Here is a 52409-nt window from a genome sequence, read left to right on the forward strand (position 1 = left end):
CGAGACGGGTGGCGAAGCCGCGGTCCCCGGCCCGCAGGCAGTACTCGGTCTCCTCCGAGTACAGGAAGAAGGATTCGTCCCAGGCGCCGCAAGCGTCCAGGCAGTCCCGGGAGAGGGCCATGAGCGCGCCGGTCGCCCAGTCCGCGACGGTCGGCCGCTCGTACGCGGCCCGGTCGGTGACCAGCTCGCTCCAGCGCGGGAAGCGCCCGGCCCGGCGGTTGCCGATCACCGCCTCCCCCAGGGCCCGGGTGACGCGCGATTCGCGGCGCAGCGAGTGCTGGAGGGTGCCGTCCTCCTCGTGGAGCAGCGGGACGCTGATCCCGACGCGGCGGCCGCCGGACAGGGGTGCGTCGAGGGCGTCGACGAGGAGTCCGGCGCAGCCCCGCCGCATCCGGATGTCCGGATTGCACACGAGGGCGGCGCGGAAGCCGCCCTCCCACGCGGCGGCGGCCTCCAGGGCGGCGTTCACCCCGGCCGCGTACCCGGCGTTGCGGCCGGTCTGGACGACCGTCGCCTCCGGTGCCAGTGAGCGGACCACGTCGACGGTGTCGTCGGCGGAGTCGTTGTCGGCGACGACCAGGCGCCAGTCGAGCCCGGCCATGCCGTCGGGCAGGGAGGCGAGGAACTCGGGCAGCACCCGGGCGCTGTTCCAGGTGACGACGAGGACGGCTACGGGACCGACGGTACGAGATCGGTCCGGGTGGCGGCGGGAGGGCATGCGGACTCCACGGTCGGGGGCTTCGGCGGCGCGCCGCGCCGGATGAAGCCGAGGTAACTGCCTCCGGCGGCGATCGTCAGGAAGAACATCCCGGCGAACATCGGGAAGCTGAGGGCGTCGAAGGTGGCGCTGCTGACGAGGGCGACGAGGGCGGAGGCGAAGAACGCCTGGCCGAGCTCCCGGTCGGACTCGTCGGCGGCGAGGCGGCGGATGGCACCGCCCTGGTGGATCCCGGTGAGGAACAGCGCCAGGAGGGCGAGCAGGCCGAGCAGGCCCATCTCCGCCAGGGTGAGCATGTACTGGTTGTCGGTGAAGAAGTAGAGGTCCGGCGTGAAGGTCCCGAGGCCTCGCCCGAACAGCGGGCGCTCCTCCACGTAGGGGACGATCGCGCTGTACTTGACGGTACGGGCCTGGGTGCTGCTGTCGGAGTTCGACAGGAAGGACCCGAAGAGCGTGGTGATGGTGCCGATCAGCCCGGGTACGGCGACCTTGAAGCAGGCAACGGAGCCGAGCAGCAGGCCGATCGCGGTCCAGCGGCGCTGCGGCTTCCAGCGCGGCACCATCACCAGGACCACGATGAGCACCCCGATGATGGAGGTTCGCGACACGGTCAGCGGCAGGGCCCCGCCCATGAGGGCCACCGGCCCCCAGCGCCGCCAGCGGCTGAGGTGGCCGCGGACCGGGTCGAAGGCCTGCTGGACGGCGAAGGGCAGCATCAGGGCGAGCATGCCGCCGAACTCCAGCGGCTGGGCGGTGGTGGAGCGCGGCCGGGTGAACGCCCCGCGGTCGAGCGTGGTGATCTGCGCGACGCTGGAGTGGAGCCCGGGGACGCTGATGTGTTCGGCGATGTTCGTGGCGGTGAAGAAGTCGTAGTAGCCGATGGCGGCGACCACCGAGCCCATCACCACGGCCCGGCGCAGCAGGACGTCGAGGCGGGCCCGGTCCTGGACGCCCGCGGAGACCAGCACCACGATCGACACCCAGACGAGCAGTCCGATCAGGCCGCGGTCCGCGCCGAGCACCTCCTTGTGGGTGCTGCCCCGGGTGGCGTTCGCGAGGTACGAGGCCAGGACGGAGACGGCCAGCAGCCACATCACGACCCGGGGCAGCCGGGTGCCCGCGGCCGGCCGGATCCGGCCGGTCAGCCAGGTCGCCAGGTACCAGAACAGGCCGAGGAGGGCGAACACGTTGGCCGGGGTGCCCACCCCGCCCATGCCCGGGAGGGTCAGGTTCGAGGGGATGAAGAAGGCCAGCCCCAGGTAGCCGCTGAGCAGCGCGGTGGCGTCCGGCTGCCGGCCCGGCAGCCTTCTGCGGACGCGTGCCTTGGGTGCGCCGGCCGCGGCGGCCGCCTCGCGCCTGCGGCGGCGGGCCACCAGCAGGGTCTCCGTCACGAAGGACAGCGTGAAGCCGGCGGTCACGCTCGCGATGACGACCCCCAGCACCTGCTGGTAGCGGCTCTTGAGCTGGGGCACCGGGGTCTGCGGCAGCACCACCGGGGCCGTCTGGACGAAGTACGCGGGCTGCACCTTGGCCGCCGCCTGGAGCGCGTTGAGCTGCTCGCCGGCGAAGGTGGTGAGCGTACTGGTCTCCTTGAGCACCTTCGCCCGGTCGGTGCCCGTGACGGTCAGCGTGAGCATCGGGCCCGAGGTGTTCGCGGCGAAGCCGACCGTGTACGGGTCGGTCACCCCGAGGCCGTGCAGGTCGCGCGCCGCGTCCGCCCCGGACAGGGTCCTGATCAGCACGTCGGCGGTGACGACCAGCGAACCGCCCGCGTTCGAGATGGGGTTGCCGAAGGCAGGGGCCAGTTCGGCCACCGCCGTGGAGTCGAGCAGCGCCACCGAGCTCTGCGACTGGTACGCCACGGGCACCGAGCGGTACAGGTGCAGGCCCGCGAGGAGTCCGATCACCGTCAGGGGCACCATCACGTACCAGCGGCGCCGCAGCACGGCGGCCATCTCACCGATGCTCACGAATGCCCCCTCGCGCCTGCCGGAACCGATGGCGGGTGAACCGGCGTCCTGGAAAGATCGAACGCGACGGAAGGAATCCTGTGTCGCCTGGTGAGTTGTTCCGCACGCTGCGCCGCCGCTGGTACGTCCTGGTCCTGGTGGCGGCGCTCGCGGCCGCCGGGGCCGTGCAGGTGCTCCGCCCCACCCAGACCTACGTGAGCTCGGCGATCGTCGTGCTCAAGCCGCCGGTCACCGGCAGCCAGCCCAATCAGCTCGCCAATCTCCAGCCGCCGCTGGCCGCCGTGTCGTACGCGGCGGTGCAGCGGCTGGAATCGCCCGCCGGGGCCGCCGAGTTGCGCGCCGCCGGGGTGGACGGAACCTACCGGCTGATGCCGCGCAACAGCGGCACCAGCGTCACCCCCCGCTATCTGATCCCCTCGCTCCAGGTACAGGCGGAACACACGGATCCCGCCGCCGCCAACCTGGCCGTGCTGAAGGTCGTCGAGGCCTACACGAAGCGCATCACGGCCATGCAGGCCGAGCAGCAGATCCCGGAGAAGGCGCGGATGAGCGTGACCCTCCTCGTGCCGCCGACCGCGGTGGCGCAGACGGGGACCAAGAGCCGCGCACTGGCCGGGACGGCCCTGCTGGCCGGGGTCTGCGGGGTGGCCGCCGCGCTGTGGAGCGATCGGCTCGTGACGCGCCGGAACCGGCGCCGGCGCGAGAGCGCCGACACCGGTCCGGGGGACGAGGGCGAAACCGGGAGCCGGGTCCTCGTGACCGCGGCGGCCCGCTGAGTACTGCTGGTTCATCAAATCCCTCGGCGTTTCCAGGACTGCCACCAGAGCCATTCGCGCCCCCGGTCGGCGACGGCCGAGAGCACCAGCGGCTGGAGGTACGGCATCGCGCGGGCCCCGATCCGCCGCCGCCTGCGCAGCGCCCGGTACTCGGGGAGCCCGGTGTACTGCGGCAGGCACTCGGCGGCGAACGCCTCCAGCTCCTCGACCGGCACCACCCCGGTGCGCCCGCGGTCGTACGCGCGGTAGGCGCGCCGCAGCGCGTACCGGGCGAGCCGGGTCCGCGCCAGGGCCGACAGCCGGCCGGCCTCCGGGAGCAGTCCGGCGCACTTGTCCAGGACCGAGTCGAAGGCGACGAGGCGCTGGCGCAGGTCGTCGAGCTGCCCGCCGAAGTCGGTGGTGGACATGTTGTTGCCGTGGACGCGGTAGAAGGCCTGGTCGGCCCCGCGGACGTAGCCCACGTCGGCGTGGGCCGCGAGCCGCATCCACATCTCGATGTCGCCGGCGTGCGGGAGCTGCGGGTCGTAGCCTCCGACCTTGCGCTGGAGGCTGGTACGGACGACCACCTCGGGCGACGTGATGCACCCGGTGCCCTCCCGGAACCGCCGCTCCAGCCACCACCGTCCGGGGTAGACCACCGAGCCGGTGCTCCGGGTGCGGGCCGCGGGAAGCGGTCCCCCGTGCCGGAACCGGAGCGGGCGGCCGTAGGCGAAGCCGGCCTCGGGGTGGGCGTCGAGCAGGGCCGCGGCGCGCACCAGGGCTCCGGGGACCAGCCGGTCGTCGGCCGAGAGCAGGGCGACGTAGTCCCCGTCGGCCCACTCCAGCAGGCCCTCGTTGTAGGTGGCGATGTGCCCCTGGTTGCGCTCGTGGACCCGGACCTCGATGCGCGGGTCGGCGGCGGCGAGGGCCCGTGCGACGTCCGCGGAGTCGTCGGGCGAGGCGTCGTCGATGATCAGTACCCGTACGTCGACGCCCGGCTGTTCGTCCAGGACGCTCTTGACGCAGTCGGCCAGGAAGTGGCCGTACTTGTAGCAGGGGATCACCACGCTGACGGTACTCACTGGCCGCTCACCTCCGTCGAGCCCTCCGCCGCGAGGCCGTTCGGCGCGGTGGTGGTGAAGACCGGGCCGACCCAGTAGTTCACCGAGCCGAAGGTGTTGGTGGGGAAGGCCGCCGAAGCGCCGTACTTGTAGAGGCCGTTGGCGCCGCCGCTGCCGTCGGCCGGGGCGACCAGAGGGTAGGAGCGGTGCGCGGCCGTGAAGTAGCCCCCGTCCACGGAGTACTTGCCGTTCGGCGCGTGGTAGGAGGCCACGTAGCCGGTGCCCGCGGTGATGGGCACCGGGGTGGTGAAGTGGAGCTGCTGCCAGCCGGACAGGGTCTCGCTGCCGAAGGTGCCGGTGGCGAGGAGGGTGCCGTCGGCCGACCACAGGCTGCCGGTGTGCGTGCCGGTGTTCCCGGGGCCCTTGTAGAAGGTGATGCCGGTGACGTAGCCGCCGACCGCGGACTGGAAGCGGGTGCCCAGCTCGACGGAGTTGGTGTCGTCGCCGACGTTGGCGGTGCTCGGCTCGGTGGTGGGTCCCCACAGGGTGCAGGGGCAGTTCACCGTGGGCGGGCTCGCGCTGGTGGTGAAGGTCCAGGTGACCGGCGCGGCCATGGTGTTGCCCCACAGGTCCGCGGCCTGTACCGAGGCCGTGTAGGTGGAGTTCAGCACCAGCTCGGTGGACGGGGTGAAGGTGGCGCTGTTGGAGGCGGTGAGGACCTTGCTGCCCGGGACGGTGGCGCCGCCCGGGTCCTTCAGGGTGAAGGAGAGGGTGTCGGAGTCGATGCCCTCGCTGAAGGTGGCTTTGACCGCGGAGGTGATCGCGGTGCCGGTCGCCGCGGACTGCGGGGTGATCGAGGTGACACTGGGCGGCGTCGTGCTCGCGGTGGAGGTGTCCAGGACCGCGTCGACCCAGTAGTTGCTGCCGGACGCGGCCGTGGACGGGAACCCGCCCGTGGCGCTGTAGCGGTAGACGCCGTTGCCCCCGTCACTGCCGCTGCGCAGCGCGGTCAGCGGGGCGAGCCCCGCGTCGGCGGAGGCGAAGGTGTTGTCGAAGGAGTATCCGCCGTGCGGGGCGAAGTAGGAGGCGATGTACGTGGTGTTGGCCTTGACCGGGACCGGCGAGGCGAAGTTCAGCTGCTGCCAGCCGGACGCCGTCTCGTTGGTGAAGGTGCCGGTGGCCAGGCGCTGGCCCGAGCTGCTCCACAGGCTGCCGGTGTGGGTGCCGGTGTTGGCCGGGGACTTGTAGAAGCGGACGCCCGTGATCGAGCCGGGCGCCGAGGAGCGGATCTTCACGCCGAGTTCGACGGCGCTGCCGTCACCGGCGTTGACGGTGCCCGGTACGGCCGCGGCCGGCCAGACGGTGCAGGGGCACTGCTGGGGTCCCACGGTCAGCGGCACGGTGGTGGTGGCACCGATGTTGACGCTGTCGTCCACCGCGCGGACCTTGATCTGGACGGGCCCCGGGGTGGTCGGGGTCCACTTGTAGGTCCAGGAGCCGACACCGGTGGCCGCCTTCCAGGTGGTGCCGCTGTCGGTGGAGACCTCCACGCGGGCCACCACGCCGCCGCCGCTGTCGGTGGCGGTGCCGGTGATGGTCACCGGGCGCAGTGCGGGCACGGTGGCGCCTGCCGCCGGGCTGGTGACGGTGATGGCCGGTCCCGTGGTGTCCGTGGACGCGCTCGCCGCGATGAGGTTGCTCTGCAGGGACTTGGGCTGGACGCCCATGTCGGCGAAGACGTTCACCGTGGCCTGCTGCATCCGCTTGTCCTCGGTGACCACCGTGTCGTCGGGGTTGCCCGTCGGCATGTTGGTCAGGCCCCAGGACCACTGCACGGTGCCCGCGCCGAACACCAGGGCGTTCGAGGTCGGGTCGCGGAAGGCGACCAGGCTGTGCGTCGCGGTGCCGTTCCCGTACGTGTTGCCGTAGTCGAGCCGGAGCTTGCCGTCGTTGATGTCGACCGTGGTGGAGGACATCGCGATCTGCCCGGGCGGCCGCGCCGCGTCCTCGACGTCGCTGTCCCATTCGTAGCCGAGCGTGCCGGCCGGGAAGGTGGCGGTCTGGGAGGGGGTCAGGCTCGCGACGGTGGTGCCCCGCCACAGCCGCATCTTGGCGAACGCGCCGGGCACGGTGATCGCGTCGCTGCGGTAGCCGTTCACACTGAACAGCGAGCCGGTCAGCTGGTTCTGCGGCTGGTACGGCCGTCCGTTCGTGGAGCTGGCCGGGTCCATGAAGGTGCCCGTCCAGATCCCGCTCGGGTCCGGGACGCCGTTGGGCTGGGGGAAGGAGAGCTTGGTCTCCTTGTAGCAGACCAGCGTCCGGTTGGCCGTGGCCGCGCCGTCGATGCTGGGCGCGAGCCGGGTCTTCCAGAAGACCTCGTTGCCGCTGAAGTACGTCTGGTGGACCCCGGCGCGGCGCGCGTTCAGCGCGTTGGTGAACTGGTCCTGGGTCCAGTACTCGTCGTGGCCCGAGGACATGAAGACCTTGTGGTTCTTGAGCTGCGTCGCGCCGCGCGTCGACATGTCGATGCCGGACATGTAGCTCACGTCGTACCCGTTGCGCTCCAGCCACGAGATCATCTGGTACTCGGACCCGTAGATCCCGTTCTCGCCGCCGATGTCCATCGGCCGGTTGTAGCTCACCTCGTACGCGCGGCCGTCGGGCGCCGGTCCGGCGCCGTCGTACAGGTCCTGGCCGCCGTAGTTGTTGTACGCCTGCCAGGTCTGGTCGCTGGTCTGCACGACGACGTCGGAGTGGCTGGAGTCGTTGCGGACGACGAACGGGTACGGCATCACCCCGTTGCCGTCCGCCTGGTCGAGGTTGGCGATGTACAGGCCGGACACGGCGTCGGCCGGTACGGTCCACGTCGCGGTCACGGGCCAGTTGCCGCAGTCGACCAGGCCGGTGGCCGCCTTGGTGGTGCAGCTGCGCGGGTTCCCGCCCGCGGGGAAGTTCGCCGGGTAGGTCTGGGCCGCCTGCGCCGCGGTCGACATCAGGCGGGCCCCGTCACCCCCGTAGTGGCCCAGCCGGTAGACCGACACCCGGTACGGGGTCGGCGACTGCACCTTGAACTGCACGGTCTCGCCCGCCTGGACGCTCATCTGGGCGCTGAAGCCCTTGATGTCCCCGTAGGCGCTGGGCGAGAACCAGTCGGACATCGGCGTGCCCGGCTTGGAGTTCTCGCACACGATGGCGTTGGTACCGGGACCGCAGGGGTCCGCCGCACCCGCCACCGAGGACGGGGGTAAGACCGTGGCCATCAGGGCGGCGACCACGGTGAAGAGGCCGTACCGGAGCAACCTTGTCCGTCTGTTCATCTGTACCTCTTTTTTGTGCGTCGGCGCGGCGCAGGGCGTCAGCGCAGCGCGTCGGTGAGCGCGTCCACGACCCGCTGCTGCTGGGCGGCGGTGATCTGCGGGAAGAGCGGGAGGGAGAGCATCCGGTCCGCGGCCAGCTCGGCGTGCGGGAAGTCCCCGCGGCCGTGGCCGAGATGGGCGAAGGCCGGGGTGAGGTGGACCGGTGCCGGGTAGTGCACGCCGGCGCCGATGCCCTCCGCGTTGAGCTTGCCGACGACCGCGTCGCGGTCGCCGCCGCTGACCCGGACGACGTACAGGTGCCACACGTGGACGTTGCCCTCCGCCGTGACCGGCAGGGTGACGCGTCCGGCGGCGGCCAGATCGGCCAGCAGCCCGTCGTAGCGGGCGGCGGCGGCGCGGCGGGCCGCGTTGCCGTCGGCGAGCCGGGCCAGCTTGGCCCGCAGCACCACGGCCTGGAGGCCGTCCAGCCGGCTGTTGAACCCGGCCACGTCGTGGCGGTACTTGGCGGTGCCGCCGTGGTTGGCCAGGGCCCGTACGAGGCCGGCCCGCTCCTCGTCGTCGGTCACCACCGCCCCCGCGTCGCCGTACGCGCCCAGGTTCTTGCCCGGGTAGAAGCTGGTGGCGGCGATTCCGCCGCTGCCGGGGGTACGGCCCTCTCGGCTGGCGCCCTGGCTCTGCGCGGCGTCCTCGACGACCTTGGCGTACGAGGGGAGGTGCGCGGCCAGCTCCGCCGCGGGGGCGCACTGCCCGTACAGGTGGACCGGGACCACGGCGCGGGTGGCCTTGCCGACCGCGTCCAGCGCGGCCTGCGGATCCATCAGCAGGGTGTCGGGGAGGCAGTCGACGAGCACCGGGCGGGCGCCGATCCGGGCGACGGCTCCGGCGGTGGCGATGAACGTGTTGGCGGGCAGCACCACCTCGTCGCCCACGCCCACCCCGCTCGCACGCAGGGCGAGTTCGAGCGCGTCGGTGCCGTTGGCCACGCCGACGCAGTGGCCGACCCCGGCGAAGTCGGCGTACTCGCGCTCGAAGGCGCGGACCTCCTCACCGCCGATGAAGGCGGTGTCGGCCAGCACCCGGTCGAATCCTGCGCGTATCTCCTGCGCGACCTCGGCGTGCGCCGCCTTCAGGTCCACGAGCGGTATCTGGTTCATCCGACTGTGCTCCCCATCCGTGTTTCCGGCCTCATGCGTGTCTCGGGCCCCATGCATGCCTCGGGCCCCGTCCGTGTCCCCGGCCCCCGGCCGGTGTCCTCGCCGTCGGCCCGCAGCTCGTCGAGCGCCGGGCCCCCCGCCTCGCGCAGCCGGCGGGCGGGGCTCCCGGCCCACACCTCTCCGGGCGGCACATCGGCCAGGACCGTGCTTCCCATACCGGTCAGCGACCAGGCGCCGACCGTGGTGTTCTCCCGTACGAGGGCGCCCGCACCCACGTACGCCCCGCGCCCCAGCCGGACCCCGCCGCCGAGGCGGACCCCCGAGGCGAGCGTGGCGAAGTCCCCGACCGTGTCGTCGTGGGTGAGGACCGTGTGCGGCATCACCGCCACGTGCGCCCCCACCCGTACGGCCGCGGTCAGCACGCAGTGCGCGAGCAGCACCGAGCCCGGGCCGAGCACCGAGGACGCCGAGACCGCGGCCGTGGGGTGGACCACGGTCGCGTACCGGCTCTCGGGCAGGGCCAGGCGCCGCACCAGGCGGGCCCGTACCGCGTAGTCGCGCGGACTGCCCACGCAGACCACGACGCGGGCGTCCCGGTACTGGTGCTCGTGCACCAGCTCTCCGGCCCCCAGCACCGGTACCCCGTCGACCTCCCGGCCGTGCAGGGCCGGATCGTCGTCGAGGTGCCCGGCGAGCCGCCACCGCGGGGCGCGGCCGCGCTCCCGGTCGGCGGCGGCCGCGGCGCGCACGGCCTGGGCGGTCTCGCGGGCGAATCCGCCCGCGCCGACGATCAGCAGGCTTTCCGTCGGCACGGTCCCGGTGGCCGGGCCGCCCGGGCTGTCCTGGGCGCCGGGTGCGTCCGGGCCGTCCGGGCCGTCCGGGCGGTCCGGGGCCGTCATCCGCCGGCCTGTTCGCGGAGCACCGCGACCACCCGGTCCTGCTGGTCCTGGGTCATGGTGTGGAACAGCGGCAGGATCAGCGAATCGCGGCTGATCCGCTCGGTCACCGGCAGCGGCGCCGCCCCGTGCCCGGCGTACGCCGGCTCCAGGTGCGAGGCCATGATCCCGCGCCGGGCCGAGATCCCGGCCTCGGCCAGCACCGCGAGCAGCTCGTCCCGGCCGACGGGGAACTCCCCGGTCAGCAGCACCCAGTACGACTGGAAGTTGCCCTCGCCGTGACCGGGGTCGCGGACCGGCCGCAGGCCCGGGATGCCGGCGAGCGACTTCCCGTACCGGGCCGCCAGTTCGCGGCGGCGGGCCACGATCTCGTCCAGCTTGCCGAGCTGCACCAGGCCGACCGCTGCCTGGATGTCGGTCATCCGGTAGTTGTAGCCGACCTCCAGATAGGCCTCGGCGATCGGCTTGCTGCTGGCGTGCCGCTGCGCCGCGGACACGTTCATGCCGTGCTCGCGCAGCCGACGCAGCCGCTCGGCCCACTCGGCGTCGTCCGTGGTCACCATGCCGCCCTCGCCGGTGGTGATCACCTTGCGCGGGTGGAAGGACCAGGCGGCGAGCAGGGCTCCGTGGCCGACCGACTTGCCGCCCACGGTCGCGCCGATGCCGCAGGCCGCGTCTTCCACCAGCGGGACGCCCCAGTCGGCACAGGCCGCGCGCAGGGCGTGCACGTCCGCGGGGACCCCGCCCTGGTGGACCGCGAGGACGGCCTTGGTGCGCGGGGTGCGTACGGCGTCCACGGTGTCGGGGGTCAGGTTCCCGGTGGCCTCCTCGACGTCCGCGAACACCGGGTGCGCGCCGACGTAGCGCACCGCGTTGGCGGTGGCGATGAAGGACAGCGAGGGGACGATCACCTCGTCGCCGGGGCCGAGGTCCAGCGCGATGAGCGCCAGGTGCAGGGCGGTGGTGCAGGAGCTGACGGCGATGCCGTGCTCGGCGCCCACCCGTTCGGCGAAGGCCCGCTCGAATGCGGCGACCCGCGGGCCCTGGGCGACCCAGCCGGAGAGCACCGCCTCGGCGGCGGCCCGCGCCTCCTCCTCGCCGAGCCAGGGGACCATGACGGGGATGCGGGCGGGGGCGGGGGTGGTCGCGGCGCTCATCGGCCGGTCTCCCCGGCCGCCGCCTGCGCGGCCGCGTCCGCCGCGCGCTCGGCCCGCCACCACTCCACCAGGTCCCGCAGCCCGCGGCGCATGTCGATCTCGGCGGTGAAGCCGAGCCGCCCCGAGGCCTGCGAGGTGTCCGCGAGACGCCGGGTGACCCCGTTCACGGCGCGGGCCGGACCGTGCTCCGGCACCATCCCCTGCGCGCCCATGGCCTCCAGCAGTCCGACGGCCAGGTCGCGCAGGCTGGTCTCGGAGCCGCTCGCCACGTTGAACACCTCGTCGGTCAGGTCCGATTCGGCGGCGAGCAGGTTGGCCCGCGCGATGTCGCGCACGTCGGCGAAGTCCATGGTCTGGGTGCCGTCGCCGAGGATCAGCGGCGGCTCGCCCGCGGTGATCCGCTCCATCCAGCGGATCAGCACCTCGGTGTACAGCCCGTGGATGTCCATCCGGGGCCCGTAGACGTTGAAGTAGCGCAGCGCGACGTAGTCCAGCCCGTACATGGCGTGGAAGCTGCGCAGCATCCCCTCGTTGAAGGCCTTCGCGGCCCCGTAGAAGGTGTCGTTGTTGTACGGGTGGTGGCGCTCGGTGGTCGGGAAGGTCTCCGCGAGCCCGTAGACGGATGCGGATGACGAGGCGACCACCTTGCCCACGCCGGCGGCCACCGCGGCCTCCAGCACGTTGAACGTGCCGTCGACCAGGACCTCGTTCGCCAGCCGCGGCTCCTCCGCGCACTGGGTGATCCGGATGGCGGCGAGGTGGAAGACCAGCTCGGCGCCCTCGGTCGCCTTGCGCACGGTCTCCCGGTCGCGGATGTCGCCCTCGACGACGTCCACCGCGCCGCTCTTGAGGGCGCGGGCCAGGTTGGCGGCACGCCCCCGTACGAAGTTGTCGAGCACGACGACCTCGCGCGCCCCGTTGTCCACCAGCAGGTCGACCACGTGCGAGCCGATCGTGCCCGCTCCGCCGGTGACCAGAATCCTCTTGCCTCGTACGCTGCTCAACGCCCTGCCCCTACTGAGTCGGTCATGGTGTTTCGTGCTGGTGCGCCCGGCGTCGCGGTGTGCGGGCCGGGCGAGGTGGTGCGCGTGGCGGCTCCGCCACGGGCCCACGCGGGGTGTCAGCGACCGGTGCGCAGTCCGACGACCGCGCCGCGGAACTCCAGGCTGCGGGAGGCGGCTTCGAGGATGTCGAGCACCTGGAGGCCCGCGCGGCCGTCGGTGAGCGCCGGCCGCCGGGTCCTGATCGCGGCGGCGAACTCCTCGACCATGCTGCGCAGGGCTTCCTTCTCACCGAGCGCGGGGGCCACCATGTCGCCGGTCCGGTAGGAGGCGAGCACCTCGCGGCGCTCGTCCGCGCCGATCTCCTGCGGTGTCGTCATGTCCACCCCGCGGTCGAAGACGGCGACGCGCTGCGTGGGGTTGAGGTCGTCCCAGACCAGGGTGCGCTTGGAGCCGCCGACCATCGTCGTGCGGACCTTCACCGGGGACAGCCAGTTGACGTGGACGTGGGCGATGGCCCCGGTGTTGAGCGTGAGCGTCAGATAGGCCACGCAGGACTGGCCGGCGCCGATCGGGTCGGCCCCGTGGGCGGCTACGGCGACGGGGTGGACGTTGTCCGGAAGGATGAAGTCGAGGACGGAGAGGTCGTGGGGGGCCAGGTCCCACAGGACGTCGACGTCCTTCTGGACGAGCCCCAGGTTGATCCTTACGGAGTCGAAGAACTGGATGTCGCCGAGTTCGCCGGAGCGGACCATGTCGCGGATGCGGGCCACCGCCGGGGTGTAGCAGTAGGTGTGGTCGCACATGAGGGTGAGGCCGCGTTCCTCGGCCTCGGTGACCAGGCGCAGACCGTCTTCGTACGTGGCGGCGAGGGGCTTCTCCACGAGGACGTGCTTGCCGGCGCGCAGGGCGGCCAGCGCGACGTCGAGGTGGGTGCCGGCCGGGGTGGCCACGGCGACGGCGTCGACGGCCGGGTCCGCCAGGACGGCCGCGTAGTCGGAGGTCGCCTGGACCGTGGAGTAGTGGCCGAGCACCTGACGCGCCCGGTCGACGTTCAGATCGCAGAGCCAGCGGAGCCGGAACCCCGGACTGGACTGGAAGTTGCGGACGAGATTGGGGCCCCAGTAACCGGCGCCGACGACGGCGACGCCTAACGGCTTGGCCGGCCACGCACCTGCGATCGATGCCTCGCGCCCCGCACCCTTCGCGGCGTCCCTCTCGGGTTCCTTCTCGGATTCCTTCACAGCGTTCACCTTTCCTTCCGCGCACGCCCGCGGGCGCAATCGACAACCCATGGCCGGGACGCGTGCGAAGGAAGGGGGTGCCGCCGACGGCCGGCGCCGGGGCGCGTGCGCGACCCGTGCGTGACGACCTGCCCAACGGTGATGGCCCCCCACGACCGATGCCCTACGTGTTGCGACGTACTTCCGCCCCCCGGCCTCCCGGCGCCCCTCGCACCGGTCCGGCCACGGGCAGGCGGCCTGTTCCCCCAAGCCGCCGCACCCGCATGTACCCCAACTGCCCTGCTCCCACTGGATTTCCGCGTCGCCGAAGCACGCCGAATCCGGTCGGCTGCGTTCAATCTAGACCACCGGGAGTACCCCCGGGGAGAGTTGGAGGAAACGGTCGGCTCGGGTGTTCGAGCGTGCATACTTCCGGGGTGACCAGCATCGTGATCCCGGCCCACAACGAGGGCCGGGTCATCGGCCGGCTCCTCGACGCGCTCCTGGCCGACGCCCCGGAACCGGGGCCCGACATCGTCGTGGTGTGCAACGGCTGTACGGACGACACCGCCGCGGTGGCGGGCGCGCGGGGGCCCCGCGTACGGGTGGTGGAGATACCGACTCCCTCCAAACACACGGCACTTCGGGTCGGCGACGAGCACGCGCGGGGTTTTCCGCGCCTGTACGTGGACGCCGACGTGGAGGTCGGGGCGGCCGACGTACGGGCGCTGACCGGCGCCCTCGCGGCCCGTCCGGACCTGCTCGCCGCGGCCCCCGGCCGGGACATCCCGCTCTCCGGGTGCGCCTGGCCGGTCCGTGCGTACTACCGGGTCTGGCAGCGGCTGCCGGCCGTCCGCGAGGGGCTGTTCGGGCGGGGCGTCATCGCGGTGACCGAACCGGGGCACGCCCGGATCGCCGACCTGCCCCCGCTGATGGCCGACGATCTGGCGGCGTCCCTCGCGTTCACGCCGCAGGAGCGGCGGGTGGTCGAGGCGGCCCGGGTCGTGGTCCATCCGCCGCGCACCTGGGGCGACTTGATCAGGCGGCGCGTCAGGGCGGCCACCTCCTCCGCCGAGCTGGAGCGCTTCCAGGCCTCGCAGGCGCCCGGGAGCCCGGAGGGGGCGCACGCGCCGTCCGCGCGCACCGGCACTGGGGATCTGCGCGCCCTGCTGCGGGCCCAGCCGAGCCTGCTTCCCGGGGTGGTGGTGTTCGTGGTGGCGGCACTCGCCGCCCGGCGGGGGGCCCGCAGGGCCATCCGGTCCGGGGACTTCTCGACCTGGCTGCGCGACGAGAGCAGCCGGCAGCGGGGCTGAGCGGCGCGGCTCCGCCGAATCAGCCCGTACGCCGTCCAGTTGGCCCGTACAACCACTAGGGTTTCACTCGTACGTACGAGTGACCAGACCGTCGGCACCGGGAGCTCCAGAGCATGTACCTCGCGGACCGCTCCGCGCCCGCCGGCGCGAAGACCGCACCGGGCGGCGGGCCCGTCCGGGCCCCCGCGGTCGCCTCGACCGTCCTCGCGCTGGGCACGGTCAGCCTGATCACGGACGTCTCCTCGGAGATGGTCACCGCGGTGCTGCCGCTGTACCTGGTCGCCGGGCTCGGGCTGAGTCCGCTCGGGTTCGGCGCGCTCGACGGGGTCTACAACGGGGTCAGCGCGCTGGTGCAGCTGACCGGCGGCCACCTCGCCGACCGGGTCCGCAACCACAAGCTGATCGCGGGCATCGGCTACGGGTTGTCCGCCCTGTGCAAGCCGCTGCTGCTGCTCGCGCACAGCCTGGGACCGGTGGGCGTGGTCCTCGCGCTGGAGCGCACCGGCAAGGGCCTGCGCACCGCGCCGCGCGACGCGCTCATCTCTCTTTCCACACCGGCCGGGTTACAGGGCCGCGCGTTCGGCGTGCACCGGGCCATGGACACCACCGGGGCGCTGCTCGGCCCCCTCGCGGCCTTCTTCATCCTGAACATGGCGGTGGGCGGGTACGACGCCGTCTTCGGCGTCAGCGCGTGCATCGCCGTGCTCGGTGTGGTGGTGCTGATGCTGTTCGTCCCGTCGGGGGCCGGCCTGGGCCCGGATCCCCTCGGGGCGGTGGAACCGGACGGCGCGAAGGCCGCCGGCGCGAAGGCCGCCGGGGTGAACCTCCGCGAGGCGGCGGCGCTGCTGCGCCTGCCCCGGCTGCGCGCCCTCGCTCTCTGTGCCGGCCTGCTGGGCCTCACCACCGTCAGCGACGCCTTCCTCTACCTGCTGCTCCAGGACCGCACCGGCATCCGCGAGCAGTGGTTCCCCCTGCTCCCCCTGGGCACCGCCGCCGTGTTCCTGCTGCTGGCCGTGCCGGCCGGCGCCCTGGCCGACCGGATCGGCCGCCGTACCGTCTTCCTCGCCGGGCACGCCCTCCTGCTGGCGGGGTACGGGCTGCTGCTGTGGGCCCCGCACTGGCCCGCGCTGCCGTACCTGGTCCTCGTCCTGCACGGCCTGTTCTACGCCGCGACCGACGGGGTCCTGCCCGCCGCCGTCGGCGCGACCGTCCCGGCGAGGCTGCGGGCCACCGGTCTGGCCGTCGTCGGTACCGGCCAGGCCCTGGCCCGCTTCGCCTGCTCGCTCGCCTTCGGCGCCGCCTGGACGGTGTGGGGGGCGGGTCCGGCGCTCGCCGCCGCGGCGGCCGGTCTGTGCTGCTGCGCCGCCGTCGCCGGCTTCGTACTGCGCCCGTCGGCCCCGGAGTCAGGTCCGGACCTCGCTCCGGATCCCGCTGCGGGTCCCGGTCCCGCTCCGGAGCCCGCTTCCGACCCGGCCCGACTCCCCCGAGGAACCCGATGACCCGTTCACGCCGGCTGCTCGTACTCGCGGTGGCCGTGCTGCTCCTCGGGGGGCTCGGCACGGCGCTGGTACTGCGTTCCGCCGCCCGCGCCGAGCAGACGCACGAGGGGGACCCGACGGTCGCCCAGGGCCGGGTCACCCTCGGGCAGCAGAACCGGCTGGCCTTTCTCAACGGCGCGCAGGGGCCGCAGCGCGGGGCCGTGGTATCGGTCCCGGGGCAGGCACCGCAGACCGAGCGGACCGCCTCGGGCCTCACCTGCCGGCGGTTCCACGCCGCCGCCGGCACCGGTGTGTGCCTGAACTCCTCGCCGGGCGCGCTCGCCCAGGACAACAAGGCCCTGATCGTCGACTCCGATCTGCGCACGCTGCACGCCTTCCCGCTGGCGGGCACCCCGTCGCGGGCCCGGGTCGCGCCGAGCGGCCATTTCGCCGCCTGGACGGTGTTCGTCTCCGGCGAGTCCTACGGCGCCGCGTTCTTCTCCACCCGTACGACGATCGTGGACACCCGTACGTGGGCGGTCGAGCCGGACCTGGAGAAGTTCTCCATCGTGCTGGACGGCCGCCCCTACTCCTCGGGGGACGTGAACTTCTGGGGCGTCACCTTCTCCGAGGACGACGACACCTTCTACGCCACCCTCGGCACCGCCGGCCAGACGTACCTGGTGAAGGGCTCGATCTCGCGGCGCACGGTCACCACCCTGGCCCAGAACGTCGAGTGTCCGTCGCTCTCCCCGGACGAGACCCGGGTCGTGTACAAGAAGCGCGTCATGCGCGGTGCTTCGCTGTGGCGCGAGCACGTACTGGACCTGCGGACGCTGCGGGAGCAGCCGCTCGCGGAGAAGCGCAGCGTGGACGACCAGGCGCTGTGGCTCGACGACCGCACGGTGGCCTACGCCCTGCCCGCCGACGGCGCGCCGGACACCACCGACCTCTGGACGGTCCCGGCCGACGGCTCGGGCACCCCCCGCCTCCTCGCCCCGGCGGCCTCCTCCCCGACCCGCCTCGGCTGATACGGGGCCACCTGCCTGACGTCGCGGCCCTGTCGGGACCGCATCGGGCGCGCATGCGTACAGACTCGTTCCTCGTGGATCTGCATCTCACGGACAAGGTGGCGCTGGTCACCGGAGCGAGCAAGGGCATCGGCCTGGCGATCACGCGGGCGCTGGCCGGCGAGGGCGCGTTGGTGGTCGCCGCCGCCCGTACGGTGGGCGGCCCCCTGGCGGAGCTGGCCGCGGGCGGACGGGTCCGGCCCGTCGCGGTCGACCTGGCCACCGCGGAGGGACCGGAGCACGCGGTACGGGAGGCGGTCGCGGCCTTCGGAGGGCTCGACGTCCTCGTCAACAACGTCGGCGCCGTCCGGCCCCGGCTGGGCGGGTTCCTGTCGCTGACCGACGAGGACTGGAGCTGGGCCCTGAACATCAACTTCCTGACCGCCGTCCGCACCACCCGGGCCTCCCTCCCCCACCTCCTGGAGCGCGGCGCGGCGTCGATCGTCACCGTGAGCTCGGTCAACGCGTACCTGCCCGACCCCGGGGTGATCGACTACTGCGCGGCGAAGGCGGCCCTCGCCAACTTCTGCAAGGCGCTGTCCAAGGAGGTCGGACCGCGCGGCGTACGCGTGAACACGGTCAGCCCCGGCCCGGTCGAGACGGCCCTCTGGCTCGGGGAGCAGGGGGTTGCGGCCACCGTGGCGGGCGGTACGGGGAGCACACCGGACGACATCGTCGCGGGCGCCGCCGCCCAGTCCGTCACCGGACGGTTCACCCGTCCCGAGGAGGTCGCCGACCTCGTCCTGCTGCTCGCTTCCGACCGGGCCGGCAACTCCACGGGCTCCGACCACACCATCGACGGCGGACTCATCACCACGCTCTGATGCCGGCCGCGGTTCGACAGCCGGTGGGGGGGTCAGGTGCGCTTTTCGGCGAGGATGCGGTCCGCCGCGTAGTGGGGGCAGGAGGCCGTGTGCCAGGTGACCGTCAGGGTTCCGGCCTCCGCCGACAGGGTGCGCGCGGTGCCGTCCTCCGGGCCCGCCTGGCAGTACGTGCACAGCAGGGGTCTCGGCTTGGGGAACTCCAGCATGGTCGGCCCTTCCCGCTCAGACGCACCGGATACGCCAACTCCTATCAAACCTGGGCGGAATCCGGCCCGATACCTGCCGGTAGGCCCGGAATTCCTGCAACCCGGGCGGAGATGTGATCCGGGCGTGAAGTAGCGTTCGGGCATGAGCACGCCGCCGCCGTCCCCGTACTCCCCCGGTCCGTACGGACCCCCGCAACAGCCGAGTCCGTACGGCGGCCAGCAGTACCCGTACCCGCCGCAGCCGCAGCCGCCGTACCCCGGCCACGTCGCGTGGGGACAACCGCCGATGGGGCCGCCGCCGGGCGGCCGCCGGACCGGGCGGAACGCCGGCGTCATCGTGGCGACGGTCGTGGGGCTCGTGGTCGCGGGGTTCGTGTTGAACCGGATGAAAGAGGTGAACCAGCACACCAGCGGAGTCGGGTTCCCCGAGGCCAAGTACCGGCTCACGGTGCCGAAGACCCTGCTGGGCGGCTCGTACGCGCTCGCCGAGGACCTGTCGCAGACCCAGGGCAAGGAAGCGATCAAGGGCTACGACCCCGACATCCGCAACCCGGAGCCCGCCACCGGCCGGTACACGTCCGGCTCGCCGACGGAACCGGACGGGGTCCTCGTCCTCTCCGGGATGTACGGCCAGTTCAAGGACCCGGCGGACGCGCGCCGGAAGATGATGGACGGAGCCGCGAAGGCCGACGGCGCGAAGACGGCCGTGCCCCCGCGGGACATCACGCCGACCGGCACCGGCATCACCGTGACGTGCCAGGTACTGACATCGGTGGAGCAGGGCGAGACGACCACCCTGCCGATGTGTTCCTGGGCCGACGAGAACACGAGCGCCGCGGTCGCCGCGGTCACGCCCGAGACCGCCCGGCAGGCCCCGGCCTCCGTCGACCTCGACGGCCTGGCCAGGACGACCCTGAAGGTACGCGCCGAGGCCAGGCAGCCGATCAACTGACCGGGCCGCCGCCGGGAATCCGGGGCGGGGTCAGGTCAGGAGCTTCGTCTTGGCCTGCTGGAACTCGGCCTCGGACAGGGCGCCCTTGTCCTTCAGTTCGACGAGCCTGGCCAGTTCGTCCACGTGCGATCCGCCGGCGGAGGAGGTTCCGGCCGTCTTGCGGATGTAGTCCTGGAAGGCGGCCTCGCTCTCCTTGGCCTGCTTGACGTCCCGCTGGGTCATGCTCTTGCCGCGGACGATGACGTAGATCAGGACACCGAGGAAGGGCAGGATGATCACGAAGATCAGCCAGCCCGCCTTGCCCCAGCCGCTCATCTCGTGATCGCGGAAGATATCCGTGATGATCTTGAACAGCAGGAACAGCCACATGATCCACAGGAAGAACCAGAGCATGGACCAGAACACACTGAGCGCGGGGTAGTCGTCCATGGACGCCTCCTTCGGGCGGGCCCGATGCCCGCGATCAGCAGTATTGGCCCGCGTACCGCCTTCCGCATGTCGAGCCCGCCCCGGCGCCCTCCCCCTCGCCCCGCCGTACGGCGACACCGCCGAGGTCCTCCGGGTGTACCGGAAGATCTGCCGGACTCACCCGCTCGGATGACCGGCGGAGACCGCCGGCCTCACGCCGACTGCGCCACCACCCGGCCGGAGGCCACCGCCTCAGCCAGCGCCCGGTGGTCGCGCTCGTTCCGGTCGGCATAGGCCTCCGCGAACCGCGCCAGCGCCCGGTCGAAGACGTCCGCGCCGCCCAGGTAGGCGGCGATGGCGATCCGGTCCCCGGACCGGGCGTGCGCCCGGGCCAGCGTGGTGCCGCACACCTCGCCCAACGCCCGCATGCCGCGCGGCACCATGAGCGCCGGCTCGATGGCTCCCTTCCAGTCCCGCAACTGCCGTACGTAGAAATCCCGTTCGCGTCCGTCGATCCCGGTCAACCGGTGCCAGCCCAGGAAGATGTCACTGGCCGCCTGCATCAGGCGCTGCCCGGCCACCACCCGCTCGCCCTGCATGGTGTGCTCCGCGGGGCCGACGTACGGGGCGAGGACCGACTCCCCCGCCTCCTTGGCCTGGAGGATCAGCGGGTCGCCGCCGTCCCGCCCCAGGAGCAGGATGATCCAGCACCGGGTGCCCACGCTGCCGACGCCCACCACCTTGCGCGCCATGTCGACGACGGTGAACTGCCGCAGCAGGTGCCTCCGGTCCGACGGCAGGGTCTGCCCGTAGCTCTCGACCAGGTCGCGGATCTGCCCCTCCAGCACGCTGCGCTCCTCTCCCGGCAGCAGCTCCGAAAGGGGTGTGACCAGCGGCGGCAGCGACCTGAACCGGCGCTCCCCGGCAACCACTTCGGTGAGTTTCCCGGCGGCCTGGAGGCTGTCGCGCCCGCGCGCCTTCGCCAGCGCCTCGGCCACCTTCTTGCGGCCGCGTGAGCGCAGTTCGACCGCCGCCAGCGTCTGGAGTTCTTCCGCGTCGACCCGCGTGTACCAGACGTCGAGGTGGTTCATTCCGGCGTAGCGGCGCATCTGCTCGCGGTAGGACCTGACCGTGGAGAGGACGATCTCGGCGCGCTCGCGATCGGTGAAACCGTTCTCCCGCCCGGCGATGGCCAGGCTCACGGCCAATCGCTTGACGTCCCATTCCCACGGTCCGGGCAGCGTCTCGTCGAAGTCGTTGATGTCGAACAGCAGATTACGCTCCGGGGAGCCGAGGAGCCCGTAGTTCAGCATGTGGGCATCGCCGCACAGTTGGACCCGCAGACCCGAGTCCGGCGTGTGGGCCAGGTCTCCCGCCATGACGGCGGCGGCGCCCCGGTAGAAACGGAACGGCGACTCCACCATCCGCCCGTACCGGATCGGCACCAGGTCCGCCACCCGGCCGGCCGACTGCCGTTCGAGTACGTCCACCGGATCCTGGCGGTGTGCGGGCGGCTCGAACTCCCCGTGGCCGGAGCGGGGTGCCTTGCGGCGGGCGGATCGGCCGCGTACGGCCCGCTCCTCGGCGGACAGCCGCCGGTTGCCGTTCTCCGCCCTTTTGGCACTCTTTGCCATCGCCATGCACCTCCAGGCCACGTCTCTCGGGCCCCTGCTGCCCAGCATGGCACTCACGGCAGTGCGCTGCCGTCCGTACGAAGCGGCCCCCTGGAGACGCTCGACCCCGGCCGGCCCTGCCCGGCCCCGCCCGGTGCTGCCCGGCCCCGCTCAGCCCTGCCCGGCTCGCAGCCGGTTCGGGGTCGGACTGCCCAGCCGCCCGGCGAGGAACGGCTCCTGCGCCAGGACGGCCCCCGTGGTGACGCCGATGGCGACGGCCGCGCACACCACGATCAGCCAGGACAGCAGGACGAAGACCGAACCGGAGGAGCCGAATTCGGCCAGTGCCCGGTTGAGGGCGATCGGCATGTAGAAGCTCGCGGTGATCGACAGGACGGTGAGGGCAACGGCGGTGATCACCGCTCCCGGCAGCAGGGCGAGCCAGCCGACCACCCCGCCCAGCAGCAGGTGCTGGCTCCACCACCACACCAGCGTCTGGAAGACGAGCGTGAGCGGAATGCCCAGCCAGAGCCCGACGCCGAACCCGTCGCGTACGGGGCCCTGAACGGCCAGCAGGCAGATCCACACGGCGATCCAGACGAGCCAGCGCCAGACCGCGATCCGCGCCCCCGTACGCGGAATCTCCCACGCCCGCTTGCACAGCCGCTGCATGGCGCGGCTGACGGCGGTCGCGGACACCAGCACCATCAGGGCGCCGACCAGGCCCACCGCGTTCTGGAAGTCCCCGTGGGGGCCGGCGAAGAGGTCACCCAGCTGCTCGCTCGCCGCGCCGTTGAGCCCGAACACCGCGCGCACCGAAGCCACCAGCTGCTCCCGTACCGCCTGCGGGGCGAACGAGGCGAAGACGAAGAGCAGCGGCACTGCGGTCAGGAAGCACTGCGCGGCGAGCCGTGTCGCGGAGTCGAAGATGTCGACCGACAGCATGCGCTCGGCGGCGTGGGTGACCACCGGGAAGCGGGACTCGGCCCGGTGCTTGAGCCGCCGGGCCGCCGCCGTGACCGCGCGCGACCGGGTCCGCCACCACGAGGGGTGCGGGGCACCGCGCGCGTTCTTGCCGGAGCGCATCAGTGCACCGACAGCACCGGCGGGGTGGTCCTCGTCATCGGGGGTCTCCTCGGGGAAGGGGCGGCCTCGCCTTCATTCTGGCCCGGCCGCCCCTGCGCGTCGCGGTGATCGGTCGGAGCGTTGAGCAGGCGCGTTCCGGGACGCACGGAGGTGCGGGCGTACGGGCGCGGTGCTGCAATGGGCTCAGGGGTGCCCCCGGACGCCCCTCCGGGCCGCACGCACGGGTGAGGACGGGGACGGGAGGAACGGCTCCATGACGCAGCCGAGTCAGCCGAGCCCGCAACCGCAGCCGAATCCCCGGTCACAGCCCCCACCTCAACCGCCGTCACAGCCGGCGGAAGCCGCGAAGCTCGGCGAGCTGCTGCGGACACCGGGGTACCTGAAGACGCTGCTGTTCTGCGGGCTCGTCGGCATCCCGGTCTCGCTGGCCGCCTTCTGGTTCCTCGCCGGGCTCCAGGCACTGGAACGCCTGATGTGGGTGTCCCTCCCGCACGCCGCCGGTTTCGACTCACCACCGTGGTGGTGGCCGCTTCCTCTGCTGCTCGTCTCGGGCATCTGCGTCGGGCTGATCGTCACCCATTTCCCCGGGGCCGGCGGGCACGTCCCCGCCTCCGGTCTGCACACCGGCGGTACCGGACCCGCGGCCCTGCCGGGGGTGGTCCTCGCGGCCGTGTTCAGCCTCCCGCTCGGCGCCACGCTCGGCCCCGAGGCCCCGCTCATCGCGCTGGGCGGCGGGCTCGCGGTCACCCTCCGGCACCTCACCGGAGCCCCGGAGACACCGATGAGCGCCGCGCTGCTGGGCGCGGCCGGATCGGCTGCGGCGATCGCCGCCATCTTCGGCAATCCGCTGATCGCGGCCGTGCTGCTGATGGAGATCGCGGGCGTGGGCGGGCCGCAGCTGTTCGCCGTGATGCTGCCGGCACTGCTGTCGAGCGGCATCGGCTCGCTCGTGTTCACCGGGTTCGGCCGCTGGACCGGTCTGTCGACCGGCAACCTGAAGCTGAAGCCGGGCGTGGAGTTCCCCCGGCTGGACGCCGGCGACGTGGTCTGGTCGATCCTCATGGCCGTGGCCATCTCCTGCGCCGTGCACCTGATCCAGCACGGGGGCCGGCTGACCGCCGTCCGCGTCGCCGGGCGGCCGCTGCCCGTCACGATCCTGTGCGCGGTCGGCGCCGGCGTCTGCGCGGCCGCCTACGCGCTGGGCACCGGCCTCAATCCCGCGGACGTGGCCTCCTCGGGCCAGAACACGATGGCCCGGCTGGTCGGCGATCCGCACGCCTGGGGCGCGGGCGCGCTGATCGCCGTCCTGCTCTGCAAGGGCGCCGCGTTCTCCCTGTGCCTGGGCAGCCTGCGCGGCGGCCCCATCTTCCCGTCACTGTTCCTCGGCGCGGCGGCGGGCATCCTCTGCTCGCCCCTGCCCGGCCTGGGCGTCGGCGCGGGGCTGGCGGCCGGTATGGCCGCCGCCACCGTGAGCGCGATGCGGCTTCCGGTCAGCACCGTGGTGCTGGTGGTCCTGGTGCTGGGAAGCACCGCGATGATGCCGGTGGCGATCCTCGCCACGGTCGTGGCCTTCGTCACGGCCGAACTCCTCCCCCCGGCCCCGCCGGTCCCCCCGGTCGGCCGCGCCCTCCGACCCGCTCACTGACCCGCCGGTGCGGCTGCGCGCGGGAGGGGGGCCGGGCGCAGAGGGGAGGGGGTGCGGGGGCCTCCGGTGGCGTAGTGGACGTACTCGTGCTCCAGGCGGAAGCCGGCCCGCCAGGCCAGGAGGCGGCTGGGCCGGTTGTCGCGGGCGCAGGACCAGGTCGGGGTCCGGCCGCGGGCCGCGATGTCCTCGCACAGGGCGCTCACGCAGGCCAGTCCCAGGTGCCTGCGGCGGTGCCCGGGATCGGCGAGCACCGCCACGTCCTCGTACCGGCTGCCCCCGAAGTACGTGCACGCCACGGCCAGCAGTTCGCGCCGGTGGAAGGCGCCCCAGGCGGCGCCCGAGCCGGCCAGGCCGTGCGGGCCGCCCCAGGTCCCGTGGATCCACGAAGCCTGCGGACCGAGGGCTGCCAGCGCCTGCCCGTCGCCCGCGAGGAGGCGCCGTACGGTCACCCCGCGCGGTGGGCGGGCCGGCAGGGCGGTGGCCCGGCGGACGTACATCATCCGCTCCCAGGGGGTGACGCCCTCCAACGCCGCGTACAGCGGGGGCACGAACCCGGCGGATGCGTGTACGTAGTGGGTTGCCAGCGGGCCGAGTTCCCCGGCGGCGAGGCTACGCGGGTCGCCGCGCAGCAGCGCGTGGTCCCCGCAGGAGACCGCCAGGACCCGGGGGTTGAGGGGCCGGTCGCACCACCAGCGGCCGTTGCCCGTTCTCAGCACGTGCTCGGCGAGCGCGCCGATGCCCGGGGACCCGGCAGGGAACCACGGGGCGAGGGACGGGAGACGGGACGGGTGCAGCTCGATCACGGGGCCACCTCTGGGGCGGAAGGGAGGAGGCCGGGGCGGCCCGACGGGGGCCGCCCCGGCAGTGGAGCCGGCGGCGCGCGGAGGCGCGGGCCGAGGTCCGTGGACTCATCCAACCTGGGCCGCGAGCGCTGCCTCAAGGGCTCTTACGGGTCCCTGATCCGGCATTGACGGAACGCGTCCGCGGCACCCATCCAGGGCACTCGTCCACGGAGTTCAGCCGAGGCCGGGGACCGCGGAGACCACGAGGTCGATGAGTTTGATGCCGACGAACGGCAGGACGAGGCCGCCCAGCCCGTAGACGGCGAGGTTGCGCCGCAGCAAGTCGTGTGCGGACGCGGGCCGGTAGCGGACTCCGCGCAGCGCGAGCGGGATCAGCACCACGATGATCAGGGCGTTGAAGATGATCGCCGAGGTGATCGCGGAGGTGGGACTGCGCAGGCCCATGACGTTCAGGGCGCCGAGCCCGGGGTAGGCCGACGCGAACATGGCCGGGATGATCGCGAAGTACTTCGCGACGTCGTTGGTGATCGAGAAGGTGGTCAACGCACCCCGCGTGATGAGGAGTTGCTTGCCCACCTCGACGATCTCGATGAGCTTGGTGGGGTTGGAGTCCAGATCCACCATGTTCCCGGCCTCCTTGGCGGCCGAGGTGCCCGTGTTCATCGCCACGCCGACGTCCGCCTGGGCCAGGGCCGGCGCGTCGTTCGTACCGTCATACCGTCACCGGTCATCGCGACGAGCTTGCCGCCCGCCTGCTCCCGCTTGATGAGGGCCATCTTGTCCTCGGGCGTCGCCTCGGCCAGGTACTCGTCGACTCCCGCCTCAGCGGCGATCGCGGCCGCGGTCAGCGGGTTGTCGCCGGTCACCATGACCGTACGGATGCCCATGCTGCGCAGCTCCGCGAAGCGGTCCCGGATGCCCTCCTTGACCACGTCCTTGAGGTGGATGATCCCGAGCGCCCGCGGCCCCTCCCAGTCGTGGACGGCGACCAGCAGCGGCGTACCGCCCGACCGCGACACCTGCGCGGCCCGGTCGGCGGTCTCGGCCGGTACGCTCCCGCCCCGCATCGTCACCCAGTCGCAGACCTCCTGCACGGCCCCCTTGCGGATCGCGCAGCCGTTGCCGCCCGCCCAGCTCAGGTTGATGCCGCTCATCCGGGTCTTGGCGCTGAAGTGGACGAAGCGCGGGTTGCTCAGTTCTTGCTCCGCGGGGGCCTTCAGGCCGTACCGCTCGGCGAGGGCGACGACGGAGCGGCCCTCCGGGGTGTCGTCGGCCAGCGACGACAGCTGTGCGGCGTCGGCGAGCTTGCCGTGGTCGATGCCGGGCAGCGGAACGAAGCGTTCGGCTTCGCGGTTGCCGGTGGTGATGGTGCCGGTCTTGTCCAGCAGCAGGGTGTTCACATCGCCCGCCGCTTCCACCGCCCGGCCGCTCATGGCCAGGACGTTGCGCTTGACGAGGCGGTCCATGCCGGCGATGCCGATCGCCGACAGCAGCGCCCCGATGGTGGTGGGGATCAGGGTGACCAGCAGGGCCACCAGTACGGCCGTGGTCTGGGCGGCGTGCGCGTACCCGGCCATCGGCTGGAGGGTGATCACCACCAGGATGAAGATCACGGTCAGGGCGGCCAGCAGGATGTTGAGGGCGATCTCGTTCGGGGTCTTCTGCCGGGCCGCGCCCTCGACCAGGGCGATCATGCGGTCCAGGAAGCTGTGCCCCGGGCGCGAGGTGACCCGTACGACGATCGAGTCGGACAGGACGGTCGTACCGCCCGTGACCCCGGAGCGGTCGCCGCCCGACTCGCGCAGTACGGGCGCCGATTCGCCGGTGACGGCCGACTCGTCGATCATGGCGGCGCCGTCCACGACGTCCCCGTCGGCCGGGACCGTCTCGCCCGCCTCGACCAGGACGAAGTCGAAGGGCTGGAGTTCGGCCGGGGTGACGGCCTCGGTCGGCGCGTGGCGCAGGTTCGTCCCGTACGTCCAGTGCTGGAGCCGCAGCGCCACCGTGTCCGTACGGGCCTTGCGCAGCGATTCGGCCTGGGCGCGGCCGCGGCCTTCGGCGACGGCTTCGGCGAGGTTCGCGAAGAGCACGGTCAGCCAGAGCCAGACGCTGATGACCCAGGTGAAGACCGACGGGTGCAGCAGCGCCGACAGCGTGGTCAGCACGGAGCCTACGGCGACGACGAACAGCACGGGCTTGCGGACGAGTTCGCGCGGGTGGAGCTTGCGGACGGCCTCGCGTGCGGAGGCGGCGAGCTGCTCGGGCTCCGGCATGCGGGCGGGGCCGGGGCGCTGGTGCTTGCGGGATGGCTGGGTCACCGGGGCCGACGCCCGTCCTCGGTGGTTCCGGTGACGTGGGCGACGTTGCCAACGTTGCCGGCGTGGCCGGCGTCCGTGATGCGGAACCGCAGTCGGCAGATCACCGCGTCCGTGTCGCGCCGTACCGCGTGGGCCACGACCGAGCCGCGCTGGTTCTGCAGGAGCCGCTGCCACAGGTGCGCCGGCTCGGTCTCCGGGATCAGTACGGTGACCTGCGCGTCCGGGTTGGTCGCGGTGAGTTCGCGTACGTAGCCGGAGACGGGGCGGCCCAGCGCCCGGGTCGGCGAGGTGACCTCGACGAGCTCGACCCCCGGGTTCCACAGCTCCCAGTCGCGGCGCAGCGCCTCGGCCGCCTGCCGGTCCTCGGACGCGGAGTGGGTGACGGTGACGGCGAGGACCTCGTCGCCCATCGAGCGGGCGGCGGTCAGCGCCTGGCGGGTCAGCTTCGACAGTCCGGAGACGGGTACGACGACCAGCGAGCGGGACCGCGTCGGGGACTGCGGGATCCGGCCGAGCTCAAGGCGCTCGCCGATCTGCGCGTACGCCCGCTGGATCTTCTCGAACCCGAGGACGAGCAGCGGCAGGGCGAGGACGATGATCCAGGCGCCCTCGGTGAACTTGGTGGCGGTCACGACGACGGCCGCGACACCGGTGAGGACCGCTCCGAAGCCGTTGAGGGCCGCCTTGTTGCGCCAGCCCGCGGGGCGTTCCCCGTACCAGTGCCGGACCATTCCGACCTGGCAGATCGTGAAGCCGACGAACACGCCGATCGCGAAGAGCGGGACGAGGGTGTTGGTGTCGCCGCCGGAGAAGACCAGCAGCGCGGCGGAGACGGCGGCCAGTGCGAGCACGCCGTGGCGGTGGACCTGGCGGTCGGCCTTGAGCGAGAAGAGGTGCGGCAGGTAGTTGTCGCGGGCGAGCAGGCTCATCAGGACGGGCAGTCCGCCGAAGGAGGTGTTCGCGGCGAGCGCCAGCAGCACCATCGTGGCGAACTGGACCACGTAGAAAGCCGTGTTGTGCCCGAAGGAGGCGTCGGCGAGCTGGGCGAGGACGGTGACGCCCTCGACCGGCTGGAGGTGGAAGCGGCCGATCAGGACGGACAGGCCGATCAGCATCACGCCGAGCAGGGCGCCGAGGGCGACTTCGGTGCGCTGGGCGCGCCGCGCGGCCGGGGCGCGGAAGGAGGGCACGGCGTTGGCGACGGCCTCGACACCGGTCAGGGCCGAACAGCCGGCCGCGAAGGCCTTCAGCAGGAGCAGGGCGCCGACAGCCCCCGAACTGTGGTGCAGTGCGCCCTCGCCGAGGGCGGAGGCGTGCCCCGCGGCGGACGCCGTGCTGACGGGCCCGTCCCGGAACAGACCGACGGTGATCATCGCGAGGATCGACCCGACGAACACCGCGGTCGGTACCAGGAAGGCCTTCGCCGAGTCGACGACCCCGCGCAGGTTCACGGCCGTGACCAGCACCAGGACGGCGAGGCAGATCCAGACCCGCTCGCCGTACAGCTCCGGGAACGCCGAGGTCAGCGCGGCGACTCCGGCCGTGACCGACACGGCGACGTTCAGCACGTAGTCCAGGATGAGCGAGGCCGCGGCCACCAGACTCGTGCGCCGCCCCAGGTGCCGCTTGGCCACGGCGTACGAGCCGCCGCCGTCCGGGAACGCCGCGATCACCTGACGGTACGAGGCCACCAGCACCGCCAGCAGCACGGCGATCGCCACCGTGACCGGGAGCGTGAACCCCATCCCGTACGCGCCGGCCGCCGCGAGCACCAGGACGATCGACTCGGGCCCGTAGGCCACGGACGCCATGGCGTCCAGCGAGAGCGCGGCGAGCCCCTGGAGCGCGGTGAGCCTGTGCCGGTCGCCGGCCCCGGTATCGGGGGGCTCCTCCGCGCCGGGGACCCTGGTCGCCGTGTCCGTCTTGCCTGTGTGCATGGCCATGTTGTTGCCGGTCCCTCCGATTGAGCAAAGACGAGGGACAGCGTCCGGGCGGGAGTGCGCCGTCGCCAGCCGTCTTGGCGACATCCATACGTCCGCCGGCCCACTCTTCACGCGGTCCTGACGACAGCGGGCACGTCGGCGGCGGGGAGGGCGAGGACCATGGTCAGGCCGCCACCGGGGGTGTCTTCCGGTGTGAGCGTTCCGGCCATCGCCTCGGTGAGGCCGCGCGACAGGGCGAGGCCGAGTCCGACGCCGGTGGTGTTGTCGGTGTCCCCGAGCCGCTGGAACGGTACGAAGGCCTTCTCCCGGTCGGCGGCGGGCAGCCCGGGCCCGCGGTCGACGATCCGGAACTCGACGCGGTCGGCGAGGGCGCTGGCCGTCAGCAGCACCGAGGTCCCCTCGGGGGCATGGCGGGCGGCGTTGCCGAGGAGGTTCGCGATCACCCGTTCCAGCAGCGGCGGGTCGGCGAGCACGGCGGGCACCGTCTCCAGCCCCCGGGTCTCGACGGCGGGCGCACCGGGCGGCAGGGATTCCAGGGCGGCCGGCAGCACCTCCTCCAGTACGGTGGGGCGCAGGCTCAGGGTCAGGGCCCCGGCCTGGAGGCGGCTCATGTCGAGCAGGTTCTCGATCAGCCGGTTGAGGCGGGCCATCGACTCGTCGGCGGTGGCCAGGAGTTCGGCCCGGTCCTCCTCGCTGAACTCCACGTCGCCGCTGCGCAGGGAGCTGATGGCGGCCCAGCCCCCGGCGAGCGGTGTGCGCAGGTCGTGGCTGACCGCGGCGAGCAGCGCCGTACGCATCCGGTCCGCGGCCTTGACGGGTTCCACCTCGGCGGCGGCCTCGGCGAGCCGGGCCCGCTCCACCGCAGCGGTCACGTGAGCGGCGAAGGCGGTGAGGACGCGGCGCTCGGAGGACGGCAGGGCGCGGCCGCGCAGGACCAGCCTGGCGTCCCCTCCGATCGGCACCGCCGTCACGGGAACGCCCGTGTGGGGCGGGAGCGTTGACGCCCCGGCCGCCGGTGCGTCCAGCAGTTCGACGGAGTCCATGCCGAAGGTCTCCCGCGCCCGTTCCAGGAGCGCGGGAACCGTCTGGTCCCCGCGGACGATCGACCCGGCGAGCGAGGAGAGCGTCTCCGCTTCGGCCGTCGCCCGCGCCGAGCGGCGCGAAAGCCGCAGGGAGCGGTCCACCACGGCCGCGACCGTCCCGGCCACCACCGCGAACACCACGGTGGCCAGCACGCTGTCGAGGGTCGAGGTGAACGCGCCGACGGGCGGTATGAACCAGTAGTTCAGCAGCAGCGAGGCGGTGACGGACGCGACGACGGCGGAGACCACCCCGCCCACGCAGGCCACGCCGACGACGGTGAGCAGGAAGAGCAGGGCCTCGCTGGTGAGGTTGAGGCTGCCGCGCGCGTGGTCGAGGAGGAAGGTGAGCGCGATCGGCAGGACGAGGCCCAGCACCGGCCCCGCGATGAGGCGCGAGGTCGGCAGCGTGCGCCGGCGGGACGGCAGCAGGCGCCCGCTGCCCGCCCGTTCGTGGGTGACCATGTGGACGTCGATGTCGTCGGAGTGCCCGACGACCGTCTCCCCGATGCCGCGCCCGGTGAGGAAGCGTTCGAGGCGGCTGCGGCTGCTGGTGCCGAGGACCAGCTGGGTGGCGTTCTCGGCGCGGGCGAACTCCAGCAGGGCGGTCGGGACGTCGTCGCCGACGACGCAGTGGTAGCTGCCGCCGAGGCTCTCGACGAGGGCCCGCTGCCCGGCCAGGGCGGCGGACGAGGCGCCCGCGGCAAGCCCGTCGCTGCGGGCGATGTGCACGGCGAGCAGGTCGCCGCCGGCCGACCGGGCGGCGATCCGGGCGGCCCGGCGGATGAGCGTCGCACCCTCCGGGCCGCCGGTGAGCGCGACCACGACCCGCTCCCGGGTCTCCCACACCCCGCCTATGCCGTGCTCCGAGCGGTACTTCTGGAGGGCCTCGTCGACCCGGCCCGCCACCCACAGCAGCGCGAGCTCCCGCAGGGCGGTCAGGTTCCCCACCCGGAAGTAGTGGGCGAGCGCCGCGTCGACCCGTTCCGGCGGGTACAGATCACCGTGGGCCATCCGGCGCCGCAGCGCCTCGGCGGGCAGGTCGACGAGTTCGAGCTCGTCGGCGCGGCGCACCACGTCGTCGGGCACGGTCTCGTCCTGCGGCACCCCGGTGATCTTCTCGACCACGTCGCCGAGTGACTCAAGGTGCGCGATGTTCACGGTGGTGATCACGTCGATCCCGGCGGCGAGCAGCTCCTCGATGTCCTGTCGGCGTGCGGAGTTGCGGCCGCCGGGGGCGTTGGCGTGCGGCAGCTCGTCGACCAGCGCCACCTCGGGCCGCCGGGCGAGGACCGCGTCCAGGTCCAGCTCCTCCCCCGGGGCGCGCGGCAGGAGTTCGAGACCGGCGAGCTTCTCCTCCGTACGCCGGCGCCCGCGGCAGTCGACGTACGCGACCACCACGTCGGTGCCGCGCTCGGCCCGGCGCCGCCCCTCGTCGAGCATCCGGCAGGTCTTGCCCACTCCCGGTGCCGCGCCGAGGAGGACCTTCAACCGCCCGCGCCGGACATCCGCCGCCACCACCGAAACCGCCTCCCCGTTCCCGACGCGCGCGCAGGACACGCCACCGCCAGGTCATCATCGGGCGCGTGCGGCGTCCGACGGGGTCCGGCCCGGGGACCTTGACGCGGTTCTGTCGCGGCCGCCCGGCGCGCGGGCCCGCGCCGTGCAGACTGCGGGTATGGCATCCCTGAACGGCTCCCCCGCCTCCCCCGCGGCCCTCCAGGCCCTCGCGCTGACCAATTACGGGCATTTCACCACCATGAAGGTCGAGGACGGCGGGGTGCGGGGGCTGGCCCTGCACCTCGCCCGGCTGGTCGCGGACTGCCGTGCGGTGTTCGGCGCGGAGCTGGATCCCGAGTGGGTGCGGGAGTGCGTACGCGGTGAGGCCGGCGGTCGGGCCGGGGCGTTCATGGTGCGGGTCACGGTCTTCGACCCCGAGCTGGACCTGACGGCCCCCGACCGCGCGGGGCGGCCGGGCGTGCTGGTGACGACCCGGCCCGCCGCGGGCACCGCCGACCGCCCGCTGCCGGCGCTGCGCGTGCAGCGGCTCCCCTTCCACCGCGACACGCCGTCAGTGAAGCACGTGGCGCTGTTCGGGCAGTTGCGGCTGCGGCGGGCGGCACGGCTCGCCGGGTTCGACGACGTGCTGTTCGCCGGTGCGGACGGGCGGGTGTCCGAGGGCTGCACGTGGAACGTCGGCTTCGTCGACGAGGCCGGGGCCGTGGTCTGGCCCGAGGCCGAGGTCCTCGCGGGAACGACGATGCGGCTGCTCCGGGCCGCCGGGGCCGGGCACGTCACGGCTCCGGTGACCGATGCCCGGCTGCGTGCGATGCGGGCGGCGTTCGCCACCAGCACCGGCCTCGGCGTACGGGCGCTGGCGGCGGTCGACGACGTCGCCTTCCGCGCCGACGACCCGGTGATCGGCGCACTGCGGGAGTCCTACGCGGCCGTACCGCTGGACCGCCTGTAGGCGATCGGCGGTGCGGCCGGTCAGCAGTGGTCCATCTCGGAGATCTTGAAGACCGTACGCACGGTCTGGCGGTCGATGAGGCGCGCGAGCCGCCGGAGCGGGTCCGAACCATCCCTCATGGTGCCGAGGGACAGGCTCACCTTGACGCTCTGGTCGAACAGGTGCCACAGGGCCGGGTTCGCCGCGAAGACCCGCGGATCGACCTCCAGCCGGTTGCCGTCGAGGTCCCTCAGGACCAGTCGCTGCGCGACACCGTCGTGCCAGGCGACCGAGAGGAGCCGGTCGGTGCGGACCCGGCGGTGGTGGAGCAGTCCCCGGGTCGTGAGCACGCCCGGGGTAGCGCGGACCCGGGTGGGCCACAGGACGGCGAGCAGGGCGAGGCCGAGGGCCGTCCAGAGCAGGACGCGCTGCCAGTGGGTGTGGCCGGCCGCGGCGTCGACGGCGAGGAGCAGTCCCGGGAGCAGCACGGCGATGCCGGCTGCGGCCCGGGCGTCTGACGGCCAATTGCGGTCCTCCGCGAGTTCCGGTCCAGGCATGCGGTCCATGGAACGGCCCCGGGCGGGCCCCGGCGCGCTCTGCTGACGCTCTTCTGACACCGGAACCGGAAACCCTGACGTCCTTCTGATGCGCAGGGGTGGAACTCCATATGAAACGCATCAAAAGGCCGTTCCCGCCCGATACACCGGCGGGCCGCGCGGGCACGGTGGAGGTGGCGGGACACCGCCCCCACCAGGAGAATCGGAGACATGGTTCATGGACGCTGAGAACGTCGTCGGGCTGATCATCGCCCTCGCTCTGCTCGGCTACCTCATTGCGGCCCTGATCAAGCCCGAGAAGTTCTGACAGGGGTTCCGACCGACCCGACCCGACCCACCCGAATCGAGACCAGCGCGTCCGGACGGGAGGCAGCACATGTCCGGGTACCGACTCCACGACCGCCTCGCCCTGATCGCGGCCCTCGTGGTCCCCTTCCTCGTGGCGCTCGCGCTCGTGCCCTTCCGTACGGATCTCTCGGCGACGAACGCCGCCCTGGTCCTGGTCGTCGCCGTCGTCGCGGTCGCCGCGCTCGGCACCCGGGTGGCCGGGGCCCTCGCCGCGCTGTCGGCCGCGGCCTGGTTCGACTTCTTCCTGACCCAGCCGTACGGTCGCTTCACGATCACCGACGGTGACGACGTCCAGACGGCGGTCCTCCTCCTGGTCGTCGGCCTGATCGTCTCCCAGCTGGCCGTCCGCGCACGCCGCCTCCAGAGCGCCGTGACCACCGATGCCTCGCACCTGTCCCAGCTGGAGGGCACGGCCCGGCTCGCCGAGGGCGGGAGCTCCCCCGAGGCCGTCGTCGAGCACGTGCGCCATGAGCTCATCGGCCTGCTGGACCTGCGCGGCTGCCGCTTCGAGTACGGGTCGCTCATCGGGCACCTGCCCCGGCTGGAGCACGACGGGACCTTGTGGCTCGGCCTCGACACCGGGGAGAGCGAGGCCACGTACTGGCCCGACCGGTGGCCGGAGGGCGAGACCGAGCTGCGCGCCCTCGGCGGCGGGCACTACTACGGCCGCTTCCTCCTCGACCCGGTCCCGGGCCCGCTGCCTTCGGAGCAGGCCCGGCTCGTCGCCGTCGCCCTCGCCGCGCAGGCCGGCGCCGCCCTGGCCTCGGCCGGGCTGGCCCACGGCGGCTGAGCCTCACCCTTGCCGAAGCGGTTCTGCGTCAGGGTGGCATCAAGAGATCCGGCCTGCCCGTATGGAGCCCGTCAAGAGGTCTTAACGCGCACCTGAGCTCGCGGTTTGCTCTACATCGGCCGTCTGGCCGAAATCCATTTCATCACTTCATCCAGGAGCTCACGATGGCCGATCTGGCCTTCGTCGTCACCACGGTCGCGGTTTTCGCACTGGTGGCTCTCATCGCCCGAGGGGTGGCCAAGCTGTGACCGCCGAGAACATCGTCGGCCTGCTCGTGGCCGTCTCCCTGCTGGGATACCTCGTCCTCGCCCTCGTGTACCCGGAGAGGTTCTGAGCCCCGATATGAGCCCCGTAACCGCTGGTGTGCTGCAGCTGCTCGCGCTCGTCGCCGCGCTCGCCCTCGCATACCGTCCGCTCGGCGACTACATGGCCCGCGTCTACTCCTCCGAGAAGCACTACCGCCCGGAGAAGTGGATCTACAAGGCCATCGGCGCCAACCCCTCGGCCGAGATGCGCTGGCCCGCGTACCTGCGCGGCGTGCTGGCCTTCTCCGCAGTGAGCGTCCTCTTCCTCTACGCCCTGCAGCGGCTGCAGGGCAGCCTGCCCGGCTCGCTCGGCTTCGTGTCGATCGACCCGGACCAGGCGTTCAACACCGCCGCGTCCTTCGTGGCGAACACCAACTGGCAGTCGTACTACGGCGAGCAGGCCATGGGCCACGTCGTGCAGACCGGCGGCCTCGCGGTGCAGAACTTCGTCTCGGCCGCGGTCGGCATGGCCGTCGCCGTGGCCCTCGTACGGGGCTTCGCCCGCTCGCGCACCGGCGAACTCGGCAACTTCTGGTCCGACCTGGTGCGCGGCACCGTCCGGATCCTGCTGCCCATCTCCGTGATCGGCGCGCTGGTCCTGGTCGCCTGCGGTGTCCTCCAGAACTTCGCCGGCATCCACGAGGTCGGCCAATTCTTGAATCAGCACGGCATGGGCGGCACCCAGCAGTGGAACGGCGGGGCGGTGGCCTCGCAGGAGGCCATCAAGGAGCTGGGCACGAACGGCGGCGGCTACTTCAACGCCAACTCGGCCCACCCCTTCGAGAACCCCACCCCGTTCTCGAACCTCTTCGAGATCTTCCTCATCCTGGTCATCCCGTTCGCGCTGACCCGGACCTTCGGCCGCATGGTCGGCAACCTGCGCCAGGGCTACGCGATCCTCGCGACGATGGCCACGATCTGGCTCGGGTTCACCGCGCTGATGATGTGGACCGAATTCGCCCACCACGGCCCGGCCTTCGACATCGCGGGCGGGGCGATGGAGGGCAAGGAGACCCGCTTCGGCATCGGCGGCTCGTCCCTCTTCGCCGTCGCGACCACGCTGACCTCGACCGGTGCGGTCAACTCCTTCCACTCCTCCTACACGGGCTTCGGCGGCGGCATCGCGATGCTGGGCATGCAGCTCGGCGAGATCGCGCCCGGCGGTGTCGGTTCCGGCCTGTACGGCATGCTGATCATGGCGATCATCGCGGTGTTCATCGCGGGTCTGATGGTCGGCCGCACCCCGGAGTACCTGGGCAAGAAGATCGGCACCCGCCAGATCAAGCTGGCCGCCTGCTACATCCTCATCACCCCGGCGCTGGTCCTCTGCTTCACCGCCGCCGCGATGGCGCTCCCGACGCCCGGCAACTCGATGGCCAACCCGGGTGCGCACGGTTTCTCCGAGATCCTCTACGCCTACACCTCCGGCGCCAACAACAACGGCTCCGCGTTCGCCGGCCTCAACGCCGACACCCAGTGGTTCAACAGCACCATCGGCATCGCCATGCTGCTGGGCCGTTTCCTGCCGATCGTCTTCGTCCTCGCGCTGGCGGGCTCGCTCGCCGAGCAGCAGCCCGTACCGGAGACGGCGGGCACCCTCCGTACCGACAAGCCGCTCTACGCGGGCCTGCTCGTCGGCACGATCATCATCATCACCGGTCTGACCTATTTCCCCGCCCTCGCGCTGGGTCCGCTCGCTGAAGGGCTCGCCTCATGAGCACCATCACCCCCACCCGTGCTCCGCACGAAGACCTGCCCACCGGACACAAGACCCCGGCGGGGCGCGTCGGCGGCGGTCTGTTCGACCCCAAGGCGCTGCTCAAGTCCTTCCCCGACGCGGTGAAGAAGCTCGACCCGCGCGTCATGATCAAGTCGCCGGTCATGTTCGTGGTCCTCGTGGGGTCGGTGGTCACCACCGTCCTCGCGTGTCTGGACCCGACGGACTGGTTCGGCTGGGCGATCACCGCCTGGCTGTGGCTGACCACCATCTTCGCCAACCTCGCCGAAGCCGTGGCCGAGGGCCGCGGCAAGGCCCAGGCCGACACCCTGCGCAAGGCGAAGACGGACACCGTCGCCCGCCGTCTGACCGACTCCGGCGAGGAGCAGGTCCCGGGCACGGAGCTCCGCATCGGCGACCTCGTGGTCTGCGAGGCCGGCGACATCATCCCCGGCGACGGTGACGTCGTCGAGGGCGTCGCCTCGGTCGACGAATCGGCCATCACCGGTGAATCGGCCCCCGTGATCCGCGAGTCGGGCGGTGACCGCAGCGCGGTGACCGGCGGTACGAAGGTCCTCTCGGACCGGATCGTCGTCAAGATCACGACGAAGCCCGGCGAGACCTTCATCGACCGCATGATCGCGCTCGTCGAGGGCGCGGCCCGGCAGAAGACGCCCAACGAGATCGCCCTCAACATCCTCCTCGCCTCGCTCACCATCGTCTTCCTGCTCGCCGTCGTCACCCTGCAGCCGTTCGCGATCTACGCGGACGCCAAGCAGTCGATGATCGTGCTGACCGCCCTGCTGGTCTGCCTGATCCCGACTACCATCGGCGCCCTGCTCTCGGCCATCGGCATCGCCGGCATGGACCGGCTCGTCCAGCGCAACGTCCTGGCCATGTCGGGCCGCGCGGTCGAGGCCGCCGGCGACGTGTCGACCCTGCTGCTCGACAAGACGGGCACGATCACCCTCGGCAACCGCCAGGCCGCCGAGTTCGTCCCCGTCAAGGGCACCACGGAGGCCGAACTGGCCGATGCCGCCCAGCTGTCGTCGCTGGCCGACGAGACCCCCGAGGGCCGCTCGATCGTGGTCCTCGCGAAGGAGAAGTACGGACTGCGCGAACGCCACCAGGGCGAACTCTCCCAGGCCGAGTGGATCGCCTTCACCGCCCAGACCCGCATGTCGGGCGTGGACGTCGACGGCAGGAAGACCCGCAAGGGCGCCGCCGGTTCGGTCATCGCCTGGGTGACCGAACAGGGCGGTCAGGTCGCCGACGACGCGGACCTCCTCGCCAACCGGATCTCCGAAGCCGGCGGCACCCCGCTCCTCGTCGCGGTCGAGGACGGCAAGGGCGCCCGGATCCTCGGTGTCATCCACCTCAAGGACGTCGTCAAGGAGGGCATGCGCGAGCGGTTCGACGAACTGCGCCGCATGGGCATCAAGACGATCATGATCACGGGCGACAACCCGCTCACCGCGAAGGCCATCGCGCAGGAGGCCGGCGTCGACGACTTCCTCGCCGAGGCCACCCCCGAGGACAAGATGGCCCTCATCAAGCGGGAGCAGGCGGGCGGCAAGCTCGTCGCGATGACCGGTGACGGTACGAACGACGCGCCGGCCCTGGCCCAGCCCTGGCCCAGGCGGACGTCGGCGTGGCGATGAACACGGGCACCTCGGCCGCCAAGGAGGCCGGGAACATGGTGGACCTGGACTCCAACCCCACCAAGCTCATCGAGATCGTCGAGATCGGCAAGCAACTCCTCATCACCCGGGGCGCACTCACCACGTTCTCCATCGCCAACGACGTCGCGAAGTACTTCGCGATCATCCCGGCCATGTTCGCCGTGGTCTACCCGGGCCTCGACAAGCTCAACATCATGGGCCTGCACTCACCGAACTCGGCCATCCTCTCCGCGGTCATCTTCAACGCGCTGATCATCATCGCGCTGGTGCCGCTCGCCCTGAAGGGCGTGCAGTACAAGCCCACCAGCGCCGACAAGATGCTCCGCCGCAACCTGGGGATCTACGGACTCGGCGGCCTCGTCGCCCCGTTCATCGGCATCAAGATCATCGACATGCTCATCACCCTCATCCCCGGAATCGGTTGATCTGCCATGAACAACTCCGTAGGCAACACCGCCCGCCTCCTCGGCGCCGGACTGCGTGCCCTCCTCGTCCTGACCGTCATCTGCGGGGTCATCTACCCGCTCGCCGTCACCGGCATCGCCCAGGTCGCCTTCGGCGACCAGGCGAACGGTTCCGAGATCAAGGACAAGAGCGGGCAGGTCGTCGGCTCCTCTCTCATCGGCCAGACCTACAACCTGCCGAAGAACGACCCGAACGACGCCGAAGAGGCGGCGAAGCCGGACCTGAAGTGGTTCCAGCCGCGCCCCTCCAACGGCCTCGGCTCCAACAGCGTCAACCAGCAGTACTCCCTGATCCTCTCCGGCGCCACCAACAAGGCGGGCGACAACCCGGACCTGGTCAAGCTGGTCACCGACGCCAAGGACGCCGTGATCGCGGACAACTCCACGGCGACGTACGAGGTCAAGCCCTCGGACGTGCCGGCCGACGCCGTCACCTCCTCCGGCTCCGGCCTCGACCCGAACATCTCCCCGGAGTACGCCACCCTCCAGGTCCACCGGGTCGCCGAACAGAACGGCCTCGACGTCCGGCAGGTCGAGAAGCTGGTGAAGGACAACACCACCGGCCGCACGCTCGGCTTCATGGGCGAGCCCCGCGTCAACGTCCTGGAGCTGAACACCGCGCTCAAGGCACTGACCAAGAGCTGATGGCCGTCCCGCTCACTCGGACGGGAACCCGGTGGGGCGCGCAAGCTCCGCGCCCCACCGGTTCCTTATCCGCCCGCAACGAAGAAAGGCTGTACACCCCATGACCCGGGTGCTCGTGGTGGAGGACGACCCGCAGCTCGTACGCGCCTTGAAGATCAATCTTCAGGCGCGCAAGTTCGAGGTGGCGGAGGCCGGTGACGGCCGCGCGGCCATCCGGCTCGCCGCCGACCGCAAACCGGACGTCATCCTCCTGGACCTCGGCCTGCCGGACATGGACGGCGTGGACGTGATCAAGAGCGTCCGCGGCTGGAGCCGGGTGCCGATCCTCGTACTGTCCGCGCGCCACACCTCCGAGGAGAAGATCCGCGCCCTGGACGCCGGTGCGGACGACTACGTGACCAAGCCGTTCAGCATGGACGAGCTGCTGGCCCGGCTGCGGGCCGCCACCCGGCGGCAGGAGGACCCCGCGTCCCCCGCCGGCCCCTCCGGGATCACGACCGACGAGTTCACCGTCGACCTCGCGGCCCGGAAGGTGGTGCGCGGCGAGCGCACGGTCCGTCTGACGCCGACCGAATGGCACCTGCTGGAGCTGCTGATCGCCCATCCCGGTCATCTCGTCTCCCAGCGCAGGCTGTTGCTGGAGGTGTGGGGGCCGACGTACGCCGAGCACACCAACTACCTGCGCGTGTACATGGCCCAGCTGCGGCGCAAACTGGAAGCGGACCCCTCGCACCCCCGGTACCTGATCACCGAGCCGGGCATGGGCTACCGCTTCGAACCCTGACGGACAGACAGACACGGCACAGCACATCGAGTGGAACGAGAAGTCGGCACCAGATGAGACGCGGAAAGCTCCGGATCTACCTCGGCTCGGCACCGGGCGTCGGCAAGACGTACGCCATGCTGTCCGAGGCACACCGCAGGATCGAGCGCGGCACCGACTGCGTCGTCGGCTTCGTCGAGCACCACAGCCGTCCGCGTACGGAGGTGATGCTGCACGGCCTGGACGTGACTGCGCGACGGGAGATCGCCTACCGCGACAGCACGTTCACGGAGATGGACGTGGACGCCCTGCTGGCACGCAGGCCCGCGGTCGCGCTCGTGGACGAGCTCGCGCACACCAACGTCCCCGGCTCGCGCAACGCGAAGCGCTGGCAGGACGTCGAGGAGCTGCTCCAGGCGGGCATCGACGTCGTCACCACGGTCAACATCCAGCACCTGGAGTCGCTCGGCGACGTGGTGGAGGCGATCACCGGTGTCCGGCAGCGCGAGACCGTTCCCGATGAGGTCGTCCGGCGCGCGGACCAGATCGAGCTCGTCGACATGTCCCCGCAGGCCCTGCGCCGCCGCATGGCGCACGGGAACATCTACAAGCCCGACCGCGTCGACGCCGCCCTGTCGAACTACTTCCGGCCCGGCAACCTCACCGCGCTGCGCGAGCTGGCGCTGCTGTGGGTCGCCGACCGGGTGGACGAATACCTCCAGGAGTACCGCGGCGAGCACAACATCCGCTCCACCTGGCAGGCCCGCGAACGCATCGTCGTCGGCCTGACCGGCGGGCCGGAGGGACGCACCCTGATCCGGCGCGCCGCCCGGCTCGCGGAGAAGGGCGCCGGAGGCGAGGTCCTCGCCGTCTACATCGCGGCCAGCGACGGCCTCTCCTCGGCCTCCCCCAAGGAACTGGCCGCCCAGCGCACGCTGGTGGAGGACCTGGGCGGGACCTTCCACCACGTCATAGGCGACGATGTCGCGCACGCCCTGCTGGAGTTCGCGCGGGGCGTCAACGCCACGCAGATCGTCCTGGGCGTCAGCCGCCGCCGGCCCTGGCAGTACGTGTTCGGGCCGGGGGTCAGCGCCACGGTGGCCGTGGAGTCGGGCCCCGACCTCGACGTCCACCTGGTCACGCACGACGCCGCGGCCCGTGGGCGGCGCAGCCTGCCCGTCGCGCGCGGTGCCCGCCTGGGCCGCTCGCGCCTCATCTGGGGCTGGCTGACCGGCGTCCTCGGTCCGGCGCTGCTGACGCTGCTGCTGCACGCGGTCGTACCCGAGCTCGGGCTCGCGAACGACATGCTGCTCTTCCTGACGTTCACCGTGGCCGCCGCGCTGCTCGGCGGACTGCTCCCGGCCCTCGCGTCGGCCGCGTTCGGCTCCCTGCTGCTGAACTACTTCTTCACGCCACCGCTGTACCAGCTCACGATCTCCGACCCGCGCAACATCGTCGCCATCTCGATCTTCGTCGGCGTGGCGGTGTCGGTCGCCTCCGTCGTCGACCTGGCCGCGCGCCGCACCCACCAGGCCGCCCGGCTGCGCGCCGAATCCGAGATCCTGTCCTTCCTCGCCGGAAGCATCCTGCGCGGCGAGGACTCGCTGGAGGCCCTGCTGGAGCGGCTGCGCGAGACGTTCTCCATGCGGTCCGTGGCCCTGCTGGAACGCGCCGGCGAGGTCGAGCCGTGGACCACGGCCGGCGCCGTCGGCACCGATCCGGTCAGCCGTCCCGAGGACGCCGATGTGGACATGCCGATCGGGGAGAACATGGCCCTGGCGCTGTCCGGGCGGGTCCTGCCGGCCGAGGACCGCCGCGTCCTCGGTGCCTTCGCCGCGCAGGCGGCCGTCGTACTCGACCGCCAGCGCCTGGTCGACGAGGCGGGCAAGGCCCGTGAGCTCGCCGAGGGGAACCGGATCCGTACGGCGCTGCTGGCGGCCGTCAGCCACGATCTGCGCACCCCCCTCGCGGGGATCAAGGCGTCCGTCACCTCGCTCCGTTCCGACGACGTCGAATGGTCCGAGGAGGACAAGGGCGAGCTGCTGGAGGGCATCGAGGAGGGCGCCGACCGGCTCGCCGCGCTGATCGGCAACCTCCTGGACATGTCCCGCCTGAACACGGGCTCCGTGGTTCCGCTGATCCGGGAGACCGACCTCGACGAGGTCGTGCCGATGGCGCTGGGCGGCGTACCCGACGGCAGTGTCGAGCTGGACATCCCGGAGACCCTCCCGATGGTCGCCGTCGACCGCGGGCTGCTCGAACGGGTCGTGGCCAACGTCGTCGAGAACGCGGTCAAGTACAGCCCGCACGGCCAGCCCGTCCACGTGTCCGCCAGTTCGCTGCTCGGCCGGGTCGAACTGCGGGTCGTGGACCGCGGACCGGGTGTTCCCGACGAGGCCAAGGACCGGATCTTCGAACCCTTCCAGCGGCACGGGGACGCCCCGCGCGGCGCGGGGGTCGGCCTCGGGCTCGCGGTCGCCCGCGGTTTCACGGAGGCGATCGGCGGCACGCTGACCGCCGAGGACACCCCGGGCGGCGGGCTCACCATGGTGCTCACCCTGCCGACGGCCGGGGACGCTCCGGCTGCCGCGGCGGAGCTGCCGGCGTCGGTGGTCACGTAAGGGTGACCGGGAGGCGGTGCACGCCGTAGATGTTCATGCCGGTCCGCAGGGGCACGTCCTCGGCGGGCACGGCGAGGCGCAGCCGCGGGAAGCGGGCGAGGAGCGCGGGCAGGGCCACGCGCATCTCGACGCGGGCGAGTTGGGCGCCGAGGCACTGGTGGATGCCGTGGCCGAAGCCGAGCTGCCCGGCCGCCTTGCGGCGGACGTCGAGGGTGTCGGGGTCGGCGAAGCGGAGCGGGTCGCGGTTGGCGGCCTCGACGGAGAGGGTGACGCTCTCGCCGGCCTTGATGACCTGATCCTCCAGTTCGACGTCCTCCAGGGCCACCCGGACCATGGTGTGGGCGACGCTGAGGAAGCGCATCAGCTCTTCGACGGCGCTGTCGGCGAGGCCGGGATCGGCACGCAGGGCGGCGAGTTGGTCCGGGTGGCTGAGCAGGGCGAAGGTGCCGTGGGCCAGCATGTTGGCGGTGGTGTCGAGGCCGGCACCGAGCAGGAACCCGCCGAGACCGGCGAGTTCCTCCTCGGTAAGGTCGCTCTCGGTCAGATCGCCGAGCAGGTCGTCGGTCGGGGCCGCCCGCTTGGTCCGGACGAGCCGCGTCATGTACTCCTGCAGCCCGGTCATGGCGGCGAACCGTTCCTCGATGCTCGCTTCCATGCTCATCAGTGCCACGGTGAAGTCGTGGAACGTCTTGCGGTCCGCGTAGGGCACGCCGAGCAGCTCGCAGATGACCAGGGCGGGAATGGGCTGCGCGAAGGCCTGGACCAGGTCGGCTCCGGCGCCCCGCCGCTCCATGGCGTCCAGGTGCTCGGCGGTGATCCGCTCGATCCGCTCGGTCAGCAGGCGCATGCGGCGGGCCGTGAACTTGCCCGCGAGCAGCCGCCGGTAGCGCGTTTGATCGGGGGCGTCCATCCCGGTCATGTCGCCGACGGGGGCCGGGGGCAGCGCGCCTTCGGGGCCGCCCGGGAAGGGGAAGTGCATCAGCTCGTAGCGGGAACTGAAGCGGGGGTCCGCCAGTACGGCGCGCACGGGGCCGTAGCCGGTGGCCAGCCAGCCGTGGTGCCCGTCGGGATAGACCATGCGGCGGACGGGCCGCTCCTCGCGCACCTCGGTCAGCTCGGCGGGCGGGGCGAAGGGGCAGCCGGCGGGGCGTGCGGTGGGCAGTGAGGTCAGCGGTTCGTGGTGCACGGTGCGGTTCCTCCGGGCTCGACTTACACGGTGTGCAACTGCTTGGACTTGCACACCGTAAAAGAAGACTTGCACGGCGTGCAAGAGGTTGCGGGGACTGGGCTACGCTGACGTCATGCCGCGTGAGACGTTGAACCGTGACCAGATCGTCCGGGCCGCGATCGAGCTGCTCGACGCCGAGGGCGTCGAGGGCCTGAGCATGCGCCGGCTGGGCGGGCGACTGGGCTCGGCGCCCACCGCCATGTACTGGCACGTGGGCAACAAGGAGAACCTCGTCGTCCTCGCCGCCGACCGGGTGTGGGGCGAGATCGAACCGCTGGACCCGGGCACGGCCGGCTGGCGCGCCGCCGCACGGGCCTTGGCGCACGACGCGCACGCGCTGGCCGCGCGACACCCCTGGCTCGTCAACGCCATCAGCACGCACTTCGTGTACGGGGACGGGATGGCCCGGTTCCAGGACCACAGCTACGCGGTGTACGAGGCGGCCGGGTTCACGGGGTGGGAGCTGGACTGGGCGGTGAACACCGCTTACACGTTCGTGGCGGGCTCGGCCATCGACGAAGCGACGACGGCGGCGATGGCGAAGGCGCGGATCCGGCCCGGCAGGGGCGCGGAGGGCGACGGTCCGGTACAGGACGTGGTGACGTGGGCGACCGGGATCGCGTCCCGGTACCCCCGGCTGCGCGCCCGCCTGGAGGACCAGGCGGCGGCCGACCCCGCCGAGATGACGCGCCGGAAGTTCGAGTTCGGCATCGAGGCGATCCTGGACGGCCTGGAGGCCCGGCTCGCCCGCCGGACCACGTAGGCCGCCCGGCCGCAGCACCCCCCTGGGGCTGCGGGCCGAGCGGCCCTTGTGTCGTGCGACGGCGACGAACGGGAGCGCGTTCCGTCGCTTCCGGCCCCCCACGGTCCGGTCCGGTGGGCGTCGTCCCGGCCGTGTCAGGTCACTGGCCGCTCAGCCGCCGCCCGGTCGCCCGCGAACCCGTCTCGCGTCACCGCCGCGAGATCATTCTGCGCACCGGACCACCCGCCACCAGCCCGCCTTGACGACCTCCTGCCGCCCAACCCCCCATCCTTGACGCCCCACTGACACCTCCTCCCCCGCAGGGCGGTTCGCTGCCCCCGGGGTCGGCGAGGACGACGCGGGCGGCTTCCTCGTCCACGACGGTCCGTTCCCGCTCCAGCGGCGTCCGGCGGACCTACGGCCTGCGGGGGCGGATGCGGGCCGCGAGTACGGCGACGTCGTCCTCGGCATGGCGGGCGTCCAGGGCCGCCACCACCGCGTCGACCATCTCCTCCACCGTCTCGCCCACCGGCGGCCGCAGCCCGGCCAGCCGGGTCAGCGAGACGTCGATGTCCTCGCCGCGCCGCTCCACCAGCCCGTCGGTGAACATCAGCAGGGTCTCCTCGGTGGTGATTTCCCGGGTCACACCCTCGTAGCCGCCCACCCCGGTGCCCAGCGGCGGCCCCACCGGCACGTCGACCAGGACCGCCGTACTGTCCGCCCCGAAGATCGCCGGCGGCAGGTGGCCGGCGCTGGCGAAGTCCGCGACCCCGCGCGCGGGGTCGACCCGTACGAGCAGGCAGGTGGCGGGCCGCCGGGCCGGGTCCTCGGCCACCAGCACGTCCAGCTGGCGCAGCACGCGGTGCGGGGCGAGGTCCGTGGAGGCCACGTCGCGCAGCGTGGAGCGGTAGGCGTTCATGTCCACGGCGGCGTCGAGCCCGTGGCCCATCACGTCGCCGACCACCAGCAGGGTGCGGCCGAAGTGCAGCCGGACCGTCTCGAACCAGTCCCCGCCCACCAGGGCCCGGGAGCCGGCCGGCAGATAGCGGCTGGCCATCTCCAGGTTGGGGTGCGGCCGGCCCGGCTCCGACACCAGCGCCCGCTGCAGGTGCAGTGCCGTGTCCTCGGTGGCGGCCAGCTCCCGGGCGTGGCCCAGGTGCACCGCCGCCAGCCGGGCCGCGAAGTGGACCGTCGCCGCCTCGTGGTCGCTGAAGCCGCGGTGGGCCCGTGCGGCCAGCACCGCGCCGTGGACCCCGCGCCGGGCCGGCAGCGGAACCGACACGAGGTGCACCCGGGTTCCGCCGGAGACCATTACCCACTCGGAGAGGGGGTGCCCGCCGTCCATGGCCCGTACGGAGGGTGACTCGTCGGTCCGCGCGCTCAGCAGCTCGACGGCCCCGGCCACCGCGACCCGGCTCAGCCCGCCGTCCTCCGCCCGCAGGTCCACCGCCACCGCGTCGCACAGGGTGCGGAACAGGAAGCCGGCCAGTTCCTCGCACGTGGCGCTCTCGTCGAGCCTCGTCCCGATCTGCTCGGCCGCGGCCTCCATCGCGCGCAGCCGCGCGCGCAGCGCCTCGTACTCCCCCGGCGGCCCGGCGGACCTCCCGTCATGCTCCGACAAGACACCTCCCCGGCCCCGGCAGCCGAAGAAGCCATTCCACCAGCACCGCCCGCCGCCCGCACGTGCGCCGCGCGCCCGCCGGGCCGGCGGATCCCCGCAGCGCCACCGCGCACGCGTGTCCGGGGCCGCAGAGGCCTCGGCGGCCCCGGCCGCCCAGTAGAGTCAGCCGACTAGACGATCACGGGGGAAAGTCATGCCCATGCCCATATCCATGTCGACGCTGCGGGGTACCGCGGTCCTCGCCGCGGCCCTGGCCGCGCTCAGCGTCTCGTGCAGCACGAACCCGAAGGAGAGCGCGCCGGCGCCGGCCGCCTCGTCCGCACCCGCGGCGACTCCGGGCGCGGCGGGCTCCGCGGCGCCCGACGCCGCCGCGCCCGCATCACCCACGGCGGCGTCCCGTACGCCTTCGCCGCAGGGCTCCGAGCCGGTGAGCCTGGTCCGGGACGCCTTCGCGGGGCTCCAGGCCACCCTGGGCGAATCGTGCACCCCGGGCAACTGTGCCTACTTCCTCGGCCGGGTCCACGACGAACTGCACCGCATGGACGCGGCGATGAAGGCCGACCCGAAGGGCCCCGGCCACTTCCCCGAGCCGATCGCCCTCATCAAGAAGCTCGACGCGGAGCTCGCCGGGGACCGTTCCTTCGAGAACCTGAAGAAGCACCAGACCACGCTGATCGGCACCCGCGACAAGATCAACACCTGGATGCAGGGCCACCCCGACGACTACCGCTGACCGACGGGCGGCCCGGCCGGCCCGGCCTGCTGCGAAAGTGGGCCGTCTGTCAGACCTGCTTGGGATGCTCCGAGCATGGAGATGACAGTGCAGCTGACGATCGACTGCTCCGATCCGCAGAGGATGGTGACTTTCTGGGCCGAGGCCCTGGGCTACGTGCCCGAGCCTCCGCCGGGCGGGCACGCCACGTGGCGCGCTTACTGGGCGGCGGTGGGGGTGCCCGAGGCGGAATTGCCGGCCGGTGCCGGGGATGTTCCGGAGTCGATCATCGATCCCGCGGGACGTGGACCGAGGGTGTGGTTCCAGCAGGTTCCGGAGCCGAAGGCCGCCAAGAACCGGTGGCACTTCGACCTGAAGGCCGGTGGGGGCCGTGACGTCCCACTGGACCTCCGCACACAGCGGGTCAAGGCCACGGTGGAACGGCTGGTCAAAGCCGGTGGCACCGTGCTGGGGATCAGGGATGAGCCGGACATGGGGCTCTACGCCGCCGCCATGCAGGACCCCGAGGGCAACGAATTCGACGTCGTCTGAGGGCCGTTGCGACGGTGCTGGTCACAGCCACTCGTTCACGGCTGCGACCAGCACCATCGCCGCGTGGCGGACGGAGACCTCGTCGTACCTCGTGGCCGCGCCGCCCCGGCCCCTGCCGCATGCCGAGGGCGCGCCACGCTCCCTAGCCCGCTGCCAGCTGGGCCACCCAGCCGTACGGAAGCTCGGCTCCGTCGAGCGTCACCGCTTCGACGGTGCGCGTCAGGGGGTCGATGTCGGCCTGTACGCCTTCGCCCGCGTAGCGCGGATAGCCGGAGGCCCCGAATTCACCGGTGGCCTCGACCACGGCGGTGCGCAGCACGCCGCGGCGGGCGGAATCACCGGGCTCGGCGAGCCCCGGGCGCAGGACGACGGTGTAGCGGCCGGGGGCCGATGCGGAGGCGGGGTCTGGCTCGGCGGAGGGGTTCATGCGGCCCAGGCTAGCCACCGCCCGGCCGATCGGCCGGTATCCCGGGGCCGCGTCCCGTTCGCGTCCGCCGTCCGCCGTCCACGGCGCCCCCGGGCGGCCGGACCGCCGCTCGACGCGCTCGGCCGGCGCGACCGCTCAGCGACCGCTCAGCGACCGCTCAGCGGCCGGGCACCGCACCGGTTCCGGCCCCGGTTCCCGCATGACCGGTGCCGGAACCGGTGCGGGGTTCCACTTGCCGCAGCTCGGCGAGGAGTTCGCTCTGGCCCGCCAGCAGCTCGGTCAGGATGCGGCGGGCCGCGCGCAGGAGCTCGGCGACGTCGCCCCCGGCGAGGGCGTAGTTGACGGTCGCGCCGTCGCGCGTGGAGACGACGATGCCGGAGCGGCGCAGGACCGCCAGTTGCTGGGACAGGTTGGACGGCTCGATGTCGATCTCGGCCAGGAGTTCGCGTACGGGCCTCGGACCGTTCTGCAGGAGTTCCAGGACACGGATCCTGACGGGGTGTCCGAGCATGCGGAAGAACTCGGCTTTCGCCTGGTACAGGGGTACCTGCTTGCCCACGAACGCTCCCGCCGTTGCTTCGACCCGTATGTCCGGCACGGGGCCGGTGAGTTGCCCGCCCCCCGCAGCCATCATTCCGCCCGATGGACCCACGCGCGCCCCTGCTTGACCAATTTCGGATGTGCCGGATTGAAGAGTTCTTCAATTCGTGGGCATGCGTGGGCCCGAGGAAGCGGCGCCTAGATCTCCAGAGCGGATTCGATGCGCTTGAGCTGGTGCCGGGCCATGGCGAGATTGGAGTTCGCCTTGTTCAGCACCACGTACAGGAACAGCCCGTTGGTTCCCCGGCCGCGCAACAGCCGGATCAGGTGGTACTGATTCCCGAGGGTGATGAGCAGGTCTTCGATCTCGTCGTCCAGACCGAGCATTTCCATGGTGCGGACCTTGGCCCGGATCACATCGGTGTTTCCCGCCGCGGCGACCGCCAGGTCGAGGTCCTTGCCGCCGCCCAGCGTTCCCAGTGCCATTCCGCTGGTGTAGTCGACCAGGGCGACCCCCAGGGTGCCCTCGATCGAGGTCATCGTCTCCTTCAACGAGACTTCCACATTCGCCATCGGCGCCCGCTCCCTCATCTCCGCGTTCACGGCCGGTGCCCGCTCGCGCTGCACACCGGACCACTTGTGAGGCTGACGCTACTGAGCGTGCGTGGAAGCGTGGGGAGAACGGGAGATTTGACGGAAAACCTCCCATCCGTCGTCTAAGATCCGCCCGGCGCGCGCACCGCCGTCCCCGTGTCCGGTCAGCCGTTCCCGGACCGGCCGACGTCCAACCGTGTGATCGCGCCGTGCTCCAGTGCCACGTACAGGGCGCCGTCCGGACCGAAGGCCAGGCCGTGGGGCTCGCTCCCGGGCGGGTCGAGCGGGTACGAGTCGGTCCGGCCCGCCAGGGTGATGCAGCCGATCCGGCCCGAGCCCCACTCGGTGAACCAGAGTCGGCCGTCCGGCCCCGCGGTGATCGCGTGGGGGCGGCAGGCCGTGTCGGCGAGCGGGAACCCGGTGATCTCACCGCGGGGCGTGATCCGGCCGATCCGCCCGGCTCCGATCTCGGTGAACCACAGCGCCCCGTCGGCGCCCGCGCAGATCCCCACGGGCGCGGCCTGTGCGGTGGGCAGCGGGTGCACGGTGACGTTCCCGTCCGTGGTGATCCGCCCCACCGCGTGGGCCTGGTTGAGGGTGAACCACAGCGCGCCGTCCTCCCCCGCCGTGATCATGGCGGGGAAGGCGCCGGCCACCGGCAGCGGGAACTCCCGGACCTCGCCGTCCGTCGTGATCCGGCCGATCCGGTCGGTGTGCATCTGTGTGAACCAGAGGGCGCCGTCGGGGCCCGCGGTGATGCCGTACGGGCCGCCGCCGGGGCCGGGGAGGGCGTACGAGGAGGCCTCGCCGCCGGTCGTGATGCGGCCGATCCGGTGGTCCTGGGTGCGGGTGAACCAGAGGGCGCCGTCCGGTCCGGCGGTGATGAGCGACGGGCCGCAGGAGGGCGAGTCCAGGGCGTACGTGGCGAGTTGCCCGTCGGGAGCCAGGCGGGCGACGGCGCCCGCGTGGACGAGGGTGCACCACAGCGCGCCGTCGGGGCCGGCGGCGAGCGCGTACGGGCCCGAGGCCGGATCCGGGACGGGGAACGCGGTGAGCGCGCTCCGCCCGGGGGACTCGGGAGACGTAGGAGTGGGTACGGACACGGGTTCCTCTTTCCGGGGGTGTGGGCTGGGACGTGGACGTAAGAGCGTCATACGGCCGACGGCGTCGCCCGGGCGGCGTGCGCGTGCAGTGCCAGCCGCCGGCCCCGCCACCGGGCGCGCAGCATCCGGTCGTGGCTGACCAGGACGACCGCTCCCGGGAAACCGGCGAGGGCGGCCTCCAACTCCTCCACCAGTGCGGGGGAAAGGTGGTTGGTCGGCTCGTCCAGCAGGAGCACATCGGCCGGTTCGCAGACCATGCGGGCCAGCGCCAGCCGCTGCCGCTGCCCCGCGGAGAGGTCCGCGATCCGCACGTCCAGGCAGGACCGGTCGAACAGGCCCAGGGCCAGCAGCCGTTCGGCGTGCTCGTCGGCGCTTCCCGCCCGCCCCCGCCCGAACGCGGCGAGCGCACTGTGACCGGCCGGACCGGGCTCGGCCAGCTGCGGCAGGTACGCCGTCCGCGCCCCGCCGGAGCGTACGACGCGCCCCCGGTCCGGGGTGGCCGCGCCGGCCAGGACGTCCAGCAGGGTGGTCTTGCCGGCCCCGTTCGCGCCCGTGACCAGGATGCGGTCGCCTGCCGAGAGGCTCAGGTCCACGGGTGCCAGCCGCCCCGCCACCGCGACGCCCGTCGCCTCCAGCAGCAGGCCCCGCGCACCGGCGCCCCGCAGCGAGGGCGAGAAGCTCAGCGGCTCCGGCGGCGCGGGGACCGGGTGGGCGAGGAGCCGGTCGAGGCGCTCCCGGGCGTTGCGGACCCGGGAGGCCAGCGAGGACTGCACCCGGCCCGCCGCACGGTCGTACGCCATCTTGTTGCCGTCCTTCATCGCCCGGCCGGGCGCCACCCGGCGGGCCGTCACCGAAGCGGTCTCGCGTAGCCGGGCCACCTCCGCGCGCCAGGTGGCGTGGGCGTCGGCCCGGCGCTGCCGCTCGGCGCTCCTGCCGGCCAGGTAGCCGGCGTAGCCGTTGCCGTACCGGGTGACGGTGTGACGGTCCCCGTCCACCTCCCACAGCGCGGTGGTCACCCGGTCGAGGAACACGCGGTCGTGCGAGACGGCGACCGTCGTGCCGGCGCGCCCCCGCAGGTGGTCTTCGAGCCAGTTCAGGGCGTCGTCGTCGAGGTGGTTGGTGGGTTCGTCGAGGAGGAGCACCTCGGGAGCGGCCACGAGGAGGGCGGCGAGGCGCAGGCGGACCCGTTCCCCGCCCGAGAGGCCGCCGACGGCGCGGTCCCGGTCCAGCTTGACCAGGCCGAGGCCGTTCAGGGTCCGCTCGACGCGGGCGTCGGCGTCGTAACCGCCGCGCAGTTCGAACGCGGCCAGCAGGTCGGCGTACTCCGCGAGGACGGGGGGCCGGCCCGCGTCCGGTCCCGGGAGGCGCTCGATCCCGTCGGCCATGGCCGCTTCGAGCAGGCGCATCCGCCGCTCCATGGCGCGCAGTTCGCTCAGGGCGCGGTCGAGGATCCGCTGCACGGTGTGGTGGGCGGGGAGCCGCTCCTCCTGCGCCAGGTGGCCGATGCCGCCGTCGGCGTGTGCGAAGACCTCGCCGCGGTCGGGTCGCTCCAGCCCGGCGAAGAGGCGCAGGAGGGTGGACTTGCCGGAGCCGTTCTCCCCGACGATGCCGAGGCGGCCCCCGGCGGGAACGGAGCAGCTGACCGCGTCCAGGACGAGCCGGCCGTCGTAGGACTTGGTGACGTCAAGGGCGCTGAGCTGTGGGGTCATGGGGGCATGCCGATCGGTCGCGGTGGGTGGCGGGCGCTGGTGCGTGCGGGGTGTGCGCGCTGCTGTGGACCATCGGAACCACTCCCTAAAAGCGACGTCAGTTGCGTTAAGATCCTGACATGAACTCTCCTTCCTCCGCAAGCGATCTTCCTGAACCCGCCGTCCGCAAGCGCACCGGCGGCCGCGCCGCCCGCGTCCGGGGCCAGGTCCTCGCGGCGGTCGGGGAGCTGCTGGTCGAGGACGGCTGCGACGGTCTGACCGTGGACGCGGTCGCGGGCCGTGCGGGCGTCCACCGCACGACCGTCTACCGCAGGTGGCGGGACGTGGGCGGGCTGCTCGCCGATCTGCTCGACTCCGCGGCGGACGACTCCTGGAGCCCGCCGGACACGGGCTCGCTGGAGGAGGACCTCGCGGCCTTGAACCAGGAGGTGTTCGACGCCCTCGCCGACGGCCCGACCCTGACGACGGTCCTGATCACGGCGTCCTTCCGGTTCGACGACGCCGCCCGGGCCCTGAGCCGCTTCTGGGACGACCGCCACGCACGCTCGGCGCCGGTCGTCACGCGGGCGGTGGCCCGGGGTGAAGCCCCCGCGGCCACCGACCCGCGCGCCGTGCTCGTCACCGCGACGGCCCCGCTCTACCACGAGCTCCTGCTGCTCCGGTCCGCACCGGACCCCGCGCTCCCGCGCCGCGCCGCCCGCGCCGCGGCCGCGGCGGCGCGGGCCGGGGCCTTCACCGCCCGTGCCGATGGCTAGGAGTTGTCGTCAAAGTGTCACGCCCACATCAGGAGCGATGCGAGGGTGACGGCTGCTTGGTAGGCCTGGGCGGTCTTGTCGTACCTGGTGGCGAT

General features: G+C 72.5%; 43 protein-coding genes and 2 pseudogenes (1 of these 45 only partly in view). 20 read left to right on the forward strand and 25 right to left on the reverse strand.

Going from position 1 to position 52409, the window contains the following annotated elements; genetic code table 11:
• On the reverse strand, window positions 1-718 hold the 5' portion of the coding sequence (locus ADK52_RS24205; RefSeq protein WP_053691945.1) for a glycosyltransferase. 245 nt of this gene lie to the left of the window's left edge; the window shows 718 of its 963 coding nt (coding positions 1-718); the start codon lies at window positions 716-718; its stop codon lies off the left edge, out of view.
• Window positions 670-2688: an O-antigen ligase family protein gene (locus ADK52_RS24210; RefSeq protein ID WP_053691946.1), complete on the reverse strand. Its 2019-nt coding sequence runs from the start codon at window positions 2686-2688 to the stop codon at window positions 670-672. Before ADK52_RS24210 ends, ADK52_RS24205 begins: the two co-directional genes overlap by 49 nt.
• A gap of 80 nt (window positions 2689-2768) precedes the next feature.
• On the opposite strand from ADK52_RS24210, the gene ADK52_RS24215 reads away from it, so the two are divergent.
• On the forward strand, window positions 2769-3464 hold the full coding sequence (locus ADK52_RS24215; protein ID WP_199828544.1) for a hypothetical protein: 696 nt from the start codon (window positions 2769-2771) through the stop codon (window positions 3462-3464).
• 14 nt (window positions 3465-3478) lie between these two features.
• On the opposite strand, the gene ADK52_RS24220 is transcribed toward ADK52_RS24215, so the two are convergent.
• The 7 genes from ADK52_RS24220 to ADK52_RS24250 form a co-directional block, all read right to left on the reverse strand.
• Window positions 3479-4525, reverse strand: coding sequence for a glycosyltransferase (locus ADK52_RS24220; protein ID WP_053691947.1), 1047 nt, complete (start codon window positions 4523-4525; stop codon window positions 3479-3481).
• A complete protein-coding gene (locus tag ADK52_RS24225) occupies window positions 4522-7821 on the reverse strand; it encodes a DUF4082 domain-containing protein (protein WP_053691948.1) in 3300 nt (1099 codons plus the stop codon). Before ADK52_RS24225 ends, ADK52_RS24220 begins: the two co-directional genes overlap by 4 nt.
• A gap of 38 nt (window positions 7822-7859) precedes the next feature.
• Window positions 7860-8975 (reverse strand): DegT/DnrJ/EryC1/StrS family aminotransferase, encoded by a 1116-nt coding sequence (locus ADK52_RS24230; RefSeq protein WP_053691949.1) that lies wholly within the window; start codon window positions 8973-8975, stop codon window positions 7860-7862.
• Complete coding sequence (locus tag ADK52_RS24235; protein ID WP_078988559.1) at window positions 8972-9874, reverse strand: NeuD/PglB/VioB family sugar acetyltransferase; 903 nt, start codon at window positions 9872-9874, stop codon at window positions 8972-8974. Before ADK52_RS24235 ends, ADK52_RS24230 begins: the two co-directional genes overlap by 4 nt.
• Window positions 9871-11028 carry a DegT/DnrJ/EryC1/StrS family aminotransferase gene (locus ADK52_RS24240; protein WP_053691980.1) on the reverse strand — a complete coding sequence of 386 codons (1158 nt, stop codon included), beginning with the start codon at window positions 11026-11028 and terminating at the stop codon, window positions 9871-9873. Before ADK52_RS24240 ends, ADK52_RS24235 begins: the two co-directional genes overlap by 4 nt.
• Complete coding sequence (locus tag ADK52_RS24245; protein ID WP_053691950.1) at window positions 11025-12032, reverse strand: SDR family NAD(P)-dependent oxidoreductase; 1008 nt, start codon at window positions 12030-12032, stop codon at window positions 11025-11027. The genes ADK52_RS24240 and ADK52_RS24245 overlap by 4 nt, the downstream gene beginning before the upstream one ends.
• A 116-nt stretch (window positions 12033-12148) precedes the next feature.
• Window positions 12149-13273 carry a Gfo/Idh/MocA family protein gene (locus ADK52_RS24250; RefSeq protein WP_234344205.1) on the reverse strand — a complete coding sequence of 375 codons (1125 nt, stop codon included), beginning with the start codon at window positions 13271-13273 and terminating at the stop codon, window positions 12149-12151.
• 416 nt (window positions 13274-13689) lie between these two features.
• On the opposite strand from ADK52_RS24250, the gene ADK52_RS24255 reads away from it, so the two are divergent.
• From ADK52_RS24255 to ADK52_RS24270, 4 genes are all read left to right on the forward strand, one after another.
• Window positions 13690-14565 carry a glycosyltransferase gene (locus tag ADK52_RS24255; RefSeq protein ID WP_053691951.1) on the forward strand — a complete coding sequence of 292 codons (876 nt, stop codon included), beginning with the start codon at window positions 13690-13692 and terminating at the stop codon, window positions 14563-14565.
• 113 nt (window positions 14566-14678) lie between these two features.
• Complete coding sequence (locus tag ADK52_RS24260; RefSeq protein WP_078988561.1) at window positions 14679-16064, forward strand: MFS transporter; 1386 nt, start codon at window positions 14679-14681, stop codon at window positions 16062-16064.
• Window positions 16061-17074, forward strand: a complete 1014-nt coding sequence (locus ADK52_RS24265; protein ID WP_053691952.1) for a hypothetical protein — start codon at window positions 16061-16063, stop codon at window positions 17072-17074. Before ADK52_RS24260 ends, ADK52_RS24265 begins: the two co-directional genes overlap by 4 nt.
• Before the next feature lie 74 nt (window positions 17075-17148).
• The gene (locus ADK52_RS24270) at window positions 17149-17937 is read left to right on the forward strand and encodes an oxidoreductase (RefSeq protein ID WP_053691982.1); all 789 of its coding nucleotides are present in this window, start codon (window positions 17149-17151) and stop codon (window positions 17935-17937) included.
• A 32-nt stretch (window positions 17938-17969) separates the two neighbouring features.
• On the opposite strand, the gene ADK52_RS42535 is transcribed toward ADK52_RS24270, so the two are convergent.
• The gene (locus ADK52_RS42535; protein WP_159046017.1) at window positions 17970-18143 is read right to left on the reverse strand and encodes a hypothetical protein; all 174 of its coding nucleotides are present in this window, start codon (window positions 18141-18143) and stop codon (window positions 17970-17972) included.
• A gap of 142 nt (window positions 18144-18285) precedes the next feature.
• Between ADK52_RS42535 and ADK52_RS24275 the strand changes: the two genes are divergently transcribed.
• On the forward strand, window positions 18286-19095 hold the full coding sequence (locus tag ADK52_RS24275; RefSeq protein WP_053691953.1) for a hypothetical protein: 810 nt from the start codon (window positions 18286-18288) through the stop codon (window positions 19093-19095).
• Between the two features lie 30 nt (window positions 19096-19125).
• Here ADK52_RS24275 and ADK52_RS24280 read toward each other — a convergent pair whose 3' ends face one another.
• From ADK52_RS24280 to ADK52_RS24290, 3 genes are all read right to left on the reverse strand, one after another.
• Window positions 19126-19524, reverse strand: a complete 399-nt coding sequence (locus tag ADK52_RS24280; protein WP_053691954.1) for an SHOCT domain-containing protein — start codon at window positions 19522-19524, stop codon at window positions 19126-19128.
• A gap of 191 nt (window positions 19525-19715) precedes the next feature.
• Window positions 19716-21137: a DUF2252 domain-containing protein gene (locus ADK52_RS24285; RefSeq protein ID WP_107090164.1), complete on the reverse strand. Its 1422-nt coding sequence runs from the start codon at window positions 21135-21137 to the stop codon at window positions 19716-19718.
• 150 nt (window positions 21138-21287) lie between these two features.
• Window positions 21288-22202, reverse strand: coding sequence for a YhjD/YihY/BrkB family envelope integrity protein (locus tag ADK52_RS24290; protein ID WP_078988562.1), 915 nt, complete (start codon window positions 22200-22202; stop codon window positions 21288-21290).
• A 253-nt stretch (window positions 22203-22455) separates the two neighbouring features.
• Here ADK52_RS24290 and ADK52_RS24295 point away from each other — a divergent pair, with 253 nt between their 5' ends.
• Window positions 22456-23847 (forward strand): chloride channel protein, encoded by a 1392-nt coding sequence (locus tag ADK52_RS24295; protein ID WP_053691956.1) that lies wholly within the window; start codon window positions 22456-22458, stop codon window positions 23845-23847.
• Here ADK52_RS24295 and ADK52_RS24300 read toward each other — a convergent pair.
• The 4 genes and pseudogenes from ADK52_RS24300 to ADK52_RS24315 form a co-directional block, all read right to left on the reverse strand.
• A complete protein-coding gene (locus ADK52_RS24300) occupies window positions 23841-24650 on the reverse strand; it encodes a GNAT family N-acetyltransferase (RefSeq protein ID WP_053691957.1) in 810 nt (269 codons plus the stop codon). The genes ADK52_RS24295 and ADK52_RS24300 overlap by 7 nt on opposite strands.
• Before the next feature lie 213 nt (window positions 24651-24863).
• A pseudogene (gene kdpB, locus ADK52_RS24305) lies at window positions 24864-26923 on the reverse strand (potassium-transporting ATPase subunit KdpB).
• 41 nt (window positions 26924-26964) lie between these two features.
• Complete coding sequence (locus ADK52_RS24310; RefSeq protein WP_078988564.1) at window positions 26965-28911, reverse strand: APC family permease; 1947 nt, start codon at window positions 28909-28911, stop codon at window positions 26965-26967.
• A 107-nt stretch (window positions 28912-29018) separates the two neighbouring features.
• Window positions 29019-31511, reverse strand: coding sequence for a sensor histidine kinase (locus tag ADK52_RS24315; protein WP_234344206.1), 2493 nt, complete (start codon window positions 31509-31511; stop codon window positions 29019-29021).
• 157 nt (window positions 31512-31668) lie between these two features.
• Between ADK52_RS24315 and ADK52_RS24320 the strand changes: the two genes are divergently transcribed.
• Window positions 31669-32460, forward strand: coding sequence for an aminotransferase class IV (locus ADK52_RS24320; protein WP_053691958.1), 792 nt, complete (start codon window positions 31669-31671; stop codon window positions 32458-32460).
• A 20-nt stretch (window positions 32461-32480) separates the two neighbouring features.
• Here ADK52_RS24320 and ADK52_RS24325 read toward each other — a convergent pair whose 3' ends face one another.
• On the reverse strand, window positions 32481-32996 hold the full coding sequence (locus ADK52_RS24325) for a hypothetical protein (RefSeq protein ID WP_159046018.1): 516 nt from the start codon (window positions 32994-32996) through the stop codon (window positions 32481-32483).
• 217 nt (window positions 32997-33213) lie between these two features.
• Here ADK52_RS24325 and kdpF (ADK52_RS39330) point away from each other — a divergent pair, with 217 nt between their 5' ends.
• The 8 genes and pseudogenes from kdpF (ADK52_RS39330) (at window position 33214) to ADK52_RS24355 (ending at window position 42331) form a co-directional block, all read left to right on the forward strand.
• Complete coding sequence (kdpF, locus tag ADK52_RS39330) at window positions 33214-33303, forward strand: K(+)-transporting ATPase subunit F (RefSeq protein ID WP_063783927.1); 90 nt, start codon at window positions 33214-33216, stop codon at window positions 33301-33303.
• Between the two features lie 69 nt (window positions 33304-33372).
• On the forward strand, window positions 33373-34134 hold the full coding sequence (locus ADK52_RS24330; RefSeq protein WP_053691960.1) for a DUF4118 domain-containing protein: 762 nt from the start codon (window positions 33373-33375) through the stop codon (window positions 34132-34134).
• Window positions 34135-34378: 244 nt separating this feature from the next.
• Window positions 34379-34468 (forward strand): K(+)-transporting ATPase subunit F, encoded by a 90-nt coding sequence (gene kdpF, locus ADK52_RS39335; RefSeq protein ID WP_037836701.1) that lies wholly within the window; start codon window positions 34379-34381, stop codon window positions 34466-34468.
• Window positions 34469-34476: 8 nt separating this feature from the next.
• Window positions 34477-36156: a potassium-transporting ATPase subunit KdpA gene (gene kdpA / locus ADK52_RS24335; RefSeq protein WP_053691961.1), complete on the forward strand. Its 1680-nt coding sequence runs from the start codon at window positions 34477-34479 to the stop codon at window positions 36154-36156.
• A pseudogene (kdpB, locus tag ADK52_RS24340) lies at window positions 36153-38263 on the forward strand (potassium-transporting ATPase subunit KdpB). Before kdpA ends, kdpB (ADK52_RS24340) begins: the two are co-directional and overlap by 4 nt.
• Before the next feature lie 6 nt (window positions 38264-38269).
• A complete protein-coding gene (locus ADK52_RS24345) occupies window positions 38270-38947 on the forward strand; it encodes a potassium-transporting ATPase subunit C (protein WP_053691962.1) in 678 nt (225 codons plus the stop codon).
• Between the two features lie 100 nt (window positions 38948-39047).
• Window positions 39048-39731: a response regulator gene (locus tag ADK52_RS24350; protein WP_053691963.1), complete on the forward strand. Its 684-nt coding sequence runs from the start codon at window positions 39048-39050 to the stop codon at window positions 39729-39731.
• 53 nt (window positions 39732-39784) lie between these two features.
• Window positions 39785-42331, forward strand: a complete 2547-nt coding sequence (locus ADK52_RS24355) for an ATP-binding protein (protein ID WP_053691964.1) — start codon at window positions 39785-39787, stop codon at window positions 42329-42331.
• On the opposite strand, the gene ADK52_RS24360 is transcribed toward ADK52_RS24355, so the two are convergent.
• Window positions 42324-43517 (reverse strand): cytochrome P450, encoded by a 1194-nt coding sequence (locus tag ADK52_RS24360; protein ID WP_053691965.1) that lies wholly within the window; start codon window positions 43515-43517, stop codon window positions 42324-42326. The genes ADK52_RS24355 and ADK52_RS24360 overlap by 8 nt on opposite strands.
• A gap of 115 nt (window positions 43518-43632) precedes the next feature.
• On the opposite strand from ADK52_RS24360, the gene ADK52_RS24365 reads away from it, so the two are divergent.
• Window positions 43633-44322, forward strand: coding sequence for a TetR/AcrR family transcriptional regulator C-terminal domain-containing protein (locus ADK52_RS24365; RefSeq protein WP_053691966.1), 690 nt, complete (start codon window positions 43633-43635; stop codon window positions 44320-44322).
• Window positions 44323-44716: 394 nt separating this feature from the next.
• Here ADK52_RS24365 and ADK52_RS24370 read toward each other — a convergent pair whose 3' ends face one another.
• The gene (locus tag ADK52_RS24370) at window positions 44717-45922 is read right to left on the reverse strand and encodes a PP2C family protein-serine/threonine phosphatase (RefSeq protein ID WP_053691967.1); all 1206 of its coding nucleotides are present in this window, start codon (window positions 45920-45922) and stop codon (window positions 44717-44719) included.
• A 199-nt stretch (window positions 45923-46121) separates the two neighbouring features.
• Here ADK52_RS24370 and ADK52_RS24375 point away from each other — a divergent pair, with 199 nt between their 5' ends.
• Together ADK52_RS24375 and ADK52_RS24380 are read left to right on the forward strand one after the other, a co-directional pair.
• Window positions 46122-46655 carry a hypothetical protein gene (locus ADK52_RS24375; RefSeq protein WP_053691968.1) on the forward strand — a complete coding sequence of 178 codons (534 nt, stop codon included), beginning with the start codon at window positions 46122-46124 and terminating at the stop codon, window positions 46653-46655.
• 75 nt (window positions 46656-46730) lie between these two features.
• Window positions 46731-47186, forward strand: coding sequence for a VOC family protein (locus ADK52_RS24380; protein WP_053691969.1), 456 nt, complete (start codon window positions 46731-46733; stop codon window positions 47184-47186).
• A gap of 142 nt (window positions 47187-47328) precedes the next feature.
• Here ADK52_RS24380 and ADK52_RS24385 read toward each other — a convergent pair whose 3' ends face one another.
• From ADK52_RS24385 to abc-f, 5 genes are all read right to left on the reverse strand, one after another.
• A complete protein-coding gene (locus ADK52_RS24385) occupies window positions 47329-47613 on the reverse strand; it encodes a hypothetical protein (RefSeq protein WP_053691970.1) in 285 nt (94 codons plus the stop codon).
• Window positions 47614-47770: 157 nt separating this feature from the next.
• Complete coding sequence (locus tag ADK52_RS24390) at window positions 47771-48172, reverse strand: ArsR/SmtB family transcription factor (RefSeq protein ID WP_267887287.1); 402 nt, start codon at window positions 48170-48172, stop codon at window positions 47771-47773.
• Between the two features lie 179 nt (window positions 48173-48351).
• The gene (locus tag ADK52_RS24395; protein ID WP_053691971.1) at window positions 48352-48726 is read right to left on the reverse strand and encodes a hypothetical protein; all 375 of its coding nucleotides are present in this window, start codon (window positions 48724-48726) and stop codon (window positions 48352-48354) included.
• Between the two features lie 185 nt (window positions 48727-48911).
• On the reverse strand, window positions 48912-49850 hold the full coding sequence (locus tag ADK52_RS24400) for a virginiamycin B lyase (RefSeq protein WP_053691972.1): 939 nt from the start codon (window positions 49848-49850) through the stop codon (window positions 48912-48914).
• 47 nt (window positions 49851-49897) lie between these two features.
• Window positions 49898-51559 carry a ribosomal protection-like ABC-F family protein gene (abc-f, locus tag ADK52_RS24405; RefSeq protein WP_053691973.1) on the reverse strand — a complete coding sequence of 554 codons (1662 nt, stop codon included), beginning with the start codon at window positions 51557-51559 and terminating at the stop codon, window positions 49898-49900.
• Between the two features lie 119 nt (window positions 51560-51678).
• Here abc-f and ADK52_RS24410 point away from each other — a divergent pair, with 119 nt between their 5' ends.
• The gene (locus tag ADK52_RS24410; RefSeq protein WP_053691974.1) at window positions 51679-52314 is read left to right on the forward strand and encodes a TetR/AcrR family transcriptional regulator; all 636 of its coding nucleotides are present in this window, start codon (window positions 51679-51681) and stop codon (window positions 52312-52314) included.
• The last annotated feature ends 95 nt before the right edge of the window (window positions 52315-52409 follow it).

The organism is Streptomyces sp. WM6372 (assembly GCF_001279655.1).
In the GTDB taxonomy this organism is placed as follows: domain Bacteria; phylum Actinomycetota; class Actinomycetes; order Streptomycetales; family Streptomycetaceae; genus Streptomyces.

Coding starts and splice junctions, on each gene's coding strand:
- ADK52_RS24225 (WP_053691948.1), bottom strand. CDS start 7,821: ATGAACAGACGGACAAGGTTGCTCCGGTACGGCCTCTTCACCGTGGTC.
- ADK52_RS24230 (WP_053691949.1), bottom strand. CDS start 8,975: ATGAACCAGATACCGCTCGTGGACCTGAAGGCGGCGCACGCCGAGGTC.
- ADK52_RS24235 (WP_078988559.1), bottom strand. CDS start 9,874: ATGACGGCCCCGGACCGCCCGGACGGCCCGGACGGCCCGGACGCACCC.
- ADK52_RS24240 (WP_053691980.1), bottom strand. CDS start 11,028: ATGAGCGCCGCGACCACCCCCGCCCCCGCCCGCATCCCCGTCATGGTC.
- ADK52_RS24260 (WP_078988561.1), top strand. CDS start 14,679: ATGTACCTCGCGGACCGCTCCGCGCCCGCCGGCGCGAAGACCGCACCG.
- ADK52_RS24265 (WP_053691952.1), top strand. CDS start 16,061: ATGACCCGTTCACGCCGGCTGCTCGTACTCGCGGTGGCCGTGCTGCTC.
- ADK52_RS42535 (WP_159046017.1), bottom strand. CDS start 18,143: ATGCTGGAGTTCCCCAAGCCGAGACCCCTGCTGTGCACGTACTGCCAG.
- ADK52_RS24275 (WP_053691953.1), top strand. CDS start 18,286: ATGAGCACGCCGCCGCCGTCCCCGTACTCCCCCGGTCCGTACGGACCC.
- ADK52_RS24280 (WP_053691954.1), bottom strand. CDS start 19,524: ATGGACGACTACCCCGCGCTCAGTGTGTTCTGGTCCATGCTCTGGTTC.
- ADK52_RS24285 (WP_107090164.1), bottom strand. CDS start 21,137: ATGGCAAAGAGTGCCAAAAGGGCGGAGAACGGCAACCGGCGGCTGTCC.
- ADK52_RS24290 (WP_078988562.1), bottom strand. CDS start 22,202: ATGCGCTCCGGCAAGAACGCGCGCGGTGCCCCGCACCCCTCGTGGTGG.
- ADK52_RS24295 (WP_053691956.1), top strand. CDS start 22,456: ATGACGCAGCCGAGTCAGCCGAGCCCGCAACCGCAGCCGAATCCCCGG.
- ADK52_RS24310 (WP_078988564.1), bottom strand. CDS start 28,911: ATGGCCATGCACACAGGCAAGACGGACACGGCGACCAGGGTCCCCGGC.
- ADK52_RS24320 (WP_053691958.1), top strand. CDS start 31,669: ATGGCATCCCTGAACGGCTCCCCCGCCTCCCCCGCGGCCCTCCAGGCC.
- ADK52_RS24325 (WP_159046018.1), bottom strand. CDS start 32,996: ATGCCTGGACCGGAACTCGCGGAGGACCGCAATTGGCCGTCAGACGCC.
- kdpF (WP_063783927.1), top strand. CDS start 33,214: ATGGACGCTGAGAACGTCGTCGGGCTGATCATCGCCCTCGCTCTGCTC.
- ADK52_RS24330 (WP_053691960.1), top strand. CDS start 33,373: ATGTCCGGGTACCGACTCCACGACCGCCTCGCCCTGATCGCGGCCCTC.
- kdpA (WP_053691961.1), top strand. CDS start 34,477: ATGAGCCCCGTAACCGCTGGTGTGCTGCAGCTGCTCGCGCTCGTCGCC.
- ADK52_RS24345 (WP_053691962.1), top strand. CDS start 38,270: ATGAACAACTCCGTAGGCAACACCGCCCGCCTCCTCGGCGCCGGACTG.
- ADK52_RS24350 (WP_053691963.1), top strand. CDS start 39,048: ATGACCCGGGTGCTCGTGGTGGAGGACGACCCGCAGCTCGTACGCGCC.
- ADK52_RS24355 (WP_053691964.1), top strand. CDS start 39,785: ATGAGACGCGGAAAGCTCCGGATCTACCTCGGCTCGGCACCGGGCGTC.
- ADK52_RS24365 (WP_053691966.1), top strand. CDS start 43,633: ATGCCGCGTGAGACGTTGAACCGTGACCAGATCGTCCGGGCCGCGATC.
- ADK52_RS24375 (WP_053691968.1), top strand. CDS start 46,122: ATGCCCATATCCATGTCGACGCTGCGGGGTACCGCGGTCCTCGCCGCG.
- ADK52_RS24380 (WP_053691969.1), top strand. CDS start 46,731: ATGGAGATGACAGTGCAGCTGACGATCGACTGCTCCGATCCGCAGAGG.
- ADK52_RS24385 (WP_053691970.1), bottom strand. CDS start 47,613: ATGAACCCCTCCGCCGAGCCAGACCCCGCCTCCGCATCGGCCCCCGGC.
- ADK52_RS24395 (WP_053691971.1), bottom strand. CDS start 48,726: ATGGCGAATGTGGAAGTCTCGTTGAAGGAGACGATGACCTCGATCGAG.
- abc-f (WP_053691973.1), bottom strand. CDS start 51,559: ATGACCCCACAGCTCAGCGCCCTTGACGTCACCAAGTCCTACGACGGC.
- ADK52_RS24410 (WP_053691974.1), top strand. CDS start 51,679: ATGAACTCTCCTTCCTCCGCAAGCGATCTTCCTGAACCCGCCGTCCGC.